Here is a 57,671-nt window from a genome sequence, read left to right as displayed (position 1 = left end):
ACTGCTGGAGCGCGCCGACTTTGCCGCCTTTCTCAATGCCATGAACACCAACCTGAGAACAACGCTGGCCAAGGTCAAAACCAGCACACTGCCTTACGCTGCGCCACCTCCCCTTGCCTTCACCTCCGTCGGGGTGATCGATATCGGCGCGTTGCCCGCAGCCATGCCCGGCACGGCGGCGAGCTTGACCGCCGATGAACAAGCGTTCAACGCCGCACGCGCTGTCGCCGACAGCTGGCAAGGCCAAATCCGCTACCTGCGCTGCTCCGATGGCAGCGCCTGCCTGCAGTGGGACGATGGCTCGGGCATCCCGCGTCAGTGCATCGCGGCCGTGGCCTTCGCCGGGCACCGCCTGCCCACCCAGAATCGCTCGGACGGCATCGTCGATACCGCCGCATTCTTCGAAGGGGGCAATGTGTCCGCCGTCACTACGGGGACCGCGCTGTCTGGCCCGAACGTGTACGACGGCGCCTTCCCCGCCACCGATGTGATCCAATGCGTGCAATGAGTCCGATCCCATCGCGCCGCCAGGCCGGCTTTACCCTCGCCGAGTTGGCCATCGTCTTGCTGATCCTCACCGTCCTCGCCGCGGCGCTGGTCGTGCCCTTCAGCGCGCGCCTGGCCGCCGAGCGTCGCGACCAGACGGCGACAATGCTCGACAACATCCACGCCGCACTCATCGGCTACGCCATCGTCCACGGCCGGCTGCCCTGTCCAAGCACCCGCAAGAACCCCCTCGACGCCCGTTATGGCGAGGAAGAGTTCGACGCCGCCACCAACAACTGCGTCGTCACCACCGAAGGCATGCTGCCGTGGCGAACACTCGGCCTCCCTGCCTTTGACGCCTGGGGCCTGCCCCGCCAAGCCGAATCGGACCCGTGGACCGGCCACTTCCGTTACCGCGTCGATCTCGGCTTCAGCAGCGCCCAAGCGGGCGCCAGGATCCGCGCCAACACTGCGTATCAGGACGAAATCAAAGTGATTGATCACAACGGAAACGAGATCACCGTCTCGTCCTATACCGGCAGCGAAGTCCTGAAAAACACCACCGCTATCGCACTGGTCTACGCCACCGGTCCCAACCTGACCCCCAACGGCGCCAACGCCAGCTACGAGTCCGGCAGCGACGCGACCTACGAGGCCGGCGATCCGAGCACCACCTTTGATGATATGGTTATGTGGATTGGCCGCCCGTTGCTGATCGCCCGCATGGCGCAAGCTGGCGCCTTGTAGCCAACCCTTCTCGCGATGCCCATGGACACCTCGGACGACCTGTCCTACTACGCTCAGAGCTTTTCGGCCCGACTGCGCAACGCGGGCGTGCGCCCGGACGACGACGAACAAACCCGTCTCGGCAAGTCGCTGCTGGTCTTCGCCACGGGCTTGATGAGCATCGCCTCGGGCGTCTGGCTGCTGCTCTACTGGCTCACCGGGCCGAAGCTCTCCTCGACCCTGCCGTTTCTGTTTCAGGTGCTGCTGGCCGCCAATCTGGCCTACTACATCCAGAGCGGCAACTTCAGCTGGTTCCGGCTCAGCCAGTTCACCCTGTTCCTGTTCTTCCCCTTTGTCGCGCAGTGGAGCATGGGTAACTTCATCACCGGCTCCGGCGTCATCCTGTGGGGTTTGATCGCGCCGGTCGGTGCCGTTTTCGTGATGGGCCTGCGCGAATCCATGCCCTGGTTCTTTGCCTACATTTTCTTCACCGCATTGACCGGCTTTTTTGACTACCTGCTGGTCGACGTGAGGATTCCGCTCGACGCCGCCGCCGCGGTCTCCCTGCGCACCTCGGTGCTGTTTTTTGCGCTCAACTTCATCGCCATTTCTGGCATCGTCTATGCGCTGGTGCGCTTCGCGCTCGAAGAAAAACGCAAACTGCAGACCCGGCTCGAAGAAGCCATGAACCTGCTGCGCTCCGAGCAGGAGCGTTCCGAACGCCTGCTGCTCAACGTGCTGCCGGGCGCCGTGGCCGAGCGACTCAAAGCCAGCGACGACATCGTCGCCGACGACTTCCCCAGCGTCTCGGTGATGTTCGCCGACATCGTCAATTTCACCCAGATCGCCAGCGGGCTGAGCGCGCCCCAGGTCTTCAGCATGCTCAACGAAGTGTTCTGCCGCTTCGACGCACTGGCCGAAGAGCGCGGCCTGGAAAAGATCAAGACCATCGGTGATGCCTACATGGTGGCCGGCGGTCTGAACAGCCGCAGCAAAGACCCCTGTGCCGCCGTGGCCGAGCTCGCGCTCGACATGCGCGACAGCCTGGCCGCCTTGTCCGAGAAGGTCGGCGTCCCCCTCGCGCTGCGCATCGGCATCGGCACCGGGCCGGTGGTTGCCGGCGTAGTCGGGCGCAAGAAGTTCATCTACGACCTGTGGGGCGATACCGTCAATCTGGCCAGCCGACTCAGCAGCGAAGGCGCGCCCGATGGCATCCAGTGCGACCGGCGCACCCACATGCACCTGTCGCAGCGCTTTGTCTTCGACGAGCGCAGCATCCTGCGCATCAAGGGCAAGGGCGAGGTCATCACCTACCGCCTGCTCGGGCGCGCCTCAAATCGCGCCGGGGGGCCGCATCAGCCCGCCGCCGCCTGACGCAAGCAAAACTGAACGCGGCCATCCTGGTTACTCGACAGGCCAAGTTCGTAGCCCGCCTCTTCAGCCAGCCGTGCCGCCTGGTACAAGCCCATCCCCAGGCCACTTTGCGACGCCACCGGTGCGCGCATCAACTGCCCCGCCAAGGCATCTGGCAGGGCGGCACCATCGTCGCCAACCGTCAAGATCGCGCCCCTGTTCTGCTCGCCCAGCTGAACGAAGATGTCCAGCCCGGGCAGGAGCAAACGCTTGTCCAGCGCGTTCTGAATCAGGTTGTCCAGCACACTGTTGAACACCCCCGGCAGCACCTCAAGCGACGAGATATCAGCGCTGAGCTCAAAGCGGATACCCGTGCTCGCATGGCGAGCAGCGCACTCCTGCCACCACACGCTGGCGGGCATCGCCTCACCCGGCGATCCCTCCGGGTGCTGCAGCTTCTCCAGGGTTTGGGTCAGCCGACGCGTGATCACCGGCAACTGACGAGACACCAGCGCCCGCAGCGCGGCCTCGTCGACCTCCGGGCGTGCCGCGGTGTAGCACAGCGTATTGAGTGACTGCAGCAGATTCTTGATGTCGTGCGTCAGGCGCGCGCCGGTCTCGTGGATGGCGCGCAGATACGACAAGGTTTCGAGCTGCCGCGAATGGCGCTTCTCCCGGCAGAACTCAGCCAACATCCGCACCATGAGGCTGAAGTGCCAGCTCAGTGCCGGGCTGGGTGCGCGGCGAAGGTAGAGCGTGACCGTCAGCCCTTCCTGCGTGAGCTGGCGCGCCACCGCCGCCACCTCACCGAAGGTTCCCTCGCCTTCGGCCAGCCGCCAATGCCCGCCACACACCCCGGGAATGCGCAGCATGCGCTGACAGGCCTGATCGGCCAGGGCCTCTGGCGTATCGGCCGACACCGACACACTGGCCACCTCATGCAACCACTCTTCGAAGGACAAACCGACCGACAGCACACGCCGGGCGAACACCATGCCCAGCTGTGGCCCGCTGGCACTCGGATGCCACGCCCAGGCCAGCACGAGCAATACCACCGCCATGGAAAACAAGGCGGTCACCAGCGCGACCAGGTAGGGCAGATGCATCAACCACATGAACGCAAAGCCGCCCAGTGTGCTGATGGCCAGCACGACAAACAGCAAGATGGTCGACAGGAAGTCGATCGCGCCAGCCCGCCTGACAGATTCCGGCGCCGAGGGCTGCAGCATCACCACCAGGGTCAGCGCGGGCAACACCGTGAGCGCCAGCACGTCGAACAAGGGCCGCTCGGCCACCTCCACCGGCACCACGCGTGGCAACACCATCATGAACAGGCTGCACACCAGATACGCGACGGCGAGTTGATAGGGCAGGCGACCCCGTGCGCCGATCTCAACAAACGCACCGCCCCCGATGACGCCGGCCAGCACCATCAACCAGATCGCCAGCGCGCCCCAGGACATGGCCAGCAAGAACAGCGCGATCACCGCCACCATCACCAGCAGATCCCGCGGCGCCAAGCGATGGGCGCCACGCACCACGGGCTGCCAGATCAGGAACAGGCCAAGATGAGCAAGCACCAGCGTCCGCCCGACCAGCGAATCAATCCCCTGAAGCATGCCCAGATGCAGCACCAGCAGGGAAGCGCCCAACAGCCGGTTCGGCACGCGGCTGAACCACCGCCACGGCGCCCTGAAACCGCTTGTCATCCCCGCGTCGTTCGTCGTCATGCCGCCATTGTAGTGAATGTCCAGAAAATCGATCAGGCCACCCGATACGCCACAAAAAGTGACGAATCAATGACACCCGCTGTCAACATTTCGACACCTCGTCGTCAGCTATCGGTCACTTTCCCGCGCCATTCCATACGGATCGCGCCTATCACCTTGGAAATAGACCGGCACGCAACTTGCTTACCCTAAGCGTATTGTGGAGATCTTTCAATGAAAAGCCCCCCCCGGAAATACCAGCGTGGCTTCACGCTCGTGGAGATCGCGGTCGTCCTTGTCATCATCGGCCTGCTGCTCGGCGGCGTGCTGAAAGGCCAGGAGTTGATCAACAACGCCAAGGTCAAGAGCCTGGTGCAAGAGTTCAACAACGTGTCGACCATGATCTATGGCTATCAGGACCGGTTCCGCTTTCTGCCCGGCGACGATCCGCAGGTGGTCAACCATGTAGCTGGCACACTCGCCACGACACCTGCCAGCAGCATTGGCAACAGTCGTATCGACGGCGACTGGAACTCCACCACGGCCACCGACGAATCCTTTCTGTTCTGGCAGCATGTGCGCCTTGCCGGTCTGGCAACCGGGAGCACCGTCATCACGGCAGCGGACTACCCGGAGTTGAACGTCGAGAACGGTCGACTCGGCGTAACGAGCACCGCGCCCATCACCGGCTTTCCAGGCCAGTTCTTTATCTGCTCGGGCAACCTGTCAACGCGATTTGCCCGTCAGATCGACACCACCATGGATGACGGCGTCACCAACACCGGCACCGTGAGAACGCTGGATTCGACCAATGCGGCGGTCAACCTCACTGCCGCCAACGAAAACGACGGCAATCTCTACACCGTCTGCGCGGGCTACTAAACCCCCTGCATCAGCCGCTGCTCGGCCAGTTCCAGATTGCCTGGCACACCGAGCAGCACCACCACATCGCCGGCCTGGATGTCGGTTTCCGGCCCCGGGCTGAGCCCACGGATGTTGCGTCGGCGCACGACGGACACCGTCACGTTCAGCACCGCAAAATCCATGTCGCCGATGGTCTGCCCCACCGACCCGGCGCCCGGCGGTATCACCACCGAATGCAGCCGTGACTGCTGGGACTCCGGCCCCTCCGGCGCGTCATCGGCGCCATGAAACAAGCCTTGCATCAATGCGTAACGCTGACTGCGAATCTCGCGGATGCGGCGCAGCACGCGATTGAGCGGCACGCCGATCAGCGCCAGGGCATGCGAGGCGAGCATGATGCTGCCCTCAAAGGCTTCGGTGACCACTTCGGCCGCGCCCGCATCCGACAGCTTGATCATTTCGGCCTCATCCACCGCCCGCGCCACGACCGGCAAGTCCGGTCGCATCGCCTGCACGTGGTGAATCACCCGCAAGGCCGCATCCACACCGGAGAACGACACCACCACCGCGCTGGCCCGCATCACGCCGGCCGCCTGCAGTGTTTCGTGGCGGGCGGCGTCGCCGTACACCACGGTGTCGCCCGCCGCGCCAGCCTCCCGCACCCGCTCGGGGTCGAGGTCCAGCGCCACATAGCTGATGCCCTCCTGCTCAAAGAAACGCGCCAGATGCTGACCGCTGCGACCGTAGCCGCAGATCACGATATGCCCGGTGGTGTTCAGGCTCTGCGCGGCCACCCGGGTCAGTTCCATCGAGCGCATCAGCCACTCCGACGCCACAAAGCGCATCACCAGCTTGTCGCTCACCTGCACGATCAGCGGCGCCACCAGCATCGACAACACCAGTGCCGCCACCGTCACCTGCAGCAACACCGGCGAAAGCAGATCCAGTCCGTCGATCTGCGAGAGCAGCACAAACCCGAACTCACCGCCTGCGCACAACCACAGGCCGGTACGCATGGCGGTGCCAGGCGTCCCGCCAAACAAGCGCGAGGCGCCACCGGCGATCAATAGCTTGAAGATCAGCAAGGCGGCCACCATGCCCAGCACGGCAGGCAGGTGAAGCAGGATTTCGCCCACATCCAGGAACATGCCGACGGTGACGAAGAACAGGCCGAGCAGCACGTCCCGGAACGGCTTGATGTCCTCCTCCACCTGATAGCGATACTCGGTTTCGGAGATCAGCATGCCCGCCAGAAAGGCGCCGAGCGCCAGCGACAGCCCCACCAGCTCACTCAGCCAGGCCAGGCCGAGGGTGATCAGCAGCACATTGAGCATGAACAGCTCACCCGAGCGCCGCCGCGCCACCAAGGTAAACCAGGCCCGCATCAGACGCTGGCCAAACACCAGCACCAGGGCCAGCATGGCTGCCGCTTTGATCGCCGCCACCGACAGCGTCGCAAACAAGGCGTCGCCGGGCTGCGACAAGGCCGGGATCAGGATCAACAGCGGCACCACCGCGATATCCTGAAACAGCAGCACACCAATGACTTCCCGGCCATGCCGGGATTCAAGCTCCATCCGGTCGGTCAACAATTTGGACAGGATCGCGGTCGACGACATGGTCAGAATGCTGCCCAGGGCAAAACTGGTCAGCAGGCTCAGGCCGAGCGCCCAGCCAATCAGCATCACCAGCGCAATCGAGCCTGTGACCTGCGCCGCCCCCAGACCAAACACGATGCGCTTCATCGCCACCAGGCGGGGCAGCGAAAACTCCAGCCCGATCGAGAACATCAGGAAGACCACGCCGAACTCCGCCAAGTGGCGCGCGCCGGCCGAGTCTTCCATCAAATTCAGCGCATGCGGCCCCACCGCCGCACCAACCAGCAGATAGCCGAGCACGGGGGGGAGGTTAATACTACGAAACAGGCCGACCACCAGCACGGCGGCGGCAAGCAACAACAGAACCAGTTCCAGGGTATTGACCATGCGCGACGCCAGTTGTCCTCAATCCGCGGGGCATCAGGCCGAAAGGGCGGCAGCGGCCTTCTGATATACTTTTCGTCCAAGTTTAACCGCAATCTTCGACCCACCCCAATGTCCCGCCCCACCTCATTTTCGCCGGAAGCATCTCTGGCGCAGGCGCGTCGTGTCCTCACCATCGAGGCCGCCGCAGTCGCTGCGCTGATCCCCCGTCTCGACGCGGCGTTTCCGCGCGCGGTGGAAATGATCCTGGCCGCACCGGGGCGCGTGGTCGTGACCGGCATTGGCAAAACCGGGCATATCGGCCGCAAGCTCGCCGCCACGCTGGCCAGCACCGGCACCCCGGCCTACTTCGTCCACGCGGCCGAAGCAGCCCACGGCGATCTGGGCATGATCACCTCCGCCGACGTGGTGATTGCCCTCTCCCACTCCGGCAGCAGCGCCGAGTTGCTCACCATCGTGCCACTGGTCAAGCGCCAGGGCGCGCGCCTGATCGCCATCACCGGCCACGCCAACTCGCCGCTTGCCAAGGAGTCCGACGTCCATCTGGATGCCGGCGTCAGTGAAGAAGCCTGCTCGCTCAACCTCGCGCCCACGGCCAGCACCACCGCCGCGCTGGCCATGGGCGATGCCCTGGCCGTCGCCCTGCTCGACGCGCGCGGCTTTGCCGAAGCCGACTTCGCCCGCAGCCACCCCGGCGGTTCGCTGGGCCGGCGCCTGCTCACCCATGTGCGCGACGTCATGCGCAGCGGACCGGCGCTGCCGCTAGTCCGCCCGAACGCCAGCGTGACCGACGCCTTGCTCGAAATGTCGCGCGGCGGCATGGGCATGGCCATCGTGGCCGACGCCAACGCGCAGCCAACCGGCATCTTTACCGACGGCGACCTGCGCCGCGCGCTGGCCGGCACCGACGACATCCGCCACGCGGCACTCACCACGCTGATGACCCGCAATCCGCGCAGCATCGGGCCGGACGCCCTGGCAGCCGAAGCGGCCGAGCTGATGGAACGCCACCGCATCAACCAATTGCTGGTCGTTGATACCGACGGCACGCTCGTTGGTGCGCTCAACATGCACGACCTGATGCAAGCCAAGGTCATCTGAGTCCGCCGCATGCGCCTGAGCCCCCAGCATCTCTACCCGATCATGGCACTGGCAGCGCTCGCCGCCGGCAGCATCTGGCTGGAACGGATCAGCACAGACCCCAACGCCACGCCCGAACCCAAAGCCATGCTTGGCCCCGACGTCATCGTCGAACACATGGCCTTGACCCGCTTCGACCTCACCGGCACGCCGCAGTACTACATCGACGCGCAACAAATGCGCCACCTCCCCGCCCAGGCGCAATCCGAACTCATCGAACCCATCGTGCGCTACGAACGCGATGGCATGCACTTGCGCCTGACCGCCGACCACGGCGTCACACGTGACGATGGCGAGCGCGTCGACCTCAAAGGCCAGGTTCGCGCCCAACGTACGCTGCCCGACAAACCCGAATCCACCTTCACCTCGGACACCCTGGTGCTGTGGCCCAATACCGAACAAGCCAAGTCCATTGATCCGGTCGTGCTGACCCAGGACGGCGCCGTCGTCTACAGCAAGGGCATGACCGCCGACAACCTGTTTGGCGAAATCACCCTCACCGGCGGCGTCGTCGCCAACCTGCCCATCAAGCGGAAGCAACCATGAACACACGCCTCTGTCTGCTCGCCCTCACCGCCAGCCTCTGGGCGGGCCACGCGATCGCCGAACGTGGCGACCGCAGCCAGCCCGTCAACATCGAAGCCGATAAGGTCACGGTGGATGAGCGCAAGAAAATCCACCTGTTTGAAGGTAAAGTCGTCCTCACCCAGGGCACGCTCGAAATCCGTGGCGACACCCTCACCGTCACCCAGGATGCCGACGGCTTCCAGAAAGGCGTTGCCACCAGCCACGGCAAAGGCCTGGCCCGCTTCAAGCAAAAACGCGACGGCACGGGCGATTACGTCAACGGCACGGCCGAGCGCATCGAATACGACGGCCGCACCCAGATGACCCACTTCTACATCCGGGCCCATGTCACCAGCGGCAAGGACGAAGTCCAGGGCGAATTCATCGAATACGATGGTTACACCGGCCAGTATGTGGTCACCAACAGCGGCTCCAAATCGGCCAACACCGGCGGATCGAGTCGCGTGCGCGCCGTCATCCAGCCCAAGACCGCGCAGTAAGCCCCCACAATCAAACGACGGGCAGCGCCCGATCGACAACACAAGGAGAAACGCAGTGAGTTACGAGAACATCCTGGTAGAGACGCGCGGCCGCGTCGGCCTCATTACCCTCAATCGCCCCAAGGCACTCAACGCACTCAACGATGTGCTGGTCGACGAAGTCGGCGCCGCGCTCGACGCCTTCGAGTCGAACGACGACATCGGCGCGATCGTCATCACCGGGTCTGAGAAAGCCTTTGCCGCCGGCGCCGACATCGGTGCCATGGCCACGTTCTCGTACATGGACGCCTACCTGAGCGACTACATCACCCGCAACTGGGAACGCGTCAAGACCTGCCGCAAGCCCATCATCGCAGCCGTCGCCGGCTACGCGCTGGGCGGCGGATGCGAAATGGCCATGGCCTGCGACATCATCATCGCCGCCGACACCGCCAAATTCGGTCAGCCCGAAATCAAGCTCGGCATTCTTCCGGGTGCCGGTGGCACGCAGCGCCTGCCGCGTGCGGTCAGCAAGGCCAAGGCCATGGACATGTGCCTGACCGCCCGCATGATGGACGCCATCGAGGCCGAGCGCGCCGGCCTGGTATCCCGCGTCGTGCCCGCCGACAAACTGCTGGACGAAGCCCTCGCCGCGGCCGAGACCATCGCCGGCTTCTCGCTGCCCGTGGTCATGATGATCAAGGAGTCGGTCAACCGCGCCTACGAGTCCGGCCTGTCCGAAGGCCTGCTCTTTGAGCGTCGCGTCTTCCACTCAGCGTTTGCACTCGAAGACCAGAAAGAAGGCATGGCCGCCTTCGTCGAAAAACGGGCCGCAGACTTCAAGCACCGTTAAGCTCGCCCCGGGGCGGCGGCCGCTCGGCCACGCCCCTCGCGCCCGCCTGCGGCGCCCTCGTCCCACCCCGCCCCGGCCGTCACATCACGGCAACATCCAGCTGACACACTGCAACAGCCGAATCACGGCGACATTCGCATCGGCTATCTATCGCGCAGATGACGGGATCAGCCATCCATCAAACAGCTTGCAGCAAGCCGATGTTTTGTATCAATATTTTTCTTGAAAATGAAGTTGTGCGACGCAACATTTCTGTTGACAGCAGATTTTTTCTGCCTATAATCCAAACCATGCCGCACCGCAGCATTACGTGGCCACCAACTTAACTCAGGAGAAACACATGTTCGCCACCCCCGAGCAATTCGCCGCTACCAACAAAGCCAACATCGAAACCGTGCTGACGCTGGCTAACGCCGCTTTCGCCAGTGCCGAGCGTCTGGCCGCCCTGAACCTGAACACCGCCCGTGTCTTCCTGGAAGACGGCGTGGCCAACACCAAGGCCCTGATGGCCGTCAAGGACGCACAAGAGTTCGTGACCATTCAAAGCACCCTGGCTCAGCCGGCTGTCGAGAAAATGGTTGCCTACGCTCGCAGCGTTTACGAAATCGCCACCCAGAGCCAGGACGAAGTGTCCAAGCTGATGGAAGGCCAGATCGCTGAAGTGAACAAGGGTGTTGCTGAAGCCCTCGACAAGGCTGCCAAGTCCGCACCGGCTGGTTCCGACGTCGCTGTTGCTGCCGTCAAGTCCGCCATCGCCGCCGCCAACTCCGCTTACGACAGCATGAACAAAGCTGCCAAGCAAGTGGCCGAGATCGCTGAAGCCAACGTTGCCGCTGCTACCAGCGCCACCGTCAAGGCGGTGGGCACCGCTCAGAAAGCCGGCACCAAGAAAGCTGCCTAATCAGCACGCGACTTGATGTTGAAGAGACCCCGCTTCGGCGGGGTCTTTTTTTGTCTGTACCGCCGGGCGACGGCACACGACCGCGGCTCGAAACGCCTCGCCCCCAAGACCCGGCTGGCCCCGCAGCGCCCGCCCGTACCGCCCCTGCTCGCCCACCCGACGACAATCCCCCCCCCTTGACGCGCCACGCTTCGGCGAGTTGCTTCGGCGAGTTGCTTCGGCGAGTTGCTTCGGCGAGTTGCTTCGGTGAGTTGCTTCGGTGAGTTGCTTCGGTGAGTTGCTTCGGTGAGTTGCTTCGGTGAGTTGCTTCGGTGAGTTGCTTCGGTGAGTTGCTTCGGTGAGTTGCTTCGGTGAGTTGCTTCGGTGGGGAGCTTTGGCAAAAACGCCGTGACCAGGCGAGCAAGATTCACCGACACCGCGACCGGAAAAACATCAGAGCATCACGCAGCCCATCCATGCGGGCCTGGCAAGCGACGCCAAGCCTCGCATGAGAAATCAGGCCGTGCCCTGCACCGCCTCATCGGGATAGTGCGACGGAAACAGGCGCCGCATCTCGCTCTCGATCCAGGCCTCGGCGCGTCGGTTGACCTCATCCGGCGCCAGACCGGCCGGGTCGATCTCCGGACCGATGCTGACCACGATCTCGCCGGGCTGCTTGACGAAGGCGTTGCGGCGCCAGAACTCGCCGGCGTTGTGCGCAATCGGCAGCACCGGAACACCAGCCTTGATGCCCAACCATGCGCCGCCCGCCTTGTAGCGACGGGTCGCGCCCGGCTCGACGCGCGTCCCCTCGGGAAACACCACCACGTAAAAGCCTTCGCTCAAACGGGCCTTGCCCTGCTCCACCACCTGCGCCAGTGCGTCTTTGCCCGCGGCGCGGTCAATGGCGATGTTGGGCATTTTCCCGAGCCCCCAGCCAAAGAACGGCAGGCGAAGCAATTCGCGCTTGAGCACGAAACAGATCGGCGGCAGGATGCGTTGCAGCGCGATGGTCTCCCAGGCCGACTGGTGTTTGCACAGCACCACGCAAGGATCCGCAGGGATGTTGTCCGCACCGATCACGCGATGCCGAATGCCCAGCAAATGCTTGATGAACCACATGGCCAGCGTCGTCCAGCCACCGATGAGTCGATAGCGGGTCTGCGGCGGCAGCGGCGTGCTGAGCATGCCGACCAGGGCAAACACCGGCGTAATGAACACCAGCACCACGGCAAACAGGGTTGAACGAATCAGGGGCATGGCCAGCTCAGTCCAGCAAAAGAGTGTCCGCAATCGCAGACAGATCGGGAAAGATCAGGGTGTCGGGCGGCAGCTCGGGATCTTCGCGGGTACGCTCGCCCTTGCCGGTCAGCACCAGATAGGTCTGACAGCCGACGGCGCGCCCGGCTTGCAGGTCGCGCAAACTGTCGCCAACCATCGGCACGCCGGTCAGATCGATATTGAAGCGCGACTCGATCTGCTTGAACAGGCCGGGCTTCGGCTTGCGGCAATCACAGGTCGAGTCCGCCGCATGGGGGCAGAAAAAAATCGCATCCAGCCGCCCGCCAACCTGCGCCAGGGACTCCACCATCTTGGCGTTGATGGCGTTGAGCGTATCCATGCCAAACAGGCCACGGCCCACGCCGGACTGATTCGACGCGAGCACCACCCGCCAGCCCGACTGGTTGAGCCGGGCAATGGCTTCGAGCGAACCGGGGATGGGAATCCACTCTTCGGGCGACTTGATGAACTGGTCGGAGTCCTGGTTGATAACCCCGTCCCGATCAAGAATGATCATTTTCATAGGCCTGCCTCCCGGCGGGTAATGGCACTCACACGGACAGTCGTGACAGATCGGCCACGCGATTCATCTGGCGCGCCAGTGCCGCGAGCAAGGCCAGACGGTTGGCACGAATGAGCGGCTCCTCGGCCATCACCATGACGTCTTCGAAGAAGCGATCGACCGCCGCACGCAAGCCGGCCAGCACACGCAGGGCTTCGGCGTCATCCTCGTTGTCGAAGTAGGCATCCACCTGCGGCGAGACCTGATTGAGCTGTTCGAACAGCGCTTTTTCAGCCGGCTCTTGCAGCAAGGTGACATCGGGCTGGCCCGGCACGGCGTCGGTTTTCTTGAGGATGTTGATGATCCGCTTGTTGGCCGCGGCCAGCGCTTCGGCCTCGGGCAGCGCGCGGAAGGCCGAGACCGCGGCCAATCGCGCCGGTACGCGGTCGATGCGCATCGGGTTGAGCGCCAGCACGGCGTCGATTTCCTCGCCCGCGTGACCGGCCTCGCGCAGCAGATGGCGCAGACGGTCCTGCATGAAGCCGAGCAGCGCCTCGGGCACTGGCTCGGTCAGTTGACCGGCCGCAAAGCCCTGAACAGCGTCGGCGATGAGTGCCGACAGATCCAACGGCAACGGGGTTTCCATCAGGATGCGCAGCACGCCGAGCGCGGCACGACGCAGGCCGAAGGGGTCTTTGTCTCCGGTGGGCACCTGGCCAATGCCAAAGAAGCCGACCAGCGCGTCGAGTTTGTCGGCCAGCGCCACCGCGGCGGCCACATTGCCTTGCGGCAGTGCGTCACCGGCGAAGCGCGGCAGATAGTGTGCCTGCACGGCATCGGCCACCACCTCGCCCTCGCCGTCGTTGAGCGCGTAGTAGCGGCCCATCACGCCTTGCAGCTCGGGGAATTCACCGACCATGTCGGTGACCAGATCGGCCTTGGCCAGACGCGCAGCACGCGCAGCGGCGGTTTGGTCAGCACCGAGTCGCGCCGCGATCTTGCCGGCCAGCACTTCGAGGCGCTCGACCCGGCTCAGCACGCTGCCGAGTTTGTTGTGATAGACCACGTTGGCGAGACGCTCAACGCGGGCGGCCAGCGGCTGCTTGCGGTCGGTGTCGAAGAAGAAGCGCGCATCGGCCAGGCGCGGGCGCACCACGCGCTGGTTGCCGGTGATGATGTTCGACGGATCCTGCGGGCGCATGTTCGAGACAATCAGGAAGCGATTGAGCAGCTTGCCCTCGGCATTGAACAGCGGGAAGTACTTCTGGTTGGCCCGCATGGTCAGGATCAGGCATTCCTGCGGCACGGCCAGGAAGTCGGCCTCGAACTCGCCCACATACACCGTCGGATGCTCGACCAGCGCGGCCACTTCGTCGAGCAGATCGGCGTATTCGTCCAGGCTGGCGTTCTGACGCGCGGCCTCGGCGGTGAGTTGGGCGTCGATATCGGCGCGGCGCTCGTCGAAGTTCGGAATCACCTTGCCTTCGGCCAGCAGCGTGGTTTCATACGCATCGGCATTGGCCACGCTCAGCTCGCCACGACTCATGAAGCGGTGCCCCATGGTGAGGTTGCCCGAGTCGAGATCCAGCACCTGCCCCGGCACGACGCGATCGCCGTGCATCAGGATGAGCTTGTGCACCGGCCGCACGAACTGCGCCTCGCCCGCGCCCCAGCGCATCACTTTCGGAATCGGCAGCGCCTTGACGGCGATGCCCACCACCTCGGCCAGCACCGCGTCCAGACTCGCGCCCGGCACCAGGCTGGTATAGAACAGCGCCTCGGCCTTGCCGTCCATGCGGCGTTCAAACTTAGGCACTTCACTGACGTCGATGCCCTTGGCTTCGAGCTTTTTCAGCAGTGGTGCTTTCGGCGTGCCATCAGCCTCAAAGGCCACCGCCACCGGCATGAGCTTTTCGGTGACTTCGCGCGCTGGCGCAGTCGCGCGCACACCGGCAATGGTCACCGCCAGACGGCGCGGCGAGGCGTAGGGACGAAAGCCGGCGTCCGCATCGGCCAGCCCACGCGAAACGAGTTCTTCCTGAATACGACGGGCAAAGGCCTCGCCCAGACGCGGCAGCGCCTTGGGCGGGAGTTCTTCGGTGAGCAGTTCGACGAGCAGGGTCGCGTTCGACATCACGCGGCCTCCTTGGAGTTCGGTTGTGATTCACCCAGCATCGGAAAGCCGAGGGCTTCACGCGAGGCAAAGTAGGCGGCCGCGACGCTGCGCGACAGGTTGCGGATGCGGCCGATGTAGGCCGCGCGTTCGGTTACCGAAATGGCGCCGCGCGCATCGAGCAGGTTGAAGGCGTGCCCGGCCTTGAGCACCATCTCGTAGGCCGGCAGCGCCACGCCAACGTCCATCAGGCGCTTGGCTTCGGACTCGTAACCCGAGAACAGCGAGAACAGAAAATCAACGTTCGCGTGCTCGAAATTGTAGGTCGATTGCTCGACCTCGTTCTGGTGATAGACATCGCCGTAGGTCACCGGCCGGCCATCGGGCGCGATCGACCAGACCAGGTCGTACACGTTCTCGACGCCTTGCAGATACATCGCCAGACGCTCCAGGCCATAGGTGATCTCGCCGAGCACCGGCTTGCAGTCGATGCCGCCGACTTGCTGGAAGTAGGTGAACTGCGTCACCTCCATGCCGTCCAGCCACACTTCCCAGCCGAGGCCCCAGGCGCCGAGCGTGGGGTTCTCCCAATCGTCTTCGACAAAGCGGATGTCGTGCGCGTTGGTATCGATGCCCAGCGCGCGCAGCGAATCCAGATACAGCTCCTGGATATTCAGCGGCGAGGGCTTGAGCACCACCTGAAACTGATAGTAGTGCTGCAGGCGGTTGGGGTTTTCGCCGTAACGGCCATCCTTGGGGCGGCGCGAGGGCTGCACATAGGCCGCGTGCCAGGGCTCCGGACCAATGGCGCGCAGGAAGGTGGCGGTATGCGAGGTGCCTGCGCCCACTTCCAGATCATAGGGTTGGAGCAGCACGCAGCCCCGCTCGCCCCAGAAATGCTGGAGGCGGAGGATGACTTCTTGGAACGTCGGTTTTTTTACGGACATGAGCTTGGCGGTCGGGCGACGACCGCGTAAGAAGCAAAACGCCGATTTTACTGGCTAAACGCCCGATGTCGAAGCCGGATCGTGCCTTTTGTCATGTCGAGGGCCAAAAGGCCTCCGCGCCAGGCGCTCAAGCTGAGGCCTCGCGCACCGGGTTGCGCCAGCGCGACCACATCGCCGGCAGCAAGGCGAGCACGGCCAGGCTCAAGGCCAGCGCGTCGCCCCAGCGCAGATACGGTGTCAGACCGGCCATGCCCTGCACCATTACGGTCAGCACATCGCGGGTAAACGGCGCCAGTGCACCGGCCACGCGGCCATCCGGCAAAATCGCCGCGGTCATGCCGGTATTGGTCGCCCGCAGCATCGGCCGACCGGTTTCCATGGCGCGCACACGGGCAATCTGAAGATGCTGGGGCTGGGCAAAGGAGTCGCCATACCAGGCCAGATTCGACAGATTGACCAGAATGCTCGCCTCGCCCGCCCGACGCCGGATCTCTTCGCCAAAGGTGTCTTCATAGCAAATGTTCAGCGCCAGGCGCTGGCCGGCCAGATGCATCAGCGGCTGATCCGCCGCGCCGCTGGTCTGGTTCGACATCGGAATCTTGGCCAAGCGATAAAACCAGTCGAAGCTCGGCGGCGAGTATTCGCCAAAGGGCACGAGATGCTGCTTGGCGTAGGTTTGGGTGGGCGAGTTGCCCACGCTGAGCGCGGCGTTGTAGATGTGGCCTTCGGCATCGCGCATGAACACGCCGACGATGGCGTCGCCCTTGCGCGCCGCGGCACTGGCCCCCATTTGCGCCAGATAGCCCGCCGGCAGACGCTCGGCGAGCATCGGCAGTGTCGACTCAGGCAACACCACGATCTGGGCCGGATGAGTGCGCACCAGTTCGAGGTTCAGATCCAGCCATTGCTGGAGGCGCTCGGGCTGCCATTTGAGATCTTGCTCGATATGCGTTTGCACCAGCGCGGCGGTCACCGGCTCGCCGTCGGGCACCGTCCACGCCACTGAACGCAGGCTCTGACCGAGGCCAAGCAAGAGCACGGCCGAAACGGTCCAGGGCATCAACCGCCCGGGCCCGCGCTGAATCATGATGCCAAAACCCGCCGCCAGCGCGGCAACCAGGGCACTCACGCCATACACGCCCAGCACCGGGAAGAAGCCGGCCAGCGGGCTGGGCGGCGTTTGGGAATAACCAATCGCCAGCCAGGGGAAGCCGGTCAGCACCCAGCCGCGCAAGTATTCGGTGAGCGCCCACAGACCGCCGGCGAGCAAGGCGTCACGCGCCGTTCGCCCGCTACGAAAGCGAACAAACAAGGCCGCGGCCACCGCCGGCCACAGCGCCAGATAGGTACAGAACAGAAAGATGCAGAAGGCAGCCAGCACCGAGGGCATGCCACCGAACTGGTGCAACGCGACGTACAGCCACGACACCCCGCCCAGAAACGAACCGAGCCCCCAGGACAGGCCAATGGCAAAGCCGATGCCAGCCTGATGCTGTCGCACCAGCAGGCCGAACAAGATGGCCAGACTCAGGACCGCCGCCGGAAACAGTTGAAAAGGGGCAAACCCAAGCACCGAGACGACGCCGGCGAGCATCGCCATCAGCGGCACACGAACGCGCATCAGGACTCCGTGGAAACGGGCTTTGGCGCAGCCTCGACCTGCAGGGTGTGAACCCGCCGGCTATCGGCGCGCAGCACCTGAATACGCAAGCCTTCGATGTTGACCACCTCGCCGCGCTTGGGCAGACGGCCGAGGTGCCGAATGACCAGCCCGCCGATGGTGTCGCAATCCTCTTCGCTGAAGTCGCGATCGAAGGCTTCGTTGAAGTCCTCGATCTCGGTGGTGGCTTTGACCCGGTAACGGCCCTGCTGGTCGAGGCGGATGTTGTCTTCGACCTCATCAAAGTCGAATTCGTCCTCGATGTCGCCGACGATCTGCTCCAGCACGTCTTCAATCGTCACCAGCCCGGCCACGCCGCCGTATTCATCGACCACGATGGCCATGTGATTGCGGCTGACACGGAACTCGCGCAGCAACACGTTGAGGCGCTTGGATTCGGGCACGAACACCGCGGGGCGCAGCATGTCGCGCACGTCGAGCTCTCGCCCGGCAAAGTAGCGCAGCAGATCCTTGGCCATCAGGATGCCGACCACATCGTCGCGGTTTTCACCCACGGCGGGGAAGCGTGAGTGGGCGGTGTCGATCACCACATTGGCAATGGCATCGATCGGGGAATCGAGCTGGACGATGTCCATCTGGGCGCGCGGCACCATCACTTCGCGCACCTGCATGTCGGAGACCTGCAGCGCGCCCTCGATGATGGACAGCGCATCGGCATCGAGCAGATTGCGCTCGAAGGCGGAATGCAGCAGGCCGATGAGTTCGTCGCGATCCTCCGGCTCAGGTGACAGCAAGGCCGAAAGACGGTCCAGCAAACTAGGTCGACTCGGGGGGTTATCCATTCAGGGGTTCAGACTCACAACAAAAATAAGTAACAGCTAAACGGTCATTCAGCATACGGGTCGGGGTAGCCCAGACCGGCGAGAATCTCGCGCTCCATGGCTTCCATGCCCTCAGCGTCGGCAGCGTCTTCATGATCCATCCCTTGCAGGTGAAGCATGCCGTGCACCACCAGGTGCGCCAGATGTGCGGTCAGCGATTTGCCCTGCGCCTCGGCTTCGGCCACCACCACGGGCAGGCAGATCACCAGGTCACCGGTCAGCGCGCCGTCCGATTCATCGTAGACGAAAGTCAGCACATTGGTCGCGTAATCCTTGTCGCGGTAGTCGGCGTTCAGCTTGCGGCCTTCGGCCTCGCCCACCCAACGCAGCGTCACATTGGCATCGCGCATCAAGGCGGCGTTCGCCCATTCACGGATCAGCTTCTTCTTGGGGCGCACACGCTTGGGCTCTTCTTCGGCCGGCACCGCGTTCTGCACGGTCAGCGTCAGCACCGGCTCGGCGTCGGCGTCCACACCGTCGATGAGGGTGTCCACATCCAGCATGACCAGATTGCAGGCCGCCGGTTTCAGCGTAATGACAGGCACGCCGGCGGGCGCCTCGGCTTGCAGTTCGATGTCGCCCTCGTCGGCAAACGGCAGGCTCAGCGTCAGCGTGCGGCCATCCGGCCAGCGCACTTCGATGGCCTCAGCCTTGAGCACACGGCTGCGACCGCGACTGTCGATGGCGTTGAAGGTCGGCAGATCATTCGTCGTCATTGCTGCGCTCCTTGTTGCGCTCCCGCGCGGCTTTGTCGCGGCGTTTGTTCATCAGTTCGTAGGCTTCGACGATGCGCGCCACCAGCGGGTGACGCACCACGTCTTCCTTGAGGAATTCGGTAAACGCGATGCCGCGCACACTGGCCAGGATATCGCAGGCCTCGCGCAGTCCGCTGTGATTGCCGCGTGGCAGGTCGATCTGGGTCAGGTCGCCGGTCACCACCGCCTTGGCGCCGATGCCGATGCGGGTGAGGAACATCTTCATCTGCTCGGGCGTGGTGTTCTGCGCCTCGTCGAGAATGATGAAGGCGCGGTTGAGCGTGCGCCCACGCATGAAGGCCAGCGGCGCGATCTCGATAACACCCCGCTCAAACAGCTTGCCCACCCGCTCGAAACCGAGCAGATCGTTGAGCGCGTCGTAGAGTGGACGCAGATAGGGATCGACTTTCTGGTTCAAATCCCCCGGCAAAAAACCCAGCCGCTCACCCGCCTCGACCGCCGGTCGGGTCAGGATGATGCGCTCGACATGCTCGCGCTCCAGCGCATCGACCGCACTGGCCACGGCAAGAAAGGTCTTGCCCGTGCCCGCCGGCCCAATGCCGAAGGTAATGTCGAACTCCTGGATCTGATTGAGATACTGCACCTGGCGCGGCGTGCGCCCGTGCAAGTCGGCCTTGCGGGTCAGCAGGGTCGGCGCCTTCTGGGGCATGTCAGCCGCATTGGCCAGCTCGACCAGCCCGAGCTGAATGTCATCGACGCTCAGATGCTCGCCCGACTGGGCATAAAAATGCCGCAGTGCCTGCATCGCCAGTTGCGCCTTGGCCGGCGCGCCGAGCAAGGTGAAATGCTCGCCGCGACGGGCAATCGCGATCTCGTACGCCGTTTCAATCTGGCGCAGGTTCTCGTCCAGCGTGCCGCACAGATTGACCAGCCGGGCGTTGTCCAGCGGCTCGAGGACCAACTCTAGTGATTTGGCCACTCAGACTTCCCGCGTCACGATGTCGCCACGCAAACTGTGCGGCAAGGCGGAGGTGATGGTGAGGTTGACAAACTGACCGATCAAGCGCGGATTGCCCACAAAATTGACCACCCGGTTGTTGTCGGTACGCGCTGCCAGCTCCTCGGTCGACTTCTTCGACACGCCCTCGACCAGCACCCGCTGCACCGAACCCACCATGGACTGGCTGATCACCTGTGCCTGCTCGTCGATACGCTTTTGCAAGCGCGACAGCCAGGCCAGCTTCTCGGTGTGCGGCACCGGGTCGTCCAGATCCGCCGCCGGCGTGCCGGGGCGCGAGCTATACACAAAGCTGAAGGACGAATCGAAACCGACCTCGTCGATCAGCTTCATGGTCTTTTCAAAATCCGCCTCGGTCTCGCCGGGGAAGCCGACGATGAAGTCAGACGACAGCGACAGATCCGGCCGCGCCGCGCGCAACTTGCGCACCACCGACTTGAACTCCAGCACAGAATAGCCGCGCTTCATGGCCGCCAGGATGCGGTCAGAGCCCGACTGCACCGGCAAATGCAAATGCGACACCAGCTGCGGCAACTTCTCGTACACCTCAAACATGCGCGGCGTCATCTCGCGCGGATGCGAAGTCGTGTAGCGCAGGCGCTCGATGCCGGGAATCTCCGCCACGCACTCGAGCAAAAACGCGAAGTCGCCGATTTCGGTGCCGCCCTTGTTCAGCGTGCCACGCCAGGCATTCACGTTCTGGCCCAGCAGCGTCACTTCCTTCACGCCCTGCGCGGTCAGCGTTGCCACCTCGGTCAGCACATCGTCCAGCGGGCGCGACACTTCTTCACCGCGGGTATAAGGCACCACACAGAAGCTGCAGTACTTCGAGCAACCTTCCATGATCGACACGAAGGCACTCGCGCCATCGACCCGCGCCGGCGGCATGGCGTCGAACTTCTCGATCTCAGGGAAAGAAATATCCACCTGCGAGCGACCCGAGCGTTTGCGCTCGGCAATCATCTGCGGCAGGCGGTGCAAGGTCTGCGGGCCGAACACCAGGTCGACATACGGCGCGCGCTTCACAATCGCGTCGCCTTCCTGGCTTGCCACACAGCCGCCCACACCGATGATCAGGCCCGGCTTCTGCTCCTTGAGCAGCCGCACCCGGCCCAGATCATGAAACACCCGCTCCTGCGCCTTCTCGCGCACCGAACAGGTATTGAACAGAATCACATCGGCATCTTCCGGGGAGTCGGTCTTGACCAGCCCCTCTTCCGCGCCCAGCACATCCACCATCTTGTCCGAGTCGTACTCGTTCATCTGGCAGCCAAAGGTGCGGATATAAACCTTCTTCATCGCCGCCCCTTACTTCTTGCGCTTGGCCAGCGCGGCCTGCTCTTGCGGCGAGAGGATCCAGATGCGGTTCACCATGCCCTGAAAGTCCGTCTTCACGCCCACCACATGGCTGCCGTACAGGTTCGACGGCATCACAATCATGTTATTTGCGTTGCGCACCTGCGCCGCCGGCGACAGCATCACCTTCTTCTCGCCGAGTATCACCGCGGCGCCTCCCTGGGCCACCATGGTGGTCACCACGACGTCGTCCGGCAACTGCCGCAGGCTTTGCGCCAACGCAACAGAAGACAAGAGGCATGCCGCCAACGCGGCAAACAAGGCAGTAAAACGAGAAATCAAAACAGGACCCGAACCGTTTCGCCGGAGGCGAAACCCTTTGTCAGCAAGGCAAAGATGGTCGCCGAAGCCCCCCGAAAAGTCAATGCAAGCACCTGATTCAACACGCCAAATCAAGCCCGAAAACCGCCGCCCCCACACCAACAAATCACGCCGCAACCCCTTGACAATACACAGGCTCTCTCATAGGATGCCGGGCTCGGCGGTGATGTAGCTCAGACGGTTAGAGCGATGGATTCATAACCCATAGGTCGGCGGTTCGATTCCGCCCATCACCACCAACAAATTCAGGGGCTTGCAGCGATGCAAGCCCCTTTCTCATTTAGCCGGGGTAGCACCGGGGTAGCAGCGCGCCGCCTCAGCACCGAAAACGCTCCTCCAGCTGCATCGCTGACTAACCGGTATCGAATGCCCTCATCTTCAAAGCCTCCCACCTCGACAGGGCCAGCTCTGCCCGCCTCCATTGAGTTTTACCTCACGGACGACGACGAGTTCCATGGCGACTTCCGGCTTCACAAGCACTGGAGCCCCTTCGAAGCGGCGTGCCTCATTCGGGGCTACAAGCCGGGTCCAATCGTGGCCGGGATCGCCCGTGTCGGAGTCGTGTCTCAGCATCAGATCGACAACGACATGATCGACCACTTCAATGCTAACGACCCGGCGACAGCAGACGATCTATTAAACTTGTCGTTAGCAATAGTAAATAACAATAACAACGCCGAAAAAGTCGACGCATCGGCGATCCTTAAATGGGCAGACGAGGAAAGGGTCTTGGATCGCACTACCCGACGTCATCACTTCGCCAATTCTGCGGCGACATTCGACCAAGCCGATCCAAGCACAAACGCCAACGACGCAAGCAGCCCGAACGCGGCCCCCCAAGCTGACGCGCGAGGCAAACACCACGAAGAGAAGCGCTTAGCCCTCCTTGGTTGGGCGATCCAAGAGCTTGCAAGGTGCGTTGACGACGCCTCGATTCCACAACTAACCCGAAGCGGCAACCTCAACTGCGAAGCCCTGACAAGTCACCTAGATGGCCTCAGAGATGCCTGCGGCTTCCCACCCGAAACCGCCCGCGGATTCTCTCGCCAGAACCTTCTCGCAACCATTCGAGAAGCCGTGAGCGCCGCAAAAACCGCGAAAGAGCAAATAGAAAGTAGCGACAAGAATTAAGTCACTGCTGACAAGACTCTTGTCGGCACGACTCAGCGACAGAAAATCGAGATATTCGCCCCACCGTCAATTCGACGGCATAAAAAAGGAGCACTCGATATGTCAGCACAAATCATTCAACTACCACAACTCATCAGCCGCGACGACGCTGCCGCCGCATTGGGTATCCGCCCCCAGACCCTCGCCTGCTGGGCGTGCAACGGACGTTACGACCTGCCTTTCGTAAAGATCGGTCGCCGCGTCATGTACCGACTTTCGGACATCGAGGCGTTCATTGAGGCCAACCTGATCCGCCAGGAGGCTGCATGATGACCTTCACATTCAGTCTTCGCTCAGCCGTCGCCCGAACGCACGGCACGACCATCACCCACGGAGCCCCTCAACGCAACGCAGCTTTCTCGGTGGGGGGCTGATCATGGCGAAAAAACTCATCAAGCACAAAAACCGTCGCCCGACAGGCCCCTTCTCTGCCCTGCCCTTCGCAGTTCAGGATTCACCCAATTTTTGTGCACTGTCGGCCTACGGCGTCAAGCTGTTGATCAACCTATTTGGTCAGTACCGAGGTGCCAACAACGGTGACCTGTGCGCGGCATGGTCGATTATGCAGCCCAAAGGGTGGCGCTCAAAGGCAACGCTTAGCAAAGCGCTCAAGGAGCTGCGGCACTACGGATTCATCGTAGTGACCCGGCAAGGGGGTCGAAAGCTCGCGACGCTGTACGCGGTCACCTGGCTAGGCATTGACGAGTGTTCGGGCAAGCTGGATGTTAGCAGCAGCCCCACAGCGCTTCGAACATGGAGCACCACGAAAGCACCCTTCAGCACCAAAATGACCGCGCCAGAGAACGATGAAGACGAACCTCTCAGCAGAAGTGGAAAAGTCGTTTCTTTGCCCCTACCACGAGGGCACGTTGGTACACCTGCTGGGTCAGAAGTACCGATTCGCACTGCTGCTTGATACAGATGGCGGGTCAAAAACGACCCTTTCAAGGGAAATCTCTGACCCGCCATCTGTACTCCTTTATAGAATCTACCATAGGGGGTGCGGCTGAATCAGCCGCACCCCCTTACGCTTACAGCCACAGAACCGCTACGCGAAAGCGACCGCCACCGCCCTCTTTCCGTCAAAAACAATGACCGGCGGATCAGCGTCATCGGTGCAGCGACGAAACGACTCGATCATCAACCGCTCCCGCTCGGTCAGAATCGGCGAACCAAGACAACGCTCGATCGCGTTGTAGGTCTCAGCACAGTACTCAGACAGCGCGAGCCGCAGCAGGTAGGCCGGATCAACCCCCAATGCAGTCGCCATCGGCCCCACCGTCGTCATCGGGAGCTTGGTTGCCCCGGTCTTGAACATCGTGATGATGTTGGGGTTTTCGTAGCCGATCTCTGTGGCGATCTCTTTCTGTGTCTTGTGCGACGCTTCAATCGTGCGGGTCAAGAATTTTGCGATGGTGATCTTCTTGTTCGGGCTTGTCACATACACCTCCTGTCGGTCTGTGTTGGTCGTCATCACCAAGCGGTGACACAGCAGCAAGTATCGAGATCACAGCACGGCCCGAACACCGCCCAGCGTCATACGCTGAATCGATACGACATGTCACCAAAGCGCCTACAAGATGCACCCGATAATCGCGGTTTTGACGCAAATCACTATTCGCCCGAACAACCGCCCCGCGACAGCGCCTGTATATCGAGCATCCCGGGAAGGTGGATGTCTTAGAAATGGCGCGACACCCCGTAGGCCACCGTTCCATCGTCATCGGGCTTGTCACTGTCGGTCCTTATAGTTCTGCGACCTCTTCGACCCTGCGATGACGGGGTTCTAGCCCGCTCATCTACTGAGCCGCCAGAGCGTCGCCACGGGCACTAAACCTGATTCACGTAGGGTCGTAGCAAATTCCCTTGCGGCGTGCACCACGGGGCGTTTGAGGGCCGCCATGCGACGCTTCCGAAGGGGAGTACTCGGAGGGCGTTCTCTCAGTGATACCCTTACGCCCGAACTCAATCACACGCGGCCCTACATGTTCGAACTCGCCTTCAAAAACATCGATGACGTCCTCTGGAAAGAGGCCGGCTGCACCACCGAACTCGACTACACCGAACAGACCTCCTGGCTGCTGTTTCTCAAGTACCTCGACGGGCTTGAGCAAGACAAAGCGGCCGAAGCCGCGCTTGAGGGCAAGACCTACGCTTTCCTGCTTGAAGCGCCCTACCGCTGGGAAAGCTGGGCAGCCCCCAAAACCGCAAGCGGCGCGCTCGACCACAACACCGCGCTGACCGGCGACGACCTGCGCGACTTTGTCGACCGCAAGCTCTTCCCCTACCTGCACGGCTTCAAGCAGAAGGCGAGCGGCCCGAACACGCTCGAATACAAAATCGGCGAAATCTTCGGCGAGATCAAAAACAAGATTCACAGCGGCTACAACCTGCGCGAAATCATCGACCACATCGACGCCCTACGCTTTCGCTCGCAGACCGAAAAGCACGAGCTGTCGCACCTCTACGAAGCAAAGATCAAAAACATGGGCAACGCGGGGCGCAACGGGGGCGAGTACTACACCCCACGCCCGCTCATTCGCGCGATGGTGCAAGTCATCAAACCCACCATCGGCGAACGCATCTACGACGGTGCTTGCGGGTCAGCGGGCTTTCTGTGCGAAGCCTTCGACTACATGAAGGGCTTCTCGGGGCTTACCACCAGCAACTTCAACACCCTGCAAACCCGCACCTTCTACGGCAAAGAGAAGAAATCGCTCGCGTACGTCATCGCGATCATGAACATGATCCTGCACGGCATCGAAGCCCCCAACATTGCCCACACCAACACCCTCGCCGAGAACCTTGCCGACATTCAAGACAAGGATCGCATGGATGTGATCCTCGCCAACCCACCCTTCGGCGGCAAAGAGCGCAAAGAAGTGCAGCAGAACTTCCCGATCCGCACCAGCGAAACGGCATTCCTGTTTCTGCAACACTTCATCAAGATGCTCAAAGCGGGTGGTCGGGCGGGCGTCGTCATCAAGAACACCTTTCTGTCGAACACCGACAACGCGTCAGTCTCCCTACGCAAGCTGCTACTTGAATCGTGCAACCTGCACACCATTCTCGACTGCCCGGGCGGCACCTTTCAGGGCGCGGGCGTCAAAACCGTGGTGCTCTTCTTCGAGAAGGGCGCCCCCACGCGCACGACCTGGTACTACCAGCTCGACCCCGGTCGCAACATGGGCAAGACCAACCCGCTCAACGACGGCGATCTCGCCGAGTTTGTAAAACTGCAAAAAACGCAGGCAGCGTCGGACAAAAGCTGGCGCGTCGATGCGGCGGCCATCGACACCGCGACCTACGACCTGTCGGTGAAGAACCCCAACGGCGGCGAGGAAGTCATTCACCGCAGCCCGCAGGACATCATGGACGAGATCTCCGCGCTGGATGCCGAGAGCGCCGAGGTGCTGGCGAAGATCAGGGCATTGCTATGAAGGCGAGGTGGCAAACAAAGCCGTTCGGCGAAGTTCTGCAAAAAACAGAAACGGTCAATCCACAGCAGTCGCCACAGAGGGAATTCGAATACATCGACGTTTCAAGCGTTTCAAATGCAACGTTTCAGATTGGGGCGACTCAACGCCTCATGGGAAAGGACGCGCCGAGCAGGGCGCGAAAGCTAGTGAGGGCGAACGACGTTCTTTTTGCGACCATTCGCCCCACACTGCAACGGATCGCCGTTGTCCCGGAGTGGCTCGATGGGCAAGTCTGTAGCACAGGCTACTTTGTGCTTCGACCAAGGCCGGAAATCAACCATCGCTACTTGTTCTACTCGCTATTCACCAAGAACTTTACGAGGCAGATGGAGAGCCTCCAGAAGGGTGCGAGTTATCCTGCGGTTACAGATGGTGACGTGAAGGCACAGATCATTTCGTTTCCCTCGCTCTCCGAACAGCACCGCATCGTCGCCCTCCTCGACAAAGCCTTCGACGGCATCGCCACCGCCAAAGCCAACGCCGAAAAGAATCTCCAGAACGCCCGCGCCTTGTTTGAAAGCCACCTGCAATCCGTTTTCACGGAGCGGGGTGAGGGGTGGGTGGAGAAACCGCTGGGCGCCGTGTGCGAGGTCAAAGATGGAACGCATGATTCCCCGAAATATGTGGATGAGGGCATTCCATTCGTAACGCAAAAGAACATCCGCGAAGATGGCCTCTCATTGGAAAAGACAAAATTTATCCTGCAAGAAGATCACGACAACTTCTATCGAAGGTCGAACGCTGCCTGTGGAGATATTTTGATTTCTATGATCGGTGCAAACCGTGGCATGGCCTGCATTGTTGATGAAGAGCAAATTTTCAGCATCAAGAACGTCGGTCTAGTGAAGCAGAATCCGGCAGTTGATCAGCGGTTTCTGCTCTATTTCCTGAAATCCCCGCAGGCTGCAAGGCATGTTCAGTCGGTATCAAAGGGGGGGGCGCAGGAGTTTGTTGGGCTGACTGAGTTACGAAAGTTTCCGGTTCCGGTCCCTTCGTTGGAACTCCAGAATCTACTGGGAGAACGGTTTCAATCGTTGCGAGACGAAACCCAACGCCTCGAATCCCTCTACCGTCAAAAGCTTGCTGCCCTCGACGATCTGAAAAAATCCCTGCTGCATCAAGCGTTCTCGGGTCAGTTATGATGCGCTCTTGACGACGGAAGCGATCATGGACGCGAGCGGCAGCAACGACATTCTGATCTACAAGGCGGAAGACGGCGCGCCCGTGACCGAGGTGCGGCTGGCCGGCGAGACGGTATGGCTGCGTCAGGAGCAGATGGCCGAGCTGTTTGGGCGTGAGCGCTCGGTGATTACGCGTCATGTGGGCAACGTGTTCAAGGAAGGCGAGCTGGACGCAGAAAGCAATGTGCAACATCTGCACATTGCTGGGTCTGACAAGCCGGTGAAGTTTTACAACCTCGACGTGATCATCTCGGTCGGTTACCGGGTGAAGTCGCAACAGGGCACCCGCTTTCGTCAGTGGGCGACGCGCACCCTGCGCGACCATCTGACGCAGGGTTACACGCTCAACCGCAAGCGACTCGAAACCAACGCCCGCGAACTCGAAGCCGCGCTGCAACTGGTGAAGCGGGCTGCGCAGAGCCCTGAGCTGCTGAACGACACCGGGCGCGGGTTGATCGACATTGTCACCCGCTACGCACAGACCTTTTTGCTGCTGCAACGCTACGACGAGGGCTTGCTGACCGAACCGCCCGAGCAGCGCGGCGGCACGCTGCCCACCGCTGACGACGCCCGCGCAGCGCTCGCACAGCTCAAGACCGAGCTGATCGCCCGGGGCGAGGCCACCGACCTGTTTGCCCGCGAACGCGACGACGCGCTGGGCGCCCTGCTGGGCAACCTCGATCAGTCGGTGTTCGGGGAACCCGCGTACCAGAGCATCGAGTCGAAAGCGGCCCACCTGCTGTATTTCGTGATCAAGAACCACCCCTTCAGCGACGGCAACAAGCGCAGCGCTGCGTTTTTGTTTGTCGATTTTCTGAACCGCAACGCTCGGCTACTCGACGCACAGGGCAACCCGGTAATCAACGACATCGGGCTGGCAGCGCTGGCCCTGCTGGTGGCGGAATCTGACCCCGCGAACAAAGACACCATGATCCGGCTGGTGATGAACATGCTCGCACCGGGCGAGGCACGACATGAATGAAGCGGAAACCCGCGCAGAGCGCATCGACCCCGCACTCGCAGCAGCGGGTTGGGGCGTTGTTGAGGGGAGCCGCGTACGGCGCGAATACCCCATTACGCTCGGGCGGATCGAGGGGCGAGGCAAGCGCGGCAAAGCCCTGACCGCTGACTATGTGCTGGAGTACCGCAACACCAAGCTGGCAGTGCTCGAAGCGAAAGCGTGGGACAAAGCGCTGACCGAGGGCGTGGGGCAAGCGAAAGAATACGCGGGCAAACTCGCGACCCGCTTTACCTACGCAAGCAACGGTCAGGGCATTTACGAGATCGACATGCACACCGGGGCAGAGGGCGAGGTCGCACACTACCCCTCCCCCGATGCCCTGTGGGCGCGCTGCTTTGCGACCCAGAACCTGTGGCGCGACCGCTTCGCGAACGTGCCCTTCGAAGACCGGGGCGGGTATTTTCAGGGGCGCTACTATCAAGACATCGCAATCGAGCGAGTGCTCGCGGCACTGAGCGCAAATCAGTCGCGCATCTTGCTGACCCTCGCAACCGGCACCGGCAAGACCTTCATCGCGTTTCAGATCGCATGGAAGCTGTTTCAGAGTCGCTGGAACCTGAGCGACTGGAAACGCGACAGCGAACCCACGCGACGCCCGCGCATTCTGTTTCTCGCTGATCGCAACATTCTTGCGAACCAAGCGTTCAACGCGTTCTCGGCCTTCCCCGATGATGCGCTGGTACGCATCGACCCCGCTGACATTCGCAAGAAGGGCAAAGTCCCGAAAAACGGCAGCGTGTTCTTCACGATTTTTCAGACCTTCATGAGCGGACCGGGGGACACCCCGTATTTTGGCGACTACCCGCCCGATTTCTTCGACTTCATCGTCATCGACGAATGTCACCGGGGCGGCGCAAACGACGAAAGCAACTGGCGCGGCATTCTCGACTACTTTGCCCCAGCGGTGCAGCTGGGACTGACTGCGACGCCCAAGCGACGCGACAACGTCGACACCTACGCATACTTCGGTGAACCGGTCTTCATCTACTCGCTGAAAGACGGTATCAACGACGGGTATCTGACCCCCTTCAGGGTCAGACAAATCGCGACGACACTCGACGACTATGTGTACACCGCTGACGACACGGTGATCGAGGGCGAGGTCGAGGCCGGCAAGCGCTACGAAGAAGCGGATTTCAACAAGATCATCGAAATCAAAGCGCGGGAACAGAAGCGGGTCGAAATCTTCATGTCACAGATCAACCAGCGCGAGAAGACGCTGGTGTTCTGCGCAACTCAAGACCACGCCCTCGCGGTGCGCGACCTCATCAACCAGATCAAGACCAGCACCGACCCCAGCTATTGTCAGCGCGTGACAGCAAACGACGGGGCGCTGGGCGAGCAGCATCTACGACACTTTCAAGACAACGAAAAGAGTGTGCCGACCATTCTGACCACCTCGCAGAAGCTCTCGACCGGGGTCGATGCCCGCAACGTACGCAACATCGTGCTGATGCGTCCAGTGAACTCGATGATCGAGTTCAAGCAGATCATCGGGCGAGGCACCCGACTCTACGACGGCAAAGACTACTTCACGATCTACGATTTCGTGAAAGCACATCACCACTTCAGCGACCCCGAATGGGACGGGGAACCGCTTGAACCCGAAACCTGCTCACAGTGCGGCAACACCCCATGCACTTGCACCAAACCCACGCAACCCGACCCCTGCCCCGTGTGCGGCAAACAACCCTGCGGGTGCGACAAAGAGACAGCGCCCTGCGAAAAATGCGGGAACCGCCCGTGCACCTGCAAGAAAAAAGCGAAGATCAAGCTGGCCGACGGCAAGGAACGGCAGATTCAGCACATGACCTCGACCAGCTTCTGGCACCCCGACGGCACCCCGATGTCTGCCCAGCAATTCATGGAAGCGCTGTTCGGCAAGTTGCCCGAATTCTTTCGCGACGAAGATGAGCTGCGCGCCCTGTGGAGCGCCCCCGACACCCGCAAACGACTACTTGAAGGGCTGGCGGAAAAAGGCTTCGGCAGAGACCAGCTGGCTGAAATGCAGAAGATCATCAACGCTGAGAACTGCGACCTGTTCGACGTGCTCGCACACGTCGCATATGCCGAAACGCCCGTAACCCGCGAAGACCGCGCCGCCCACGCCTCAGCAACGATCGGCAGCAAGTACAACAGCAAGCAGCAAGACTTCCTCGATTTCGTCTTGTCGCACTACATCAGCGTCGGTGTTGATGAACTCGATCAGACCAAGCTAACCCCGCTGCTCCGGCTGAAATACCACGACTCAATCGCTGACGCAGTCGCTGACCTGGGCGCACCCGACGAGATCGGCCGGGTGTTCTCGGGTTTTCAAAAACACCTCTATACGCGACCGGGAAGCACCCCCGCATCACCGTAAATAACGGCCGTTGCGGGTGACGTGATCGAACGAATAAACATGCTCATCGGGCGCATGTTCGCACCGCCCGACAAGTCGCCCCCAGAACTCAAAGCCGCCGGACTTTGCCGACACCCGCCCACCACAAAGCGGACACTGTGTCGTGTAGCGAACCGCCTTGATCATTTTCTGCGAATACCGAGGCGGATAGCGGCGCTCAAGCAAGCGATCATCATCATCCGACTGCATCCACCAAGGCGCTATGACGATGTTGTGCTTCCCAAGCAATAGTAGGGAGCCAACTACAGACCACGTCGCCAAAAACGCCACGACCATAGACAAAACTGCCGTAAGAGGCGTTTTACCCCCAATAGTCGCAGCGGTCGCCATCCAATAAAGTACATCGATCGTAGCGAGCCAACACAGCAACATGGGGCCGCCTAACAATCCCATGTAGACCCACCGTCGCCAACCTTTCAGGTGGTATCCACGGGCGAACATCCGCGCCAAAACTCCCGCCTCTTCAATATCCTCTGAAATATACCGGACCTGCACGCCTCCGCTTCCAGATGCTGCACTCTCTACCAACGCGGTAGCAGCGGGCAGAACCGCATCACGCGAAGACCACTCGACACGATAGCGAGACGGCCGACCAGCCCCGCCCCCTTCCGTCTTACCCAGACGCGGAACCCAAGAGGCCCCCGCATCAGCGAGGCGCTGGATAATTCCTTCTTCTTTCGCCTCCCACGTCGCCAGCAGCTTGTTCCAGTATCGACGCACGTCATCCGACATCTGGTTCTTGTCATCACCACTTGACCAAGGCCGCCCCCGAAGCCGTCCGACCTCTTCGACGATGTCGTGCGAGGGAAAACCATCGTCAATTTGATCAGGGTGAGACATCGACAACACGCAGATTGCTCGTAGCAGCAGCACATCGAGTCGATCACTCTCCTTCCAGCCGGCAACTATTTCTTCCAATAATTCAAATGGTTGAGACACGTCAAACCCCGTTTTAACCCCGTTCTCCCCCTGTTTTTGAGCTAAGGGATCGGAAAAATGGACGGCGGAACCACCCATCGAATTGGAGATTTACAAATGGAAAAGCCGAGTTTGCTTCAGTCGTTTGCCATAGACAAGGGTATGCGCGTTCGCTCTGTTGATGAGGTCGCCCGCGGTCTGGCGTGCGACTGCGTCTGCCCGGAGTGCGGCGAGCCTGTACTAGCCCGACAGGGTGACGTTCGAGAATGGCATTTCGCTCACGCCTCAGGGGCAGACTGCGAAGGTGGTGCTGAAACTGCCCTGCACCGTGCAGCAAAACAGATCGTTCTTGAGAACGGAGGGCTGTCAGTACCGGAAATGTGCGCAAAGGCGACAGTAGAACTCCCGGACGGGCGCTCAGCAACGGCCGAAGCACTCCGCCCTCATACGTGGCTGGACATCGACTCGGCCGAAGCAGAGAAGAGCATTGGAAAAATACGTCCTGACATTGTCGCAACGGTAGGCAACGCACTGCTATTTGTCGAAATCGCGGTGACCCATTTCGTCGACTCAAACAAAGCCCGCACAATCGATGAAATGGGCGTCGCCACACTGGAGATCAACCTCGCTGACTTTCAGCACACACGATGGGACTGGCCCCAACTGACTAAAGCGATCATTGATGACATCGCAAACAAGCAATGGATTCGGGTGCTCGACGAACTGACGCTTCGACAGGAAGCACACACTAAGGCGATGCTTGCAGCACTCTCAGCCCCCATGCCGCAAGAAGCGCCGTGCGTGAACCTCCCCGCGCCCCGCATGCGGTTCAGGATTCAGCAACGAATGGTTGATGTGATTGAGCGACCGTTTGGGTTGGCCGTCTGGTCACCTTACGACCCCGCACTCAATACGGTACTCAGCTCGTTGGTGCGCATGTTAGGGGGCCGGTGGCAACCAAAGTTCAAGAACTGGCTTGTCCCCCTGAACGCCAAGAGCCACCTCCTCTCAGCACTTCAAGACCTGTCAGGGACACCCCCGACGCAAGTTGGGTAGGGAAGCCAGCAGCATGCCTTTGCAGCGCCCCTGAGGACCGAGCACGGCGGACGCGTTAGTCCGTCGATGCTCCACAAAAATCAACAACCCCACCCGCCTTAAGCATCGCAGCGGTAGCCTTTTCGACCGACGCCCGAACGGGATCAAGGTCGAGTCTGGCGTAGATTGCCGTCGCTTGGGGGCTCTTGTGATTCAGGCTCTTCCCGATGATGGGCAGCGACGCCCCGGTCTTCGCCTGCCAACTGCCAAGGGTTCTTCGCAGGTCATGGATACGGACATCGTGGATACGAACACCGTCGATCTTTATACCCAGTCCCTTCGCCATCTCACGCGCCCGCTGCACCCGAGCTTCCAGCGACTCGAAAACTTCGCCGCCCGTCTTGGCGTTGCATTTCGGGCCGAACGTTCGCCCCGTCTCGGCAATCATGATCGTAAGCATCGAGATTTCATCTCGGTCGAAAATCCGCTTCCAGCCTTTCTTCGGCTCCACCAAATGTCCGCTACTTCCGCCCTGACCGGGAAAGACAAACTCAGTTCCAGCCCCTACAGCACTCTGCCGGCGACCCAAAACAGCCATCACCTCATCGCCCAATGGAACGTTCTGCGGGTCACCATTCTTCGTATGGGAAATCCGCCAGACTCGGTCACTGAAGTTGATCTCCCCCCACCGCATTGCAAGGACGTTCGCTCGGCGCGCACCCGTCAGCAGCGACACGAGAAAATAGTCTCGTACCGTGTCGTTGGCCTCTGCCATCAATGCGGCAAAAAAGCGGGGCAACTCGTCAGCCTGAAAAAAACGATCTCTGCTCACCTTCTTACGAGCCTTGGTCGCACTGACAGGGTTGGTCTCAGCGTACCCCCACTCGATCCCCTTCGCGAAAATGGTCGATGCCAGCGCGCGGATGTTGTTGATTGTCGCGTTGGCCTTCCCCGCTTGCTCTGTGTCCGACAATATGCGGCTAACCATTGCGGGGGTGATTTCACTCAGCCTGCGCGCCCCGAGGGGCCGATCCAGATAGGCTCGATAACGCTGCAGATCAGCAGCCCATGCGCGTTTTTTCTTTCCGTGACGCTCAGCAAACTCCCCAAAAAGCTCGCGAAACGTGAGCTCAGACCGAAGCGCCTTGCGCACCTCGCCAGGGTTGCCACCCTCCGCGATTTTGCCAATGGTCTCAGCGGTTTTCCGCCGCGCCTGCTCAATCGTCATCTCGGGGTAACGGGCCAGCGTGATCCGATTCATGCCGCCGTCTCTGATGCGCTTCAGCACACAGAAAGTCTTCACGCCCGTTGAGGTCACACGTAGCCGCAAAGACGGCTGCTTGGCATCACAGTACTCGTCACGCAGCCCCTTGCTCGGCAGGGGAAGCGCATCGAGCTTAGCCTTGGTGAAGTTGATCGTTTCTGCCATTTTGAACCTCCCAAATTTTCGACCCCGGGTAGCGCCGGGGTAGCACAGGGGTAGCAGAATAGATCAAATTTGATCAACACCAACCCACAGATGAAGGCTGAATTATACATTAAAATGGTTTAAAAACATCTAGTTATATACCACCATCAACCTCGGTAGATATGCAGACCCTAGAATTCATAACCCATAGGTCGGCGGTTCGATTCCGCCCATCACCACCACCAGACACCGAAGCCGTTGATCCGCAAGGTTCAGCGGCTTTTTCACGTCGAAAGCCGCACCGGGTGTGACACAAAGGTGTGACACATGGCCGGAAACTACCTCATCAAGTCACGGCATGGAACCATGCTCTACTTCCGGCGACGCGTGCCGGATGACCTTCGCCACGCAATAGGCAAGCCCTACCTCGTCAAAAGTCTCGGCACCGGGTTGCGGCGGGAGGCTATCATGCTCGCCCGCGCCTACGCTGCCCACACCGACAATCTGTTCCTACGACTCCGCGCCATGCCTCAAGATTTCGATTCAGACACGATCAAGATTGATTTCGGCTTCAAGATTGACCTGAACGAGTTCGGGAAGGTCACGTCAATCAGCGTCACCGACGCCAAACCCGACGACCGAGACGCGGTGAATTCGGTCATCGCGACCGCCCTGCAAAACTTGCCCACAGCGCCTACGCCCACGCCTACGCCCACACCGCAGTCGAAGGGCGGCAAGACCATTTCCGACGTATGGGACGGCTACAAGGCCGATAAAATCGCGACAAGCGCGTGGAAAGATGGCGAGAATACCGCCAAATACGACCACTGGCCGCACGTGCGAACTCTGATTGAGGTTGTCGGCGACAGACCCATCGCCGACATCACCGCCGACGACATCAACGAATTCCAAACCCATGTGCTGAACGCCCCTAACGGGGGCGCGCCAAACAACCGCAAGAAACGCCTAGGTCGCGCGGGCGCGTTATTCAAATGGGCGAAGAAAAAACGCATCACAGGGGATAACTTTGACGATCTGTTCCAGTACCCCGGAAAGATCGAAAAAAACCGCTATGTCATGTTCAACCTTGCTGACCTCAAATCGTTGTTTGAGTCGGAAACGTACCGCCAGCAACTGTTTAGCACTCCGTCCGAATACTGGTTGCCGATTCTCGGTTTGCACACCGGGGCGCGGCTGAACGAGCTATGCCAACTCACGAAGACAGATGTCGGGGAGCATGACGGCATCCCGACAATCAGCATTCTTGATGAGGACGGCAAGCGGCTAAAAAACACAGCATCACGACGCATCGTTCCGATACACAGTAAGTTGATCGAACTAGGTTTTCTCGAATACGTTGCCACAATCAACGATGGCCGAATATTCCCCGAGCTGCCAGAAGACCCGGCAAGGCCGGGCAACTTCAGCGCGAAGCCATCCGAGGCATTCACCGCATACCGTAGAGGGTGCGGAGTGGGCGAGCTAGAAGTTCGCAGTCGCAAGGTATTCCACAGCTTCCGTTCAACGCTGATTTCCGCACTGCGCAAGGCTCACGTACCGAAAGACAGGCGAACCAGACTCGCGGGTCATGAGTATGAAGACGCACATGACCGGAACTACGATGGCGGTGATGCGCTGACTATGTTCGACTTCGCCACACTGAAGGCGGACATCGAGATGGCGAAATTCGATGTTGAATTTTCACTGCCAGCAGGTCGGTGACACGACCATGACCAAGGGCAATTTCAGAACCCCAGACGGCCGAGTGCCGTACCTGAACAAAGATCTCGATCGTTGAGACACTCCGTCAGCAACCTCATTCGCCACCGCAACCAAGGCCGGTTCAGCTTGGCGCTGGCACATCGGTAACGCGGTGGGAAACCGTCGTGCTCGAAAATGGGTGGAGGTGGAGCTTGATGAATATTATTGCGGTACGAATCACCCTCAAACACATCAGAACGCTCGTATGCAGTTTTAGCTCTCGTTAGCACGTGGAGAGTAGCTTTACCGCAAAAAGCCCGCCAGCGGTCTATAAACGGATTTTGAGGGCTTTCTCCAAACAGGGTGATGCTAAAGGCTTCCCGCCTCGCTTCGCACCTAGGTTCTCTATTACCCATGCCGCGCCAAGCGTTTGACTTCGCGGGAAAATCGCCATACCCTCCGCAATCACTGCACTTCAATCAACCTGGGCTCAATTAAGTGAAACTCCGCATAATCGCTTTGGCTCTGCTTGTATCAAGTGCCGCCGCTTGGTCAAATGAAAGTCAGATGAAGGAAGATCATGAGGTTTTTAACTCCTTGTTCATTGCTGCCGTCGATGTATATGGCCCATTGTTGGAGCGGTGCAATAGAACTGCCGACCGCGAGAAGATTTTTGAAGCGGTTCAGTACGTGTACGACGGATTTCACAAGCTACATAAGACATTTCCAGTAACCGCAAAACCCTTGAACGAGTATCTAGCCTCGCGGCTGCAACACCACTGCGGCATGGTAGGATGCGATAGCCCGCACGGGGATGAATGCACGAAAAAATATCCGGACGGATCAGACCCAGCAATGACGTTATTCGATTATCGAGTCAACGAAGTCAAGGAACGACTGAAGGCCGCTGGCTTTAGCGCCAATTTGAAAACTTCGCGCCCGATCGCCCCGAAAGCTATATCGTGTGCCTATTCCGCCCAACACTACCAAGACGCATATGAAAGGGCCGGGCGAGTTTCAGATCTAGTCTGCTTTCAGAAAGCACTTCAGAGAGAACTCCAATAATCAGATCTACGAATTCTGGATGTCTGATAACTAGCCGCTTCTGTGACTTGACCGACTCACCAGCAAGAGCGCCCCTGAATTAGAGGCGGTGCTGTCTAATAGCGCTGCAACTGGCTCAGCAACCATTGCCACCCAGTGCGGACATTGCCCCAAGCTGGCTCAGCCAGTGCAGTACCGCTTAATAGTGCTAACCGAGAGATCGAAGAACTCGGCAGTCGTTGCGATGCTGGCGCTGTTTTCGATGCGCCAGTTCTTGACTTGATTCGCATCCCCGGCGAATCGTCGGCCCAATCCGGCCTTCCCCCGGTGCGTCTTGCCTGTTGTCGCCAATGCAGCACGCGCTGCGACACGACCAGCGTTGCACCGCTCCTTGATGCGGTGTCGCTCCATGTCGGCAACCTGGGCCAACACGGCCAAAATCAGCTCCCCCACACCGCGCCCGATCACCCCGAGACCGTGCACATCGACGCTCACGCCCTTATCAAGCAGGACGCGAACGGTTGATTGAACATCAAGCGCATCACGCCCAAGGCGGTCGACGGCGTACACGAAAACCGTATCGCCCTCTCGAACGAACTTCAACAGATCGGAGAAGCCGGAACGTTTAGCGGCCGGAATCGACCCGCTAACGCCCTCGTCGGCGAACTCTTTATCGAACGACCCACCAAGTGCAGCGCGTTGTGCCTCGACGGCCTGATCGATGGTGGAAACCCGAAAATACGCGATACGTGCGGACATGGTTTTTTCCTTTCTGAAGTGGCTCACAACCTACCCGGCCGTGATGCACCTAGCTCATAACGTTCTTTCGTACCTTGTGAGCTAGGCAAATACCCTGCTTTCCGACTGGCTCACAACTTACAACTTATGAGCATAGTAACGGACGCCGTCTAACGAGTCAAATGCTAGACAACATGACTTTACAATGACTCGATAAAATGATATAGTACGTCATCATTTCAATAGGGGCAGCAATGAAAGAGCAGACCATCCACAACACCCGTGCAGCAGCAGAATATCTGCACGAGCAAATCCCCGATGAGACGGTTGAGCACTGGCAGCAGGCGTTGATAAACAACCGTCGCACCGACCGCAACCCACCACATCGGATAGGCTTCACCATGATTGGACGCGGCGCTTTTTACACACTTGAAGAGTTGGCGCGGTTCGTGGAGTTCGAGAAGGGGCGCAAACTCGGGACGATGAAATTGTCTCCCAGAGCGATGGAGGCACTTCGTGCAGTCGGTTTCAATGAGCGCGGCGGAAGCAGCACCGGCCGGCGTTTCGACGTAACCGCCATCAGCCGGCAGCACGACGAAGCCACGGGCGAGATATTCATTCAGTTGATCGTGAACAACCCGCACCTGCTGGTGTATCGCCTCCCGCCCGAGCAAGCGCTTGAAATCGCTCAGCAGCTTATCGCCGAGTGCGGCGGCACTCCGAAGCCGGACAGTTACCAGACCGTCACGGAAAATGCCGACGTTCTTGTAAAGGGGAAGGTGTGACAGCGCCAACGAAGGTTTACACCCCAGGCGAAACCGCAACAGTCCTGACAAGCAAGCTGGGCACGTTGCGAAGCTGGGAGCGCTTTCTAGCGCATTGCATCCAGGGCACGGAGGGCGGACCGGGTAAGCTGGGCGGGCTTGTTCTGCTGCCGTGCGGATACGACCAGCGCGGCAGCAAGCGCCACCCGCGCTATTCCGGCGAAGACATCGCCGCATTCATCGCCGCAGTCTGGAGACTCAACCCTGCGACACGCGGACCGCATAAACCCGGCCGCTACACGACGACCGACACGAACGACGGTAAGCCATGGCAAATGCGCCCGCTGGCAAAGAAAATCACGCACTAGCACCCGACCGGGCGGCGGTTCCGCCCCATCAACCACAAGGAAAAGCAACAATGCAGAACATCGGCATGCAACAGACAGCGGACTACCTCGAAGCCGCGACAATCGAAGCAACGACCAACGCCGGGCACGCGGTCATTCACGTCGGCACAAACGCAGCAGGCAACCGGTTTGCGCTGGTCAATGATTGCTTCGGCCATACGACACTGACCGAAGCCGCATAACAGGGGCACCGGGAAAGGGAATCAGCTTTTCCCGGTGCCCCTGGCGCTCAGTCACGACTGACTGTTGATCGAAGAAAAACAAAGCCGCCAGCGGGCATAGACCACGCGGCGGCAAATGGTTATAACGAATGAATAATAACACCAAACTGTACAGTTATTGCAGACTTTGCGACATTATCGCCGACGATGGCGACAACTTATCCAGCAAGACGGCCACACTCTCGGGACTCACAAGGCGTGATCTTGACCGCCGCGCGCTGGCTGCGAAGATCGGCGTACAGGTTGCATCAGAAACTGGAGGCAAGGTGCCCCATCCGATCCGGCTCGACCTGTGGCTGATCAACCTGGAGTACACGCAACGAGGTATCCCGCCTGTGTTTCGCAATTTGCCCGATCTCAACGACGACGACCCCGCTCAAGTCGCGGACCTGTTTGCGATTGATCTAGCGTGGCTGGCGGCGCGCTACCCCTGCCATAGTCCGCTGTTCAAGCGATGGCAAGGCGTTTTCAAGGCAGCATCCCTTCTCAGCACCGCCGACTACATCGCAGAGAATCACCCCCGCCGCGAACCGCATTGGTTTTGCAAAGGACTCGCGCTAACCGACGATCAGGAGCGCGAGCTACACATCATCAAGCACGACCGCCACCGTCGAGAACTCGACCGCCTAACCGATCAGCGCGAAGAGGTCCGTATCAGGCTTGCGGCTGCCTACCACGGTCGAGATGACCGTTACAAGACTGACGACCATATAGCGACCATCGCCCGGCGCGTGGCGGTGTGGTTCTGTGGCTCGCTGGCGGGTTGGAAGAAACCGCAACGAATCGCAGACCTGTTACTTGCCTACACCGGAGACGCCATCAGCCGCCAGCTTGCCGCGAAGATTGTTGCTCAGGTTCATCGAGACATTCCCGAGTCCAAACCCCGCACAAGACGCAGCATCAGAAAAATCTAATAAATCATGTATAGGTACTCGCCTCACAGACGAAGTCTGTGCATCAAACAACATAGCCGAAACCATTGCAAACACAGGCGATTAAGGGGTGACAGACTAGAGCAACTTAAGGGGTGACAAGCAACCTGCGTCCGTCACCCCTTAAATTGCATTTATCATTGGATATTGCACCCCTCAAGATGCCGTTATCCGCCAGAGGTGGCCTACGAGACACCACCACGACGCGACCGTGAACATAGCGCGCGGATGAAAGGTTTGGATGGTGTACGGATGGCTTCCATCGCGCCGCTCAGACTTTATAACCTTACAGCGTGAGGATGTATGCCTTAGAAAAAAAACCGACTCCCTGAAGGCTGTCGAGAAAAATTTTTCTCAGATCGAAGGGCGACAACCTTATACTCTCTTGGCAGGGTGTCACAAAGGTGTGACACAATTTATAAAACAGATCCCGACGCGGCTCCAAACCCTCGTGAGTTAGCGGCTTCTGGCAGACGTGAAGGTGATGTGGCTCGATTCCGCCCATCACCACCAACAAATACAAAAGCCGCTGGCCCGCGAGGATCAGCGGCTTTTTCCGTTGTGGCACGGCACGCGCAGTCCGTCTGGGGCGCGTTTTAACAAAAACTTCTTTTGCCCACACCCCGCCTCGCTTCATAAACTCGCGCCTTCTCCCCTCCTCGCGGAGTGCGTTTGCGCATGGTGTTTCGACGAGCGGTAGTCCTGATGACGGTGGCGTGCGCCTTGAGCGCCTGTTCGGTGCAGCACCTGGCCGTCGACCGGCTTGGCGATGCGCTGGCGGGCTCGGGGGCGACGTTCAGCGCCGATGATGACCCGGCGCTGGTGCGCGACGCGGCGCCGTTTTCGCTCAAGCTGATGGAGAGCCTGCTGGCCGAGCGGCCCGGGCACGCGGGTTTGCTGCTGGCAGCGGCGCGGGGCTTTACGCAGTACGCCTACGGCTTCGTGCAGCAAGGCGCAGACGAGATCGAGGCCGAGGACGTGGGCGCCGCCTTTGCCCAGCGCGAGCGGGCGCGGCGGCTGTATGTACGCGCCAGGGGTTACGGCCTGCGGGCATTGGCGGTGGCACACCCGGGCATCAACACCGCGCTGCGCACGCAGGCCGAGGCGGCACTTGCGCCAACCACCGCCGCCGATGTGCCCGCGCTGTACTGGACAGCGGCAGCCTGGGCGGCGGCGATTGCGCTGTCCACGGACACCCCGGAGGCGGTCGCCGACCTGCCGGTGGTGGGCGCGATGATGGACCGGGCGCTGGCGCTCGATCCGGGTTTCGACGCCGGAGCGCTGCACACCTTCATGATCACGTTTGCCATGTCGCGCGCCGACGAGGCCGCGCCGGCAGCCACGGCACGCGGGCATTTCGACGCGGCCGTGGCCCTCTCGCACGGCCGCCAGGCCGGACCGTATCTGGCGCTGGCCGAGGCGGTGGCGGTACCCGAGCAGCACCGTGCCGAATTCCTCGCCCTGCTCGGCACCGCGCTGGCCATCGATGCCGACGCCGACCCTGCCCATCGCCTTGAAAACCTGATTCTTCAACGCCGCGCCCGCTGGCTGCAGGGGCGCGTGGACGACCTCTTTCTGGAGTAATGCATGCCCGACCGGATTCGCCGTCTTCTTCTCGTCCTGCTCGTTCTCGCCACCGGCCCGGCCCTGGCCGAGAAGCTCACCCTGCGCCTGGGCACGCTGGCGCCCAAGAACTCGCTCTACCACCGCGCCCTGCTCGAAATGGGCGAGGCGTGGAGGGTGGCGCAGGGCGACGGTTCTAAGCTGATCGTGTTCACCGACGGTGCGCAGGGCGGCGAGTCCGACACCGTCAAACGCATGCGCATCGGCCAGCTCAACGGCGGGCTGCTGTCGGTGGTCGGGCTGCGCGAGATCGACCCGAGTGTGTCGGCGCTGCAGACCCTGCCGCTGATGTTCCGCAGCTGGGACGAGGTCGACCATGTGCGCGAGCAGCTGCGCCCGGCGATGGAGAAGCGCTTCTACGACAAGGGTTACGTGGTCCTGTCCTGGGGCGACGCGGGTTGGGTGCGCTTTTTCTCGCAGCAGCCGGCCGCCGCGCCGGACGATTTCAAATCGATGAAGATGTTCACCTGGGCCGGCGAGCCGGAGCAGATGGAGGTGATGAAGGCGCTCGGCTACCAGCCGGTGTCGCTCGAAACCGCCGACATCCTGCCCGCCCTGCAGACCGGGCTGATCGAGGTCGTGCCGGCCACGCCCTATTACGCGCTGGCGGCGCAGTTCAGTGGCCCGGCGCCGCACATGCTCGAACTGAACTGGGCGCCCATCGTCGGCGCGCTGGTGGTCACCCGCAAGGCCTGGGACAGCATGAGCCCGGCCGGCCAAACGGCGCTGCGCGAAGCGGCCCGCACGGCGGGCGAGAAGATGCGTGCTCAGGCCCGCAAAGAGGTGGACGATGCCGTCGCGGCCATGGTCAAACGCGGCCTCAAGGTCACCCGGCCAAGCCCCGAGCAGATGGCGGCCTGGCAGGCACTGGCCGAGTCGGTCTATCCGCAGATCCGCGGCCGGCTGGTGCCTGCCGAAACCTTCGACGAAGTCACCCGCCTGCTCGCCGACTACCGCGCCCGCAACAAGTAAGCCCCTCTGCGCCTAACCCGGGGGCCGCGTCTGGCTCCCGCCGGAATCATCCATGCCCCGTCCCGCTGAATCCCCGCCGATCTACGACGCCCCTTCCGAACGCGCTGGCCCGTGGTGGCGAGTGCACCGCGTTGAAGACACCCTGCTGTCGCTGGTGCTGGCGGCCATGGTGCTGCTGCCGGTGCTGGAGATCACCTTGCGCAGCACGCTGTCGGTGGGCGTGGCCAATGCCGCGGCGCTGGTGCAGCACGGCGTGCTGCTGGTCGGCATGCTCGGTGCGGCAGTGGCGGCGCGCGAGGGGCGGCTGCTGAGCATCGCCGGTCTGGGCCGCTGGGTGCCCGAGCGTTTTCGCTGGGTGCATCGTGCCGCGGCCGGTGGCTTGGCGATGGCGGTGACCGGGGTGCTGGCCAGCGCGGCGGCCGACTTCGTCATCGTCGAGCGCGAGGGCGGCAACCTGCTTGCCTACGGCGTGCCGGTGTGGTGGGTGGAAGCGGTGATGCCAGCCGGCTTTGCGCTGATCGCGCTGCGGCTGTGGATCCGCTCGGGCGAGCGCTTCACCGACCGGGCGCTGAGCCTCGTGGTGGCCGCCGCCCTGCTCGGCGTGGCAAGCTTCAGCAGCACCGCCACGCCGGTGGTGGCGCTGCTGGTGCTGGCCGTGCTGCTTGGCGCGCCGGTGTTTGTGGTGCTCGGTGGCGTGGCACTGCTGCTGTTCGCGAGCGATGAGCTGCCGCTGGCGGCGATTCCGCTCAACCACTACCAGCTCACCGTCAACCCGTCGCTACCGGCGATTCCGCTATTCACGCTGGCCGGCTATTTTCTGGCCGAAGGCGGCGCGCCGGCGCGGCTGATCCGTGTCTTCCGCGCGCTGTTCGGCCGCTTTCGCGGCGGCGCGGCGCTGGTCACGGTGCTGCTGACCGCTTTCTTCACCTCATTTACCGGCGCCTCTGGCGTCACCATCCTGGCCCTCGGCGGCTTGCTCATGCCGCTGCTGCAAGGGGTGCGCTACCCGGAGCGCGCGGGCATCGGCCTGATCACCAGCGGCTGTTCGCTCGGCGTGCTGATCCCGCCCGCGCTGCCGCTGATTCTCTACGCCATCATCGCCCGCCAGCCGATCGAAACCATGCTGCTCGCCGCCGTGGTGCCGGCCGCAGTGATGACCACAATGCTGGTGCTGCTGGGCATCTGGCGCCAGCCCAAAGACACGGCACCCACGCCCTTCGACGCGGCCGAGGCGCTCGCCGCGCTCAAGGCGGCCAAGTGGGAGCTGGCCATTCCGCTGGTGACCTTCGGTGGGCTGGCCAGCGGCCTGGTGACACCGACCGAGACCGCCGCGCTCACCGCGCTGTATGCCTTCATCGTCGAGGTGCTGATCTACCGCGACCTGTCACTCACCCGCGATGTGCCGCGCGTCATGGCCGAGTGCGGCCTGCTGGTCGGCGGCATCATCCTGATCCTGGGCATGGCGCTGGGTTTCACCAACTACCTGATCGACGCGCAGATCGCCGACCAGGTGTCCGAGTGGGTGCAGGCCAGCATCGCCTCGCCGTGGGTCTTCCTGCTGGCGCTCAACGGCTTGCTGCTGCTGGTCGGCGCCTTCATGGACATCTACTCGGCGATCATTGTGGTGACACCGCTGATCGTGCCCATCGGTCTGGCCTTTGGCATCCACCCGGTGCACCTCGGGGTGATCTTCCTGGCCAACATGGAGCTCGGCTTCCTCACCCCGCCGGTGGGCATGAACCTGTTCTTCGCCTCCTACCGCTTCGGCAAGCCGATCGGCGAGGTCGCCCGCGCCGTGCTGCCGGCGCTGGCGGTGCTGGCCGTCGGCGTGCTGCTGATCACCTACATCCCGGCCTTCTCGATGTGGCTGCCGGGCGTGCTATTGCGCTGATCAGCGGTAGCCGGCGCGGTCGAGCAGCTTTTGCGCGGCGACGAGATTGTTGGCGAGGGTCGGCAGCGGCAGGGTGTCGGCGGTGAAGCGGCCGAGTTCGTCGAGTTCGAGGTTGTCGATCTTCACCCCCGGCACGGCCGGCCACTCGTTGTTGGCGTTGGCGAAGTAGCGCTGGGCCTCGTCGCTGGCGAGGTATTCGAGGAAGGCCACGGCCGCCGCGCGGTTCTTGCTGGTCTTGACCATGCCGCCGCCGGACACATTCACATGCGTGCCATAAGCGCCCTGGTTGGGCCACACGATGCCGACCCGCTTGAGCAGGTTGCGCTCCTCGACCCGCTCGGAGGCCATCATGCGGGCCAGGTAATAGCTGTTCGACACCGCCACGCCGCACTCGCCCACCGCCACCGACTTGATCTGGTCCGAATCGCCGCCCTTGGGCGCACGCGCAAAGTTGGCCACCATGCCGCGCGCCCAGGCTTCGGTGGCCGCTTCGCCGTGGTGTGCGATCTGCGAGGCGACCAGCGACAGGTTGTACGGGTGGGCGCCCGAGCGGCTGCACAGCAGCCCCTTGAGCTTGGGGTCGGCCAGCGATTCGTAGGTCGCCACATCGGCGGCCTTGAGCTTGCGCTGGTTGAAGATGATCACCCGCGCACGGGTCGAAAAGGCGAACCAGTGCGCCGACCGCAGATGCGCGGGAATGCGCGCCTCCAGCACGACCGACTTCACCGGCGCGAAGATGCCGTAGGCCTCGGCTTGCGCCAGACGCGCGGCGTCGACGGTGATCAGCACATCGGCCGGGCTGTTGTCGCCCTCGGCGAGGATGCGTTCGAGCAATTCCTGCTCGTTGCCTTCGATGCGATTGATACGGATGCCGGTCTGGCGGGTGAAGCCCTCGTAGAGCGCTTCGTCGGTCTGGTAGTGGCGGGCGGAGTAGAGGTTGAGGACGGCCTCTTCGGCGAACGCCCCCTGGCTGACAAAAACCACGGCGAGCGCGGCGGTAAGCTTGCGAAGCATCATGGATCGCATCCTTTCAGGTCGCGGCATGCAGCCGCAAAAGGTTGTGGTAGACAGCGGTCAGCTTCAGCAGGTTGGCGTCGTCTGCCGCCACGGTGGCATTGAGGCCCTGAATGGCCTGATCGAGGTCGAACAGCACGGTGCGCGCGGCGTCGTTGTGCACCAGGCTTTCGATCCAGAAGAAGGAGGCCACCCGTGCGCCACGGGTCACCGGGGTGACGCGGTGCAGGCTGCTCGACGGGTAGAGCACCATGTCGCCGGCCGCCAGCTTGACGGCCTGGATGCCGAAGGGGCCTTCGATCTCCAGCTCGCCACCGTCGTACTCGTCCGGCTCGGCCAGAAACAGCGTGGCCGACAGGTCGGTGCGCAGCGACACGCCGGTGCCGGGCACATGCATCACGGCGCTGTCGACATGCGCGCCGTAGGTGCCGCCGTCGGCATAGCGGTTGAACTTGGGCGGGTAGATCTTGCCCGGCAAGGCCGCCGAGACGAACAGCGGCGTCTCGCCCAGACGGCGCAAAATGGCCTGCCCGAGTTCCACGGCCAGCGGCGAGGCGTCGTCGAGCTGGGCGTTGCGTTTCACATGGCGGGCCAGCGTGCCGGCCGTGGCCAGGCCGTCCTGCCAGTCGGCGGCGTCGAGGCGCTCGCGGAAGCGGCGCACCTCATCTTTGCTCAAGACATTTTCAATCGGGATCAACATCAGAATTCTCGCAGATCAGGGTGGAATCGATATCGGCCAGCGTGGCGCAGCCGGCCATGGCCATGCACAGCTCAAGTTCCTGGTGCAAGGTGCGCAGCAGGTGCGCCACGCCCAGCGCGCCGGCCACGCTCAGCGCGTATACCTGCAGGCGGCCGACCATCACCGCCGAGGCGCCCAGCGCCAGCGCCTTGAACACATCACTGCCGCTGCGCACACCGCTGTCGAGCAGCACCGGCAGCTCGGCGCCCACCGCGCGGCGGATGGCCGGTAGCGCGGCGAGGCTGGCGGGCACGCCATCGAGCGCGCGGCCACCGTGGTTGGAGACGATCAGCCCGGCCACGCCGGCATCGCGCAGGGCCAGCGCATCGTCGGCGCGCAGCACGCCCTTGACCAGCACCGGCAAGCGGGTGGCCGACAGCAGCCAGCGCAGGTCGGCCCAGGTGGGCGCCTCGCGCATGGCGCCCTGAAAGATGAGGCTCGCGTCCGCGGCCAGTGCCCGCTGCGGCGGCACGGCGTAGCGCGCCAGATTGACCGCGCCCGGCAGCGCAACGCCGGCACGCACGGCCCGTCGGCTGGGGCTCTGCACCGAGGCATCGAGTGTGACCACCAGCGCGGTATAGCCAGCCTGCTCGGCGCGCTGGATGAGATCCAGCGTGGCTTCACGCTGCGGCTGAAAGTAGAGCTGAAACCACTTGTCACCCTCGCTGGCGCGGGCGATGTCTTCGATCGGGTGTGAGGCGAGCGTGCTGACCGTCAGGCAGGCGGCGGCGGCGGCCGCGCCGCGCGCGGTGTCAATCTCGCCGGCCGGATGCACCAGCGTCTGGTAGGCCAGCGGCGCCAGCGCGATGGGGTGGCGCCAGGGGCGGCCGAGCACCGTGCTGCGCGTATGCCCGGCGGTGACGTCGCGCAGCAGACGGGGCAGGATCTGCCAGCGCTCGAAGGCGCGACGATTGGCGCGCAGCGTGCGCTCATCGCCACTGGCGCCGGCGATGTAGGCCAGCGCGGGCGCGGCGATGAACTGCGGCGCCAGCGCTTCGTAGTCGGCGGCGCAGAGGATGTCGCGCGGGATGTGGTCCAGCGTGGCGTGTGCGGTCATGAAGCTCCCATCAATACAAAAACGCCGGGCCACCCGGCCCGGCGCTGGATACCCCCTTCGCTCAGAAGTCGTAGTTGAGCGTCAGGCGGGCGTTGCGGGCATCGCCCAGGTAGAGCATGGCGCCGGAGCGATAAGCCGCGAGGTAGTAGGTTTCGTCGGTGACGTTGCCGATGTTCAGACGCACGCTGGTGTTGCGGTCGATCTTGTAGGCCGCGAACAGGTCGAACACGGTGTACTCGGGCACCTTGATGTTGAGCGACTCGGGCGACTCGGGCGTGCCGGAGAACTTCTTGCTCTGGTAGGTCACATTGCCGCCGAAGCTGAACTTGGGCGTGGCCTGGTAGTTGAGCAGCACCGAGGCGGTGGTTTCGGGGAAGTTGGACAAACCGTTGCCCACCCGGCTGCTGTCCTGCGAGCGCAGCCACTTGGCGTTCATGAAGGCCACGCCGCCCTGCGCGGTCAGCTTGGGCATGACCTCGCCGGCCAGTGAAAACTCGACGCCACGCACCCGGTACTTGCCCGAGTTGATGGCACCAATGTCGGTGTAGCTGGCGCCGCCCAGCACTTCCATCACATCGCTCTTGGTCACCTGAAACACCGCTGCGGTCGCCAGCATGCGGCCGCCGTTGACGTTCCACTTGGTGCCCAGCTCGATGTTTTCCGACAGCTCCGGGCTGCTCTGCGCGAACAGCGCCTGGCGCTCGGCGGTGCTCAGCGTGCCGCCGGGCCCGGTGGCCGGCACGCAGATGCCGCCGTAGTCGCACGAGGTCACATCCGACTCGCCGCCGTTGAAGTCGCTGGCGGTGCTGTAGGTGAAGTACACATTGGCGTCGGGGCGGAACTTGTAGGTCAGGCCGAGGTGGCCGTTCCACAACCCGTCTTCCAGCTTCCACTCGGTCTTGGTGGTCGTCCCCGCCAGCGTGCGGTAATCGAAGCGGTCATAGCGCAGGCCGCCGAAGAGCGTCCATTTGTCGTTGAGGTCGACGGTATCCATGGCCGACAGGGAGATCGTCTTCACGTTCCAGTCGATGTCCGAGGCACCGCGGCTGACCTGGCGATTGAGCACGCTGTCGATGTTGGCCACATAGTTGCCCGAGGCATCAGTGAGGCAGCCGCTGTTGCTGGCGCCGCCACCCCGGCCGCTGGTGACGCAGTTCGAGGCGTTGCTGGTGGTGTATTGCCCGTTGAGCACGCTGTGGTCGGAGAACTCCAGCCCAAAGATGAACTCGTGCTTCATCCCGGCGATCTCCTGCTCTACATACAGGTTGGTCTGGTTGGCGAAGTACTCGACCTCCTGCCAGCCCTGGTGGGTGCCGAGCACCACGGTGTCGTACACACCGCCCGGGTTGGTGGCATGGGTGGTGGTGGCGCGGGCGCTGGTGGCCACGTAGCCGTTGTCGGTGGTGCCGTAGCGGGTCAGGTTGGTGATGCGCACGCTGGGGTTGACCTGGTACTTGGCGCGCACGGTGTAGGTATCCACCGTCGACTCGAGGAAGTCGCCCGACTGCGCATACACCGGGATATTGGTCTGCGGCTTGCCATTGACCAGCCACGAGCCGAGGTCCGGTTTGTCGATGGCGTCGAGGTGGTAGTAGTCGGCGGTGATGTCGAGCCGCTCGGTCGGCTTGATGTTGAAGGACAGCGCCACGCCGTTGCGTTCGCGGTCGGCCGGCGCGCGGTCGGGCACGTCCTGGTAGCCATGCAGCAGGTTCACCCGGATGGCGGCGGTGTCAGTCAGCACATAGTTGGTGTCGGCGCTCAGGCGGCGATAGCTGTCGGTGCCGATGCCAGCCGACAGCTTGGTGAAGTCCACATCGGTGGTTGCCTGCTTGGTCACCGCGTTGATCGCGCCGCCGGTGGCGCCCCGCCCGGCAAAGGTCGAGCTCGGGCCCTTGGTGATTTCCAGCTGCTCGACGGCAAAGCTCTCGCGCACCGTCATGCCGGGGTCGCGCAGGCCATCCACAAACACGTCGCTGCGCGCTTCCTGGCCGCGGATGATGTAGCGGTCGCCAAAGGCATTGCCGTTCTCGCCGGTGCCCAGCGTGATGCCCGGCTGCGCGCGGAGGATGTCACGCAGATCGCTGCGGCCGGTGTCGAGCATCTGCTGCTGGGTCAGCACGGTGATGGTCTGCGGCGTCTCGGCCAGCGGGCGGGTGTGGCGCTCATCGCCCGAGGTCTTGGCCTTGTAAGGCACGCCCGGTTCGGCGTTGGGGTTGGGGTCGATCGCAGTCTCCACCACGGTCACCGGCGCGAGCTGTTGTGTTTCGTTCGACTGCGCAAACGCCGCCGGCATCAGCACGGCGGTGGACATGCCCAACGCCAGCCCGGTACGCGCCACGGCGCCGGTCTGGGTTCGGGTCTGAACGCGAAAACTCGCGGGGATCTGGGTCTTGACGGTCTTGTTTTTCATATCGCCCTGCAGCAAAAGCGCCAAAGCCCGGCGACAAGGACGACACAAACCAGCGCTCCCGCCACACGCGCCATCGCGCCGGCAACACGCGGCAGCGAGATGACACTGTCTGCAAGAGACTCCGACGCCCCGCAAACCCGCGGGTATCGGCGCCCAGCCTGTGCGCAACCTGCGCACCATCCTTCAGCGAAGGGGTTGAGTACGATTGGCTGGCGATGGCTGGCTATCGGGGAATTTTGTTCTGGATCAAGCGCGCTCGATCCGGGCGCAAACGCGGCTCCGCACCGCACAATGCAAATGCGAATCTATCTTATTTACAAATTTAGATCAAGGCTTTTTGACAGCGCACGTGCGCACGGCGACGACAGACGCGTCAAGGCCGCCACCCCACAGCAGCCTCGACCCAAACACGCCTTGAATTGCGCCGGCCGATCACCGGCGCGCCAACCCTCAGCCGCCGGGCAGATTGTCGAGCATCGCCCGCAACAGCATCTCGGACGGCTGCGCGCCGCTCAGAGCAACGCGGTCATTGAGGATGAAACACGGCACGCCGTTCACGCCGCGGGCGCTGATCGCGTGGTGCTGGCGCTGCACCTCGTCAGCCAGATCATCGCCGTCCAGCCAAGCCGGCAGATCCGGCCCGCCGAGGCCGGCGTCCGTCGCCAGCGCAGCCAACACTTCGCTGCGCCCGATGTCCTGCCCCTGCTCGAAGTAGGCGCGAAAGATCGCCGCCACCAGCGCATCCACCCGGCCGGCGTCGGCCCCCGCGTTTTGCAGACGCAGGATCAGGCGATGCGCCTTGACGGTCGACGGCCGGCGGCTGATCGCCGCAAAGTTGAAGTGCGCGCCGCTGCCCTCGGCTGCGGCGCTCACCTGCGCCTGCAAGCCTTTCACCGCGTCCATGCTGCCGAACTTGCGCACCAGATGCTCGGGGTAGGCATGTCCCTCGGCCGGCATGTCCGGGTCGAGCATGAAAGGCCGGTGGCGCACCACCACCCGCGCATCCGGCCGCTGCTCGGCCAGCAACGCCAACGCGGCATCGAGTCGCGCTGTGCCCACATGGCACCACACGCACACGAAATCGGCCACCACATCAAGGGTTAGCACGGGCGTCTCATCAGAGGCATTCATTGTCTGGCTCAAACCACACTCTCCTGAAAGCACGCTCGGTCGCGCCGACCATTGTAGGGCGGGTTTCAACCCGCCATGGTCGGCTGAAGCCGACCCGACACGACATCGAGACGCTGCAAGCCTGGCAGACACAGGCTGCCATTCAAGGTTCCACGCCGAGCCCCGTCGCGCGATCCTGATTCCGCGCCTCAAACACAAAATTTATCTACGCCGACGCCCCCCGCGCCGGCACTGGGATCAAGCACAAAAGCGGCTTTTTCCCGCCCGACAAGTCGCTTGACACCCACGCCTCAGCGACAACAATGAGAGCATTCCCCGCGTGTTTTGAAGCCCCATGTCCGCCACCCCCGCCGCCCTCGATGACCTGCTCCAACGTGCCGACCTCTGGCGCGGCGGCGCCTGCGCGCATCACGCCGAGGCAGCGCTGGGCAGCGGCTTTGCCGCGCTCGACGCGGTGCTGCCCGACGGCGGCTGGCCCTGCGGCGGGCTGACCGAAATACTCAGCGGCGGACTCGGCATTGGCGAGCTCAGCCTGTTTCTGCCCGCGCTGCGCCAGCTCGACGCCGACGCCGGCTGGATCGTCATCGTCGCCCCGCCCGCGCAAGTTCACGCCCCGGCCTGGCAGTCGCTCGGCCTGCCGCTGTCGCGCCTGCTGGTGGTCGAGGCCGAGGGCGCCGACGCCGCCTGGGCCTGCGAGCAACTGCTCGGCAGTGGCGCGCTGGCCGCGCTGCTCGTCTGGCTACCCACCGCCGACGCCCGCAGCCTGCGCCGCCTGCAACTGGCCAGCAGCGGCACCCGTTGCCTGAGCCTCGTCTTCCGCCCCGAGCGCGTCGCCAACCAACCCTCGCCCGCGCCACTGCGCATTGCCCTGCGTGGCAGCAACACCGGTCTGCAGCTCGACATTCTCAAGCGCCGTGGCCCGCCGCTGGCGCAGCCGATCAGCCTCGCCATCGAGCGGCCGCTGCCGTGGTCGCGTCTGGTGCGCCGTGTCCGCCCCGCCGAGCCGGTGCCACGTCGGGAGCCGCACGTCGCCTGACGGCCCTGACCCATGCTGTGGCTGGCGATTCACTTTTTCCGACTCCCCGTCGAGGTGCTGGCGCTGCCCGCGCCGGCCGCTGCCATCGCGCAGCAGCGCATCATCGCCGCGGATACCACGGCCGCCGAGGCCGGCATCCGCCCCGGCCAGCGTCTGGCCGACGCCCTCGCCCTACTGCCCGGCCTGCGCCCGCATGAACGCCAGGCCGAGCGCGAACTCGCCGCGCTCGAATCGCTGGCCTGCTGGGCCGGCAACTTCACCCCGACGGTCAGCCTCGCCCCGCCCGACACCTTGCTGCTCGAAATCGGCGGCTGCCTGCAATTGTTTGACGGGCTCGAGCCGCTGCTCGGCAAGATCCGCGACGGCGGGCAGTCGCAAGGCCTGAGCCTGCGCTTTGGCCTCGCCCCCACGCCGCTGGCCGCGCGCTGGCTCACCCATGCCGACAGCACCACCGCGCACTGGCAAGCCGCGCTCGCCACCTTGCCGGTCGAAGTGCTCGGCCTCAAGGACGCCGCCGAACGCCGCCTCCACGCGCTCGGCCTGCGCACGCTGGCGCAGCTCTTTGCCCTGCCCGGCGCCACCGTCGGCCACCGCTTCGGCAAGGCGCTGCCGCTGCAACTGGCGCGGGCGCGCGGCGAGCTGCCCGACCCGCAGCCGCCCTTCGCCTTCCCCGAGCGCTTTGTGCAGCGGCTTGAGCTGCCGGCTAAGGTCGAAGTCGCCGACCATCTGCTCTTCGCCGCCCGCCGCCTACTGATGGCGCTGGCCGGCTGGCTGCAGGCGCGCATGCTCGGCATCACCACCTGCACGCTGGTGCTCGACCATGAAGACATCCCCGCCACGCATCTACCCCTCGGCTTTGCCTCGCCCACCCGCGACGCCGAGCGCCTGATCCGCGTCGCCCGCGAGCAACTCGAACGCCACCGCCTCGCCGCGCCGGTCACCGAGCTGCATCTGCACGCCGACGCGCCGCAAGCGCTGGCCGGCAGCAGCGTGGCGCTGTTCGGCCAGCAAGACACCGGCAACATCGCGCCAGTCATCGAGCGCCTGCGCGCCCGGCTCGGCGACGCCGCCGTGCACGGCCTCGCGGTGCAGGACGACCACCGCCCCGAATGCGCCACCCGCGCCATCCCCTGGCCCGAGCCCAAAGATGCGCCCGACACCGCCTCGCCCCCGCGTCCGTTGTGGCTGCAAGCCAAGCCGCAGGCGCTGCACGAAGTCGCCGGCCGGCCCACCTACGCCGGCGCCGCGCTCAATCTGCTGACCCGCGCCGAGCGCCTGGAGAGCGGCTGGTGGGATCAGGACGAAGCCACCGGCGACCTGCGCCGCGACTACTTTGTGGCCACCACCGCGCAGGGCGCGTGGCTGTGGATCTACCGCGACGCCCAAGGCTGGTGGCTGCATGGCCAGTTCGCCTGAGTCCGCCAAGCACACGCCGCGGCCGGCCTACGCCGAGCTGCATTGCGTGTCCAACTACAGCTTTCTGCGCGGCGCCTCGCACCCCGAAGAACTGGTCGAGCGCGCCTGGCAGCTCGGCTATCGCGCCCTGGCGATCACCGACGAATGCTCGCTGGCCGGCGCCGTGCGCGCGCACGAAGGCCTCAAGCTGGCGGCTGAAAAATTCAATGCCGACCCGGCCGACTTCAAACTCATCTACGGCGCCGAATTCACCCTCGCCTGCGGGCTGAAGCTGGTGGTGCTGGCCTGCAACCGCGCCGGCTACGGCAACCTCTCGGCGCTCATCACGCTCGGCCGCCGCCGCGCCGACAAGGGCGACTACCACCTCACCCGCGGCGACATCGACGCCCTCGCCCCCGCCGCCGCGCTGCCCGACTGCCTCGCGATCTGGCTGCCGCACGAGGCCGCCACCGAGGCAGACGCCCGCTGGTTTGCCGAGCGCTTTGCCGGCCGTGGCTGGGTCGGCGTCGAGCTGCACAGCGGGCCGGACGACACCGCCCGCCTCGCCCGCCGGCGTGCCCTGGCCGACGCGGCAGCCCTCCCGCTGGTGGCCGCCGGCGATGTGCACATGCACCGCCGCCACCGCCGCCCGCTGCAAGACACACTCACCGCGCTGCGCCACAAAGCCACGGTGTTCGAGGCCGGCCGCCGGCTCTTCCCCAACGCCGAGCGCCACCTGCGCCACCCGCTGCGCCTCGCCCGGCTCTACCCGCCCGAGCTGCTCGCCGAGACCACCCGCATCGCCGATCGCTGCCAGTTTTCACTCAGCGAGCTGCGCTACGAATACCCGCAAGAGATCGTCCCCGCCGGCGACACCGCCACCAGCTACCTGCGCCGCCTCACCGAGACCGGCCTGCGCACCCGCTACCCCGACGGCGTGCCCGCCGAGGTCGCCCGCACCGCCAACAAAGAGCTCGCGCTCATCGCCGAGCTGCGCTACGAGCCCTTCTTTTTGACGGTGTACGACATCGTCTGCTTCGCGCGCGGCGAGGGCATTCTGTGTCAGGGGCGCGGCTCGGCGGCCAACTCGGTGGTGTGTTTCGCGCTCGGCATCACCGAGGTGGACCCGCAGCGTGCGTCCTTGCTGTTCGAGCGTTTCCTCTCGCGCGAGCGCGGCGAAGCGCCGGACATCGATGTCGACTTCGAGCACGAGCGGCGCGAAATCGTCATCCAGTACATCTACCGCAAATACGGCCGCGAGCGCGCCGCGCTGGCCGCCACCGTCATCCGCTACCGCACCCGCGGCGCGCTGCGCGACGTGGGCCGCGCGCTCGGCTTCAGCCCCGAACAGATCAGCGCGCTCACCCGCTCCATGGCCTGGTGGGACAAACGCGACCAGCTGCCGCACCGCCTGCGCGAGATCGGCCTCGACCCCGCCAGCCCGCGCGTCTCCAAATGGCTGGCGCTCACCGAGCAGCTCGTCGGCACGCCGCGCCACCTGTCGCAGCACGTCGGCGGCTTCATCATCTCCGACGGCCCGCTGGCACGGCTGGTGCCGGTCGAAAACGCCGCCATGGCCGAGCGCTCCGTCATCCAGTGGGACAAGGAAGACCTCGAATCGCTCGGCCTGCTCAAGGTCGACGTGCTGGCGCTGGGCATGCTCTCGGTCATCCGCCGCGCGCTCGATCTGGTCAGCCAGCGGCGCGGCACGCCGGTCACAATGGCCGACATCCCCGCCGCCGACCCCGCCACCTTCGAAGCGCTGTGCAATGCCGACTCCATCGGCGTGTTTCAGGTCGAATCACGCGCACAGATGAGCATGCTGCCGCGCCTCAAGCCACGCCAGTTCTACGACCTGGTGGTGCAGGTCGCCATCGTCCGGCCCGGCCCCATCCAGGGCGACATGGTTCATCCCTACCTCAGCCGCCGCAACCACCCCGCCGAAGCCGCGCGCGAAATGGCCAAGCTGCCCGCCGCCGTGCGCGCCGTACTCGAACGCACGCTGGGCGTGCCGATCTTTCAGGAGCAGGTCATGAAGCTGGCCGAAGTCGCCGCCGGCTTCACCCCCGGCGAGGCCGACGAGCTGCGCCGCGCCATGGCCTCGTGGCGGCGCAAAGGCCACATGCAGCAGTTCAAGGACAAGCTGCGCGCCGGCATGGCCGAACGCGGCTACACGCAGGAATTTGCCGACGCCCTGTGCCGGCAGATCGAAGGCTTCGGTGAATACGGCTTCCCCGAATCACACGCCGCCAGCTTCGCCCTGCTCGCCTACGCCTCCGCCTGGCTCAAGTGGCACGAGCCCGAAGCCTTCCTGTGCGCCCTGCTCAACAGCCAGCCCATGGGCTTCTACCGCCCCGCCCAACTCGTGCACGACGCCCAGCGCCACGGCGTGCGCGTGCGCCCGGTCGACATCACCCGCAGCACCTGGGACAGCACGCTCGAGCCCACCGGCGCCCTGCACGAACGCCCGGCCGTGCGCCTCGGTCTGCGCGAAATCGCCGGCCTCAGCCACGCCACCGGCACCCGCATCGACGCCGCCCGCGCCCAGGCGCCCTTCACCTCACTGCACGACCTCGCCCACCGCGCCGACCTGAGCCGCGCCGACCTCGACCGCCTCGCCGCCGCCGACGCACTCAAACCGCTCAGCGGCCACCGCCGCGCTGCGCTGTGGCAAACCAGCGGCCTGCACCGCCAGGGCGACCTCTTCGACACCGCCCCGCCGCAAGAAGCCGCCGTGAGCCTGCCCGAAGCCAGCGAAGGCGAAACCATCCTCACCGACTACGCCAGCCTCGGCTTCAGCCTCGGCCGCCACCCCCTCGCCCTGCTGCGCGAGCGCCTCACCGAACGCCGCTTCCTCCCCGCGGACACCCTCCAGCACCTCCCCCACGCCGCCCTCGTGCGCGCCGCCGGCATCGTCACCTGCCGCCAACGCCCCGGCACCGCCAGCGGCATCGTCTTCGTCACCCTCGAAGACGAAACCGGCATGAGCAACATCGTCGTCTACTCAGACCTCGCCGAACGCCAACGCCAGATCCTCCTCGGTGCCCGCCTGCTCGGCGTCTACGGCCAACTCCAACGCGACGGCCGCGTGGTGCATGTGCTGGCGAAACGGCTGGTGGATCTGACGGACTGGATGGCGGAACTGACGACGCGGAGTCGGGATTTTCATTGAGGGAGGGGTGTAGATCGGCAGAAGCAGCCGGCGCTGCTGGCTTAACGACAACCGAACTCGCTCACCACCCATGACGAAGGGGTGGCGCCTTCCATTTGGAATGGTGTAGCGTTCGGGTATCCGGCATGGCTGAGAAGGCGCGTCGATCTTGGAGCGCGTGACGGAAAACCGTGATCTGCCGCCTGTTTTTCTCGAATAATGTCGTATTACAAGATTTGATCCCGAGCCTTGGATCCCGAGCCTTGCGAGCGTTGTGCATAAGCTTGCTCGGTACGGATGCTGTAGTGCTTCACCCGGATGCGCTCCCGAACCAGATCGAGCAACCGAGGCGGCGACGCATTTGTACTCATTTTTTAGGAAGGTCTACATTGCAAAAGACCTATGAATCGTAAGGACTTTTTCATGCAAAGACAAAATGGGAATGTCATTTTGACGCAATGTTTTTCGTCAATTAGGCTGTCCACTTAACGTTATGCGTTCTGAAGCCAAACCCATTTCCGCTGAGTATGAGCGCCGGGACTCCTGCGTTCTTGAAGTTCGCTTTTCGGTGGTTGGCTTATACATCGTTGTAGAGGTGTATCCACGTGCGGCTTCGAAATCTGTACCGGTTGAAATTTTCTTTCCATATCACTCTGGGTTTCAGCTTCTCGACGAAGGCGACATGCCAACTTGGCTAGGTGGGCAGTGCTATGGAACTGGCCATGTCCTTTACGAAGTTACCTCGGGTGGTTGGCTATCCAGAGCTTCCGCAGAAAACGGGCTGGCCATCGCAAGCGCTACATGCCGTGAGTGGCTTGTTGTCACTTCCAACGAGTGCGTGAGTATATTTTCGGCGGCAACACCAAGCATTCGAGAACTCGCTCCATGAGCGCAATGCATAACGACTAAGGTTAGATCGTGATCGCGAAGCGAGCCACGATCTGAACCGTTTGTTGGACGAGCCCGGCCCTCGGGCAATTTAGCTCGACTCTTCCCCTGCAAATATCTCTCGATGATCCGCCCCGAACGGGGCGGTT

At 62.9% G+C, this 57,671-nt stretch carries 50 protein-coding genes and 1 tRNA gene (1 of these 51 running past the window's edge); 30 read left to right on the top strand and 21 right to left on the bottom strand.

The genetic code is table 11. The annotated features are described in order from the left end of the window. The 3 genes in view from FHP89_RS18685 to FHP89_RS18675 are tightly spaced (at most 21 nt apart) and all read left to right on the top strand, a layout consistent with a single transcriptional unit that may run on beyond the window. Window positions 1-508 carry the 3' portion of a hypothetical protein gene (locus tag FHP89_RS18685; RefSeq protein ID WP_144179325.1) on the top strand. The gene continues 722 nt to the left of window position 1, outside the view, so the window shows 508 of its 1,230 coding nt (coding positions 723-1,230); the start codon falls outside the window, past its left edge; it ends in the stop codon at window positions 506-508. Continuing rightward, window positions 505-1,233: a type II secretion system protein gene (locus FHP89_RS18680; RefSeq protein WP_260851671.1), complete on the top strand. Its 729-nt coding sequence runs from the start codon at window positions 505-507 to the stop codon at window positions 1,231-1,233. Before FHP89_RS18685 ends, FHP89_RS18680 begins: the two co-directional genes overlap by 4 nt. 21 nt (window positions 1,234-1,254) lie before the next feature. Further along, on the top strand, window positions 1,255-2,586 hold the full coding sequence (locus FHP89_RS18675; protein ID WP_144179323.1) for an adenylate/guanylate cyclase domain-containing protein: 1,332 nt from the start codon (window positions 1,255-1,257) through the stop codon (window positions 2,584-2,586). Here the strand turns inward: FHP89_RS18675 and FHP89_RS18670 are convergent. Further along, on the bottom strand, window positions 2,568-4,274 hold the full coding sequence (locus FHP89_RS18670) for an ATP-binding protein (RefSeq protein WP_144179322.1): 1,707 nt from the start codon (window positions 4,272-4,274) through the stop codon (window positions 2,568-2,570). The two genes, FHP89_RS18675 and FHP89_RS18670, sit on opposite strands and share 19 nt — an antisense overlap. A gap of 234 nt (window positions 4,275-4,508) precedes the next feature. On the opposite strand from FHP89_RS18670, the gene FHP89_RS18665 reads away from it, so the two are divergent. Beyond that, window positions 4,509-5,156, top strand: coding sequence for a prepilin-type N-terminal cleavage/methylation domain-containing protein (locus FHP89_RS18665; RefSeq protein ID WP_144179321.1), 648 nt, complete (start codon window positions 4,509-4,511; stop codon window positions 5,154-5,156). Here the strand turns inward: FHP89_RS18665 and FHP89_RS18660 are convergent. Then, entirely contained in the window at window positions 5,153-7,123 is a 1,971-nt protein-coding gene (locus tag FHP89_RS18660) for a monovalent cation:proton antiporter family protein (protein ID WP_144179320.1), read from the bottom strand. The genes FHP89_RS18665 and FHP89_RS18660 overlap by 4 nt on opposite strands. Window positions 7,124-7,231: 108 nt before the next feature. Between FHP89_RS18660 and FHP89_RS18655 the strand changes: the two genes are divergently transcribed. The 5 genes from FHP89_RS18655 (at window position 7,232) to phaP (ending at window position 11,060) form a co-directional block, all read left to right on the top strand. Continuing rightward, window positions 7,232-8,221, top strand: coding sequence for a KpsF/GutQ family sugar-phosphate isomerase (locus FHP89_RS18655; protein WP_144179319.1), 990 nt, complete (start codon window positions 7,232-7,234; stop codon window positions 8,219-8,221). A gap of 9 nt (window positions 8,222-8,230) precedes the next feature. Continuing rightward, entirely contained in the window at window positions 8,231-8,806 is a 576-nt protein-coding gene (lptC, locus tag FHP89_RS18650) for an LPS export ABC transporter periplasmic protein LptC (RefSeq protein ID WP_144179318.1), read from the top strand. Further along, window positions 8,803-9,327, top strand: a complete 525-nt coding sequence (lptA, locus tag FHP89_RS18645; RefSeq protein ID WP_144179317.1) for a lipopolysaccharide transport periplasmic protein LptA — start codon at window positions 8,803-8,805, stop codon at window positions 9,325-9,327. Before lptC ends, lptA begins: the two co-directional genes overlap by 4 nt. 55 nt (window positions 9,328-9,382) lie before the next feature. Further along, window positions 9,383-10,159, top strand: a complete 777-nt coding sequence (locus FHP89_RS18640; RefSeq protein WP_144179316.1) for an enoyl-CoA hydratase — start codon at window positions 9,383-9,385, stop codon at window positions 10,157-10,159. A 340-nt stretch (window positions 10,160-10,499) separates the two neighbouring features. Next, window positions 10,500-11,060 (top strand): phasin family protein, encoded by a 561-nt coding sequence (gene phaP, locus FHP89_RS18635; RefSeq protein WP_144179315.1) that lies wholly within the window; start codon window positions 10,500-10,502, stop codon window positions 11,058-11,060. Between the two features lie 495 nt (window positions 11,061-11,555). Here the strand turns inward: phaP and FHP89_RS18630 are convergent, their stop codons facing one another. The 10 genes from FHP89_RS18630 to FHP89_RS18585 all read right to left on the bottom strand — a co-directional run bounded on the left by FHP89_RS18630 (window position 11,556) and on the right by FHP89_RS18585 (window position 21,870). Beyond that, complete coding sequence (locus FHP89_RS18630; RefSeq protein WP_144179444.1) at window positions 11,556-12,299, bottom strand: lysophospholipid acyltransferase family protein; 744 nt, start codon at window positions 12,297-12,299, stop codon at window positions 11,556-11,558. A gap of 7 nt (window positions 12,300-12,306) precedes the next feature. Next, window positions 12,307-12,843 carry a D-glycero-beta-D-manno-heptose 1,7-bisphosphate 7-phosphatase gene (gene gmhB, locus FHP89_RS18625; protein WP_144179443.1) on the bottom strand — a complete coding sequence of 179 codons (537 nt, stop codon included), beginning with the start codon at window positions 12,841-12,843 and terminating at the stop codon, window positions 12,307-12,309. A gap of 28 nt (window positions 12,844-12,871) precedes the next feature. Then, a complete protein-coding gene (glyS, locus tag FHP89_RS18620) occupies window positions 12,872-14,956 on the bottom strand; it encodes a glycine--tRNA ligase subunit beta (protein WP_144179442.1) in 2,085 nt (694 codons plus the stop codon). Beyond that, window positions 14,956-15,882, bottom strand: coding sequence for a glycine--tRNA ligase subunit alpha (glyQ, locus tag FHP89_RS18615; RefSeq protein ID WP_144179441.1), 927 nt, complete (start codon window positions 15,880-15,882; stop codon window positions 14,956-14,958). Before glyQ ends, glyS begins: the two co-directional genes overlap by 1 nt. Before the next feature lie 127 nt (window positions 15,883-16,009). After that, the gene (gene lnt / locus FHP89_RS18610) at window positions 16,010-17,503 is read right to left on the bottom strand and encodes an apolipoprotein N-acyltransferase (protein ID WP_144179440.1); all 1,494 of its coding nucleotides are present in this window, start codon (window positions 17,501-17,503) and stop codon (window positions 16,010-16,012) included. Then, window positions 17,503-18,345 carry an HlyC/CorC family transporter gene (locus tag FHP89_RS18605; protein ID WP_144179439.1) on the bottom strand — a complete coding sequence of 281 codons (843 nt, stop codon included), beginning with the start codon at window positions 18,343-18,345 and terminating at the stop codon, window positions 17,503-17,505. Before FHP89_RS18605 ends, lnt begins: the two co-directional genes overlap by 1 nt. A 44-nt stretch (window positions 18,346-18,389) precedes the next feature. Next, complete coding sequence (gene ybeY, locus FHP89_RS18600; RefSeq protein WP_144179438.1) at window positions 18,390-19,100, bottom strand: rRNA maturation RNase YbeY; 711 nt, start codon at window positions 19,098-19,100, stop codon at window positions 18,390-18,392. Continuing rightward, window positions 19,087-20,079, bottom strand: coding sequence for a PhoH family protein (locus tag FHP89_RS18595; RefSeq protein ID WP_144179437.1), 993 nt, complete (start codon window positions 20,077-20,079; stop codon window positions 19,087-19,089). The genes ybeY and FHP89_RS18595 overlap by 14 nt, the downstream gene beginning before the upstream one ends. Next, window positions 20,080-21,417, bottom strand: coding sequence for a tRNA (N6-isopentenyl adenosine(37)-C2)-methylthiotransferase MiaB (miaB, locus tag FHP89_RS18590; RefSeq protein WP_144179436.1), 1,338 nt, complete (start codon window positions 21,415-21,417; stop codon window positions 20,080-20,082). A 9-nt stretch (window positions 21,418-21,426) separates the two neighbouring features. Next, complete coding sequence (locus tag FHP89_RS18585) at window positions 21,427-21,870, bottom strand: hypothetical protein (RefSeq protein WP_144179435.1); 444 nt, start codon at window positions 21,868-21,870, stop codon at window positions 21,427-21,429. Window positions 21,871-21,957: 87 nt separating this feature from the next. On the opposite strand from FHP89_RS18585, the gene FHP89_RS18580 reads away from it, so the two are divergent. From FHP89_RS18580 to FHP89_RS18565, 4 genes are all read left to right on the top strand, one after another. Continuing rightward, window positions 21,958-22,034: transfer RNA gene (locus FHP89_RS18580), tRNA-Met, on the top strand. Between the two features lie 349 nt (window positions 22,035-22,383). Continuing rightward, window positions 22,384-22,926, top strand: a complete 543-nt coding sequence (locus FHP89_RS18575; protein WP_144179434.1) for a hypothetical protein — start codon at window positions 22,384-22,386, stop codon at window positions 22,924-22,926. 99 nt (window positions 22,927-23,025) lie between these two features. Next, window positions 23,026-23,235, top strand: coding sequence for a helix-turn-helix domain-containing protein (locus FHP89_RS18570; RefSeq protein ID WP_144179433.1), 210 nt, complete (start codon window positions 23,026-23,028; stop codon window positions 23,233-23,235). 106 nt (window positions 23,236-23,341) lie between these two features. Next, window positions 23,342-23,881, top strand: a complete 540-nt coding sequence (locus FHP89_RS18565; protein ID WP_144179432.1) for a hypothetical protein — start codon at window positions 23,342-23,344, stop codon at window positions 23,879-23,881. Window positions 23,882-24,013: 132 nt separating this feature from the next. Here FHP89_RS18565 and FHP89_RS18560 read toward each other — a convergent pair whose 3' ends face one another. Beyond that, a complete protein-coding gene (locus FHP89_RS18560) occupies window positions 24,014-24,406 on the bottom strand; it encodes an XRE family transcriptional regulator (protein ID WP_144179431.1) in 393 nt (130 codons plus the stop codon). Between the two features lie 544 nt (window positions 24,407-24,950). Between FHP89_RS18560 and FHP89_RS18555 the strand changes: the two genes are divergently transcribed. From FHP89_RS18555 to hsdR, 4 genes are read left to right on the top strand one after another with little or no spacing between them, the layout of a single operon-like run. Beyond that, the gene (locus FHP89_RS18555; RefSeq protein WP_144179430.1) at window positions 24,951-26,405 is read left to right on the top strand and encodes a class I SAM-dependent DNA methyltransferase; all 1,455 of its coding nucleotides are present in this window, start codon (window positions 24,951-24,953) and stop codon (window positions 26,403-26,405) included. Then, window positions 26,402-27,586, top strand: a complete 1,185-nt coding sequence (locus tag FHP89_RS18550) for a restriction endonuclease subunit S (RefSeq protein WP_144179429.1) — start codon at window positions 26,402-26,404, stop codon at window positions 27,584-27,586. Before FHP89_RS18555 ends, FHP89_RS18550 begins: the two co-directional genes overlap by 4 nt. Before the next feature lie 25 nt (window positions 27,587-27,611). Beyond that, complete coding sequence (gene rhuM, locus FHP89_RS18545) at window positions 27,612-28,607, top strand: virulence protein RhuM/Fic/DOC family protein (RefSeq protein WP_144179428.1); 996 nt, start codon at window positions 27,612-27,614, stop codon at window positions 28,605-28,607. Further along, entirely contained in the window at window positions 28,600-31,008 is a 2,409-nt protein-coding gene (hsdR, locus tag FHP89_RS18540) for an EcoAI/FtnUII family type I restriction enzme subunit R (protein WP_144179427.1), read from the top strand. The genes rhuM and hsdR overlap by 8 nt, the downstream gene beginning before the upstream one ends. On the opposite strand, the gene FHP89_RS18535 is transcribed toward hsdR, so the two are convergent. Next, entirely contained in the window at window positions 31,000-32,064 is a 1,065-nt protein-coding gene (locus tag FHP89_RS18535; protein ID WP_144179426.1) for a hypothetical protein, read from the bottom strand. The genes hsdR and FHP89_RS18535 overlap by 9 nt on opposite strands. Between FHP89_RS18535 and FHP89_RS18530 the strand changes: the two genes are divergently transcribed. Further along, window positions 32,044-33,021 carry a competence protein CoiA family protein gene (locus tag FHP89_RS18530; RefSeq protein ID WP_144179425.1) on the top strand — a complete coding sequence of 326 codons (978 nt, stop codon included), beginning with the start codon at window positions 32,044-32,046 and terminating at the stop codon, window positions 33,019-33,021. The two genes, FHP89_RS18535 and FHP89_RS18530, sit on opposite strands and share 21 nt — an antisense overlap. Window positions 33,022-33,076: 55 nt before the next feature. On the opposite strand, the gene FHP89_RS18525 is transcribed toward FHP89_RS18530, so the two are convergent. Then, entirely contained in the window at window positions 33,077-34,429 is a 1,353-nt protein-coding gene (locus FHP89_RS18525) for a tyrosine-type recombinase/integrase (protein WP_144179424.1), read from the bottom strand. A 306-nt stretch (window positions 34,430-34,735) separates the two neighbouring features. On the opposite strand from FHP89_RS18525, the gene FHP89_RS18520 reads away from it, so the two are divergent. Continuing rightward, window positions 34,736-36,130: a site-specific integrase gene (locus tag FHP89_RS18520; RefSeq protein WP_144179423.1), complete on the top strand. Its 1,395-nt coding sequence runs from the start codon at window positions 34,736-34,738 to the stop codon at window positions 36,128-36,130. A 546-nt stretch (window positions 36,131-36,676) separates the two neighbouring features. Next, window positions 36,677-37,174, top strand: coding sequence for a hypothetical protein (locus FHP89_RS18515; RefSeq protein WP_144179422.1), 498 nt, complete (start codon window positions 36,677-36,679; stop codon window positions 37,172-37,174). A 159-nt stretch (window positions 37,175-37,333) separates the two neighbouring features. Here FHP89_RS18515 and FHP89_RS18510 read toward each other — a convergent pair whose 3' ends face one another. After that, window positions 37,334-37,912 (bottom strand): recombinase family protein, encoded by a 579-nt coding sequence (locus FHP89_RS18510; protein WP_144179421.1) that lies wholly within the window; start codon window positions 37,910-37,912, stop codon window positions 37,334-37,336. Between the two features lie 233 nt (window positions 37,913-38,145). On the opposite strand from FHP89_RS18510, the gene FHP89_RS18505 reads away from it, so the two are divergent. The 7 genes from FHP89_RS18505 to FHP89_RS18480 all read left to right on the top strand — a co-directional run bounded on the left by FHP89_RS18505 (window position 38,146) and on the right by FHP89_RS18480 (window position 44,701). After that, window positions 38,146-38,676 carry a hypothetical protein gene (locus FHP89_RS18505; protein ID WP_144179420.1) on the top strand — a complete coding sequence of 177 codons (531 nt, stop codon included), beginning with the start codon at window positions 38,146-38,148 and terminating at the stop codon, window positions 38,674-38,676. Continuing rightward, the gene (locus FHP89_RS18500; protein ID WP_144179419.1) at window positions 38,673-39,023 is read left to right on the top strand and encodes a hypothetical protein; all 351 of its coding nucleotides are present in this window, start codon (window positions 38,673-38,675) and stop codon (window positions 39,021-39,023) included. Before FHP89_RS18505 ends, FHP89_RS18500 begins: the two co-directional genes overlap by 4 nt. A 50-nt stretch (window positions 39,024-39,073) precedes the next feature. Beyond that, window positions 39,074-39,244, top strand: a complete 171-nt coding sequence (locus FHP89_RS21005; RefSeq protein WP_186300385.1) for a hypothetical protein — start codon at window positions 39,074-39,076, stop codon at window positions 39,242-39,244. Window positions 39,245-39,372: 128 nt separating this feature from the next. Beyond that, window positions 39,373-40,197, top strand: coding sequence for a hypothetical protein (locus FHP89_RS18495; RefSeq protein ID WP_144179418.1), 825 nt, complete (start codon window positions 39,373-39,375; stop codon window positions 40,195-40,197). Between the two features lie 696 nt (window positions 40,198-40,893). Beyond that, window positions 40,894-41,799: a TRAP transporter TatT component family protein gene (locus FHP89_RS18490; RefSeq protein WP_144179417.1), complete on the top strand. Its 906-nt coding sequence runs from the start codon at window positions 40,894-40,896 to the stop codon at window positions 41,797-41,799. A 3-nt stretch (window positions 41,800-41,802) separates the two neighbouring features. Then, window positions 41,803-42,810, top strand: coding sequence for a TRAP transporter substrate-binding protein (locus FHP89_RS18485; RefSeq protein WP_144179416.1), 1,008 nt, complete (start codon window positions 41,803-41,805; stop codon window positions 42,808-42,810). Window positions 42,811-42,862: 52 nt separating this feature from the next. Beyond that, a complete protein-coding gene (locus tag FHP89_RS18480) occupies window positions 42,863-44,701 on the top strand; it encodes a TRAP transporter large permease (RefSeq protein WP_144179415.1) in 1,839 nt (612 codons plus the stop codon). On the opposite strand, the gene FHP89_RS18475 is transcribed toward FHP89_RS18480, so the two are convergent. The 5 genes from FHP89_RS18475 to FHP89_RS18455 form a co-directional block, all read right to left on the bottom strand. Then, window positions 44,702-45,715 (bottom strand): extracellular solute-binding protein, encoded by a 1,014-nt coding sequence (locus FHP89_RS18475; RefSeq protein WP_391525940.1) that lies wholly within the window; start codon window positions 45,713-45,715, stop codon window positions 44,702-44,704. It lies immediately after the preceding gene. Between the two features lie 16 nt (window positions 45,716-45,731). Further along, window positions 45,732-46,391, bottom strand: a complete 660-nt coding sequence (locus tag FHP89_RS18470) for a Fe2+-dependent dioxygenase (protein ID WP_260851669.1) — start codon at window positions 46,389-46,391, stop codon at window positions 45,732-45,734. A 7-nt stretch (window positions 46,392-46,398) separates the two neighbouring features. After that, entirely contained in the window at window positions 46,399-47,511 is a 1,113-nt protein-coding gene (locus FHP89_RS18465; protein WP_144179412.1) for an alpha-hydroxy acid oxidase, read from the bottom strand. Window positions 47,512-47,572: 61 nt separating this feature from the next. Further along, the gene (locus tag FHP89_RS18460; protein WP_144179411.1) at window positions 47,573-49,921 is read right to left on the bottom strand and encodes a TonB-dependent receptor; all 2,349 of its coding nucleotides are present in this window, start codon (window positions 49,919-49,921) and stop codon (window positions 47,573-47,575) included. Between the two features lie 450 nt (window positions 49,922-50,371). Beyond that, a complete protein-coding gene (locus tag FHP89_RS18455) occupies window positions 50,372-51,028 on the bottom strand; it encodes a DsbA family oxidoreductase (RefSeq protein ID WP_186300384.1) in 657 nt (218 codons plus the stop codon). A 358-nt stretch (window positions 51,029-51,386) separates the two neighbouring features. Between FHP89_RS18455 and imuA the strand changes: the two genes are divergently transcribed. The 3 genes from imuA to FHP89_RS18440 are packed head-to-tail and all read left to right on the top strand — an operon-like array spanning window position 51,387 to window position 56,655. Beyond that, complete coding sequence (gene imuA / locus FHP89_RS18450; protein WP_144179409.1) at window positions 51,387-52,088, top strand: translesion DNA synthesis-associated protein ImuA; 702 nt, start codon at window positions 51,387-51,389, stop codon at window positions 52,086-52,088. Between the two features lie 12 nt (window positions 52,089-52,100). Further along, entirely contained in the window at window positions 52,101-53,504 is a 1,404-nt protein-coding gene (locus FHP89_RS18445; RefSeq protein WP_144179408.1) for a Y-family DNA polymerase, read from the top strand. Further along, window positions 53,488-56,655, top strand: coding sequence for an error-prone DNA polymerase (locus FHP89_RS18440; protein ID WP_144179407.1), 3,168 nt, complete (start codon window positions 53,488-53,490; stop codon window positions 56,653-56,655). Before FHP89_RS18445 ends, FHP89_RS18440 begins: the two co-directional genes overlap by 17 nt. The last annotated feature ends 1,016 nt before the right edge of the window (window positions 56,656-57,671 follow it).

Origin of the sequence: Denitromonas ohlonensis, from assembly GCF_007625205.1 — a bacterium.
Classification (GTDB): domain Bacteria; phylum Pseudomonadota; class Gammaproteobacteria; order Burkholderiales; family Rhodocyclaceae; genus Nitrogeniibacter; species Nitrogeniibacter ohlonensis.
Note: the sequence above shows the minus strand (reverse complement) of the source record. Positions and strands in the feature narration are given on the sequence as shown.

What these genes read in the sequence shown, in the direction of transcription:
- FHP89_RS18680 (WP_260851671.1), top strand. Translation starts at nt 505, where the DNA reads ATGAGTCCGATCCCATCGCGCCGCCAGGCCGGCTTTACCCTCGCCGAG.
- FHP89_RS18675 (WP_144179323.1), top strand. Translation starts at nt 1,255, where the DNA reads ATGGACACCTCGGACGACCTGTCCTACTACGCTCAGAGCTTTTCGGCC.
- FHP89_RS18670 (WP_144179322.1), bottom strand. Translation starts at nt 4,274, where the DNA reads ATGACAAGCGGTTTCAGGGCGCCGTGGCGGTGGTTCAGCCGCGTGCCG.
- FHP89_RS18665 (WP_144179321.1), top strand. Translation starts at nt 4,509, where the DNA reads ATGAAAAGCCCCCCCCGGAAATACCAGCGTGGCTTCACGCTCGTGGAG.
- FHP89_RS18660 (WP_144179320.1), bottom strand. Translation starts at nt 7,123, where the DNA reads ATGGTCAATACCCTGGAACTGGTTCTGTTGTTGCTTGCCGCCGCCGTG.
- FHP89_RS18655 (WP_144179319.1), top strand. Translation starts at nt 7,232, where the DNA reads ATGTCCCGCCCCACCTCATTTTCGCCGGAAGCATCTCTGGCGCAGGCG.
- lptC (WP_144179318.1), top strand. Translation starts at nt 8,231, where the DNA reads ATGCGCCTGAGCCCCCAGCATCTCTACCCGATCATGGCACTGGCAGCG.
- lptA (WP_144179317.1), top strand. Translation starts at nt 8,803, where the DNA reads ATGAACACACGCCTCTGTCTGCTCGCCCTCACCGCCAGCCTCTGGGCG.
- phaP (WP_144179315.1), top strand. Translation starts at nt 10,500, where the DNA reads ATGTTCGCCACCCCCGAGCAATTCGCCGCTACCAACAAAGCCAACATC.
- FHP89_RS18630 (WP_144179444.1), bottom strand. Translation starts at nt 12,299, where the DNA reads ATGCCCCTGATTCGTTCAACCCTGTTTGCCGTGGTGCTGGTGTTCATT.
- gmhB (WP_144179443.1), bottom strand. Translation starts at nt 12,843, where the DNA reads ATGAAAATGATCATTCTTGATCGGGACGGGGTTATCAACCAGGACTCC.
- glyS (WP_144179442.1), bottom strand. Translation starts at nt 14,956, where the DNA reads ATGTCGAACGCGACCCTGCTCGTCGAACTGCTCACCGAAGAACTCCCG.
- glyQ (WP_144179441.1), bottom strand. Translation starts at nt 15,882, where the DNA reads ATGTCCGTAAAAAAACCGACGTTCCAAGAAGTCATCCTCCGCCTCCAG.
- lnt (WP_144179440.1), bottom strand. Translation starts at nt 17,503, where the DNA reads ATGCGCGTTCGTGTGCCGCTGATGGCGATGCTCGCCGGCGTCGTCTCG.
- FHP89_RS18605 (WP_144179439.1), bottom strand. Translation starts at nt 18,345, where the DNA reads ATGGATAACCCCCCGAGTCGACCTAGTTTGCTGGACCGTCTTTCGGCC.
- ybeY (WP_144179438.1), bottom strand. Translation starts at nt 19,100, where the DNA reads ATGACGACGAATGATCTGCCGACCTTCAACGCCATCGACAGTCGCGGT.
- miaB (WP_144179436.1), bottom strand. Translation starts at nt 21,417, where the DNA reads ATGAAGAAGGTTTATATCCGCACCTTTGGCTGCCAGATGAACGAGTAC.
- FHP89_RS18575 (WP_144179434.1), top strand. Translation starts at nt 22,384, where the DNA reads ATGATCGACCACTTCAATGCTAACGACCCGGCGACAGCAGACGATCTA.
- FHP89_RS18570 (WP_144179433.1), top strand. Translation starts at nt 23,026, where the DNA reads ATGTCAGCACAAATCATTCAACTACCACAACTCATCAGCCGCGACGAC.
- FHP89_RS18565 (WP_144179432.1), top strand. Translation starts at nt 23,342, where the DNA reads ATGGCGAAAAAACTCATCAAGCACAAAAACCGTCGCCCGACAGGCCCC.
- FHP89_RS18555 (WP_144179430.1), top strand. Translation starts at nt 24,951, where the DNA reads ATGTTCGAACTCGCCTTCAAAAACATCGATGACGTCCTCTGGAAAGAG.
- FHP89_RS18550 (WP_144179429.1), top strand. Translation starts at nt 26,402, where the DNA reads ATGAAGGCGAGGTGGCAAACAAAGCCGTTCGGCGAAGTTCTGCAAAAA.
- rhuM (WP_144179428.1), top strand. Translation starts at nt 27,612, where the DNA reads ATGGACGCGAGCGGCAGCAACGACATTCTGATCTACAAGGCGGAAGAC.
- hsdR (WP_144179427.1), top strand. Translation starts at nt 28,600, where the DNA reads ATGAATGAAGCGGAAACCCGCGCAGAGCGCATCGACCCCGCACTCGCA.
- FHP89_RS18530 (WP_144179425.1), top strand. Translation starts at nt 32,044, where the DNA reads ATGGACGGCGGAACCACCCATCGAATTGGAGATTTACAAATGGAAAAG.
- FHP89_RS18535 (WP_144179426.1), bottom strand. Translation starts at nt 32,064, where the DNA reads ATGGGTGGTTCCGCCGTCCATTTTTCCGATCCCTTAGCTCAAAAACAG.
- FHP89_RS18525 (WP_144179424.1), bottom strand. Translation starts at nt 34,429, where the DNA reads ATGGCAGAAACGATCAACTTCACCAAGGCTAAGCTCGATGCGCTTCCC.
- FHP89_RS18520 (WP_144179423.1), top strand. Translation starts at nt 34,736, where the DNA reads ATGGCCGGAAACTACCTCATCAAGTCACGGCATGGAACCATGCTCTAC.
- FHP89_RS18515 (WP_144179422.1), top strand. Translation starts at nt 36,677, where the DNA reads ATGAAGGAAGATCATGAGGTTTTTAACTCCTTGTTCATTGCTGCCGTC.
- FHP89_RS18510 (WP_144179421.1), bottom strand. Translation starts at nt 37,912, where the DNA reads ATGTCCGCACGTATCGCGTATTTTCGGGTTTCCACCATCGATCAGGCC.
- FHP89_RS18505 (WP_144179420.1), top strand. Translation starts at nt 38,146, where the DNA reads ATGAAAGAGCAGACCATCCACAACACCCGTGCAGCAGCAGAATATCTG.
- FHP89_RS21005 (WP_186300385.1), top strand. Translation starts at nt 39,074, where the DNA reads ATGCAGAACATCGGCATGCAACAGACAGCGGACTACCTCGAAGCCGCG.
- FHP89_RS18495 (WP_144179418.1), top strand. Translation starts at nt 39,373, where the DNA reads ATGAATAATAACACCAAACTGTACAGTTATTGCAGACTTTGCGACATT.
- FHP89_RS18490 (WP_144179417.1), top strand. Translation starts at nt 40,894, where the DNA reads ATGGTGTTTCGACGAGCGGTAGTCCTGATGACGGTGGCGTGCGCCTTG.
- FHP89_RS18485 (WP_144179416.1), top strand. Translation starts at nt 41,803, where the DNA reads ATGCCCGACCGGATTCGCCGTCTTCTTCTCGTCCTGCTCGTTCTCGCC.
- FHP89_RS18480 (WP_144179415.1), top strand. Translation starts at nt 42,863, where the DNA reads ATGCCCCGTCCCGCTGAATCCCCGCCGATCTACGACGCCCCTTCCGAA.
- FHP89_RS18475 (WP_391525940.1), bottom strand. Translation starts at nt 45,715, where the DNA reads ATGCTTCGCAAGCTTACCGCCGCGCTCGCCGTGGTTTTTGTCAGCCAG.
- FHP89_RS18465 (WP_144179412.1), bottom strand. Translation starts at nt 47,511, where the DNA reads ATGACCGCACACGCCACGCTGGACCACATCCCGCGCGACATCCTCTGC.
- FHP89_RS18460 (WP_144179411.1), bottom strand. Translation starts at nt 49,921, where the DNA reads ATGAAAAACAAGACCGTCAAGACCCAGATCCCCGCGAGTTTTCGCGTT.
- imuA (WP_144179409.1), top strand. Translation starts at nt 51,387, where the DNA reads ATGTCCGCCACCCCCGCCGCCCTCGATGACCTGCTCCAACGTGCCGAC.
- FHP89_RS18445 (WP_144179408.1), top strand. Translation starts at nt 52,101, where the DNA reads ATGCTGTGGCTGGCGATTCACTTTTTCCGACTCCCCGTCGAGGTGCTG.
- FHP89_RS18440 (WP_144179407.1), top strand. Translation starts at nt 53,488, where the DNA reads ATGGCCAGTTCGCCTGAGTCCGCCAAGCACACGCCGCGGCCGGCCTAC.